This window comes from Pseudomonas sp. NPDC089734 (assembly GCF_044748865.1).
Taxonomy (GTDB): Bacteria; Pseudomonadota; Gammaproteobacteria; order Pseudomonadales; family Pseudomonadaceae; genus Aquipseudomonas.
The window spans coordinates 115,343-173,013 of the sequence record NZ_JBIVGV010000010.1; the positions used below are offsets into that span (position 1 = coordinate 115,343).

General features: G+C 59.0%; 48 protein-coding genes (2 of these 48 running past the window's edge). 25 read left to right on the forward strand and 23 right to left on the reverse strand.

All coding sequences use genetic code 11. From position 1 onward, the window contains the following. Positions 1-89, forward strand: partial view of an alpha/beta hydrolase family protein gene (locus ACIPY9_RS14755; protein ID WP_400702390.1) — the end only. The gene continues 682 nt to the left of window position 1, outside the view; only the last 89 of its 771 coding nucleotides appear in the window; the start codon falls outside the window, past its left edge; the stop codon is at positions 87-89. A 10-nt stretch (positions 90-99) separates the two neighbouring features. On the opposite strand, the gene ACIPY9_RS14760 is transcribed toward ACIPY9_RS14755, so the two are convergent. Further along, complete coding sequence (locus ACIPY9_RS14760; RefSeq protein WP_400702393.1) at positions 100-339, reverse strand: PLDc N-terminal domain-containing protein; 240 nt, start codon at positions 337-339, stop codon at positions 100-102. 230 nt (positions 340-569) lie between these two features. Between ACIPY9_RS14760 and ACIPY9_RS14765 the strand changes: the two genes are divergently transcribed. Next, positions 570-1,181 (forward strand): Yip1 family protein, encoded by a 612-nt coding sequence (locus ACIPY9_RS14765; protein WP_400702396.1) that lies wholly within the window; start codon positions 570-572, stop codon positions 1,179-1,181. 64 nt (positions 1,182-1,245) lie between these two features. Here the strand turns inward: ACIPY9_RS14765 and garD are convergent, their stop codons facing one another. The 7 genes from garD to ACIPY9_RS14800 all read right to left on the reverse strand — a co-directional run bounded on the left by garD (position 1,246) and on the right by ACIPY9_RS14800 (position 10,014). After that, complete coding sequence (gene garD, locus ACIPY9_RS14770) at positions 1,246-2,799, reverse strand: galactarate dehydratase (RefSeq protein ID WP_400702399.1); 1,554 nt, start codon at positions 2,797-2,799, stop codon at positions 1,246-1,248. A gap of 10 nt (positions 2,800-2,809) precedes the next feature. Then, the gene (locus ACIPY9_RS14775; protein ID WP_400702402.1) at positions 2,810-4,192 is read right to left on the reverse strand and encodes an MFS transporter; all 1,383 of its coding nucleotides are present in this window, start codon (positions 4,190-4,192) and stop codon (positions 2,810-2,812) included. Between the two features lie 161 nt (positions 4,193-4,353). Further along, positions 4,354-5,265: a 5-dehydro-4-deoxyglucarate dehydratase gene (gene kdgD / locus ACIPY9_RS14780; RefSeq protein WP_400702405.1), complete on the reverse strand. Its 912-nt coding sequence runs from the start codon at positions 5,263-5,265 to the stop codon at positions 4,354-4,356. A gap of 282 nt (positions 5,266-5,547) precedes the next feature. Beyond that, entirely contained in the window at positions 5,548-6,297 is a 750-nt protein-coding gene (locus tag ACIPY9_RS14785; RefSeq protein ID WP_400702408.1) for a FadR/GntR family transcriptional regulator, read from the reverse strand. A gap of 89 nt (positions 6,298-6,386) precedes the next feature. Continuing rightward, complete coding sequence (locus ACIPY9_RS14790) at positions 6,387-8,114, reverse strand: ABC transporter ATP-binding protein/permease (protein ID WP_400702411.1); 1,728 nt, start codon at positions 8,112-8,114, stop codon at positions 6,387-6,389. 83 nt (positions 8,115-8,197) lie between these two features. Next, the gene (locus ACIPY9_RS14795) at positions 8,198-8,758 is read right to left on the reverse strand and encodes a response regulator transcription factor (RefSeq protein WP_400702413.1); all 561 of its coding nucleotides are present in this window, start codon (positions 8,756-8,758) and stop codon (positions 8,198-8,200) included. Continuing rightward, positions 8,755-10,014 carry an ATP-binding protein gene (locus ACIPY9_RS14800; RefSeq protein ID WP_400702416.1) on the reverse strand — a complete coding sequence of 420 codons (1,260 nt, stop codon included), beginning with the start codon at positions 10,012-10,014 and terminating at the stop codon, positions 8,755-8,757. Before ACIPY9_RS14800 ends, ACIPY9_RS14795 begins: the two co-directional genes overlap by 4 nt. A gap of 186 nt (positions 10,015-10,200) precedes the next feature. Between ACIPY9_RS14800 and ACIPY9_RS14805 the strand changes: the two genes are divergently transcribed. From ACIPY9_RS14805 to ACIPY9_RS14855, 11 genes are all read left to right on the forward strand, one after another. Beyond that, complete coding sequence (locus tag ACIPY9_RS14805) at positions 10,201-10,914, forward strand: SIMPL domain-containing protein (protein WP_400702419.1); 714 nt, start codon at positions 10,201-10,203, stop codon at positions 10,912-10,914. Between the two features lie 190 nt (positions 10,915-11,104). Beyond that, a complete protein-coding gene (locus ACIPY9_RS14810; RefSeq protein ID WP_400702422.1) occupies positions 11,105-12,616 on the forward strand; it encodes an HET-C-related protein in 1,512 nt (503 codons plus the stop codon). A 96-nt stretch (positions 12,617-12,712) separates the two neighbouring features. After that, positions 12,713-14,314, forward strand: coding sequence for an ABC transporter substrate-binding protein (locus tag ACIPY9_RS14815; RefSeq protein WP_400702425.1), 1,602 nt, complete (start codon positions 12,713-12,715; stop codon positions 14,312-14,314). A 267-nt stretch (positions 14,315-14,581) separates the two neighbouring features. Then, positions 14,582-16,204, forward strand: a complete 1,623-nt coding sequence (locus ACIPY9_RS14820) for an ABC transporter substrate-binding protein (protein ID WP_400702429.1) — start codon at positions 14,582-14,584, stop codon at positions 16,202-16,204. 286 nt (positions 16,205-16,490) lie between these two features. Then, positions 16,491-18,083: an ABC transporter substrate-binding protein gene (locus tag ACIPY9_RS14825; RefSeq protein WP_400702432.1), complete on the forward strand. Its 1,593-nt coding sequence runs from the start codon at positions 16,491-16,493 to the stop codon at positions 18,081-18,083. Positions 18,084-18,239: 156 nt separating this feature from the next. After that, on the forward strand, positions 18,240-19,619 hold the full coding sequence (locus ACIPY9_RS14830) for an OprD family porin (RefSeq protein WP_400702435.1): 1,380 nt from the start codon (positions 18,240-18,242) through the stop codon (positions 19,617-19,619). A gap of 86 nt (positions 19,620-19,705) precedes the next feature. Continuing rightward, the gene (locus ACIPY9_RS14835; protein WP_400702438.1) at positions 19,706-21,301 is read left to right on the forward strand and encodes an ABC transporter substrate-binding protein; all 1,596 of its coding nucleotides are present in this window, start codon (positions 19,706-19,708) and stop codon (positions 21,299-21,301) included. Positions 21,302-21,371: 70 nt separating this feature from the next. Further along, positions 21,372-22,382: an ABC transporter permease subunit gene (locus ACIPY9_RS14840; protein WP_400702441.1), complete on the forward strand. Its 1,011-nt coding sequence runs from the start codon at positions 21,372-21,374 to the stop codon at positions 22,380-22,382. An 11-nt stretch (positions 22,383-22,393) separates the two neighbouring features. Next, complete coding sequence (locus ACIPY9_RS14845; protein WP_400702444.1) at positions 22,394-23,305, forward strand: ABC transporter permease subunit; 912 nt, start codon at positions 22,394-22,396, stop codon at positions 23,303-23,305. Between the two features lie 10 nt (positions 23,306-23,315). Beyond that, positions 23,316-24,284 carry an ABC transporter ATP-binding protein gene (locus ACIPY9_RS14850; protein ID WP_400702447.1) on the forward strand — a complete coding sequence of 323 codons (969 nt, stop codon included), beginning with the start codon at positions 23,316-23,318 and terminating at the stop codon, positions 24,282-24,284. Next, positions 24,284-25,258 carry a peptide ABC transporter ATP-binding protein gene (locus tag ACIPY9_RS14855; protein WP_400702450.1) on the forward strand — a complete coding sequence of 325 codons (975 nt, stop codon included), beginning with the start codon at positions 24,284-24,286 and terminating at the stop codon, positions 25,256-25,258. Before ACIPY9_RS14850 ends, ACIPY9_RS14855 begins: the two co-directional genes overlap by 1 nt. Before the next feature lie 87 nt (positions 25,259-25,345). Here the strand turns inward: ACIPY9_RS14855 and ACIPY9_RS14860 are convergent, their stop codons facing one another. Continuing rightward, complete coding sequence (locus ACIPY9_RS14860) at positions 25,346-27,871, reverse strand: PepSY domain-containing protein (RefSeq protein WP_400702544.1); 2,526 nt, start codon at positions 27,869-27,871, stop codon at positions 25,346-25,348. Between the two features lie 406 nt (positions 27,872-28,277). Between ACIPY9_RS14860 and ACIPY9_RS14865 the strand changes: the two genes are divergently transcribed. The 3 genes from ACIPY9_RS14865 to ACIPY9_RS14875 all read left to right on the forward strand — a co-directional run bounded on the left by ACIPY9_RS14865 (position 28,278) and on the right by ACIPY9_RS14875 (position 31,467). Beyond that, on the forward strand, positions 28,278-29,525 hold the full coding sequence (locus ACIPY9_RS14865; protein ID WP_400702453.1) for an alpha-xenorhabdolysin family binary toxin subunit A: 1,248 nt from the start codon (positions 28,278-28,280) through the stop codon (positions 29,523-29,525). A gap of 4 nt (positions 29,526-29,529) precedes the next feature. Further along, complete coding sequence (locus ACIPY9_RS14870; protein WP_400702456.1) at positions 29,530-30,534, forward strand: alpha-xenorhabdolysin family binary toxin subunit B; 1,005 nt, start codon at positions 29,530-29,532, stop codon at positions 30,532-30,534. 102 nt (positions 30,535-30,636) lie between these two features. After that, the gene (locus ACIPY9_RS14875) at positions 30,637-31,467 is read left to right on the forward strand and encodes a hypothetical protein (protein WP_400702459.1); all 831 of its coding nucleotides are present in this window, start codon (positions 30,637-30,639) and stop codon (positions 31,465-31,467) included. A gap of 44 nt (positions 31,468-31,511) precedes the next feature. On the opposite strand, the gene ACIPY9_RS14880 is transcribed toward ACIPY9_RS14875, so the two are convergent. Next, the gene (locus tag ACIPY9_RS14880) at positions 31,512-32,675 is read right to left on the reverse strand and encodes a type III PLP-dependent enzyme (RefSeq protein WP_400702462.1); all 1,164 of its coding nucleotides are present in this window, start codon (positions 32,673-32,675) and stop codon (positions 31,512-31,514) included. A gap of 472 nt (positions 32,676-33,147) precedes the next feature. Here ACIPY9_RS14880 and ACIPY9_RS14885 point away from each other — a divergent pair, with 472 nt between their 5' ends. Then, positions 33,148-33,804 carry a hypothetical protein gene (locus ACIPY9_RS14885; RefSeq protein WP_400702465.1) on the forward strand — a complete coding sequence of 219 codons (657 nt, stop codon included), beginning with the start codon at positions 33,148-33,150 and terminating at the stop codon, positions 33,802-33,804. 3 nt (positions 33,805-33,807) lie between these two features. On the opposite strand, the gene ACIPY9_RS14890 is transcribed toward ACIPY9_RS14885, so the two are convergent. Beyond that, positions 33,808-34,812, reverse strand: a complete 1,005-nt coding sequence (locus ACIPY9_RS14890; RefSeq protein WP_400702468.1) for an AraC family transcriptional regulator ligand-binding domain-containing protein — start codon at positions 34,810-34,812, stop codon at positions 33,808-33,810. Between the two features lie 268 nt (positions 34,813-35,080). Here ACIPY9_RS14890 and ACIPY9_RS14895 point away from each other — a divergent pair, with 268 nt between their 5' ends. Then, positions 35,081-36,640: a methyl-accepting chemotaxis protein gene (locus ACIPY9_RS14895; protein ID WP_400702471.1), complete on the forward strand. Its 1,560-nt coding sequence runs from the start codon at positions 35,081-35,083 to the stop codon at positions 36,638-36,640. Positions 36,641-36,664: 24 nt separating this feature from the next. After that, entirely contained in the window at positions 36,665-37,462 is a 798-nt protein-coding gene (locus ACIPY9_RS14900; protein WP_400702474.1) for an EAL domain-containing protein, read from the forward strand. A 30-nt stretch (positions 37,463-37,492) separates the two neighbouring features. Here the strand turns inward: ACIPY9_RS14900 and ACIPY9_RS14905 are convergent, their stop codons facing one another. The 4 genes from ACIPY9_RS14905 to ACIPY9_RS14920 are packed head-to-tail and all read right to left on the reverse strand — an operon-like array spanning position 37,493 to position 40,894. Then, positions 37,493-38,647: a betaine/proline/choline family ABC transporter ATP-binding protein gene (locus tag ACIPY9_RS14905; protein ID WP_400702477.1), complete on the reverse strand. Its 1,155-nt coding sequence runs from the start codon at positions 38,645-38,647 to the stop codon at positions 37,493-37,495. Beyond that, a complete protein-coding gene (locus tag ACIPY9_RS14910) occupies positions 38,644-39,297 on the reverse strand; it encodes an ABC transporter permease (RefSeq protein WP_400702480.1) in 654 nt (217 codons plus the stop codon). The genes ACIPY9_RS14905 and ACIPY9_RS14910 overlap by 4 nt, the downstream gene beginning before the upstream one ends. A 13-nt stretch (positions 39,298-39,310) precedes the next feature. After that, positions 39,311-40,204 carry a glycine betaine ABC transporter substrate-binding protein gene (locus ACIPY9_RS14915; protein WP_400702483.1) on the reverse strand — a complete coding sequence of 298 codons (894 nt, stop codon included), beginning with the start codon at positions 40,202-40,204 and terminating at the stop codon, positions 39,311-39,313. A gap of 15 nt (positions 40,205-40,219) precedes the next feature. Continuing rightward, a complete protein-coding gene (locus tag ACIPY9_RS14920) occupies positions 40,220-40,894 on the reverse strand; it encodes an ABC transporter permease (protein WP_400702486.1) in 675 nt (224 codons plus the stop codon). 382 nt (positions 40,895-41,276) lie between these two features. Between ACIPY9_RS14920 and ACIPY9_RS14925 the strand changes: the two genes are divergently transcribed. Further along, a complete protein-coding gene (locus ACIPY9_RS14925; protein ID WP_400702489.1) occupies positions 41,277-42,860 on the forward strand; it encodes a peptide chain release factor 3 in 1,584 nt (527 codons plus the stop codon). A gap of 65 nt (positions 42,861-42,925) precedes the next feature. Here the strand turns inward: ACIPY9_RS14925 and ACIPY9_RS14930 are convergent, their stop codons facing one another. Together ACIPY9_RS14930 and ACIPY9_RS14935 are read right to left on the reverse strand one after the other, a co-directional pair. Next, on the reverse strand, positions 42,926-43,825 hold the full coding sequence (locus ACIPY9_RS14930) for a LysR substrate-binding domain-containing protein (protein ID WP_400702492.1): 900 nt from the start codon (positions 43,823-43,825) through the stop codon (positions 42,926-42,928). 118 nt (positions 43,826-43,943) lie between these two features. Then, entirely contained in the window at positions 43,944-44,528 is a 585-nt protein-coding gene (locus tag ACIPY9_RS14935) for an NAD(P)H-dependent oxidoreductase (protein ID WP_400702495.1), read from the reverse strand. A gap of 196 nt (positions 44,529-44,724) precedes the next feature. Between ACIPY9_RS14935 and ACIPY9_RS14940 the strand changes: the two genes are divergently transcribed. Beyond that, entirely contained in the window at positions 44,725-45,060 is a 336-nt protein-coding gene (locus ACIPY9_RS14940) for a putative quinol monooxygenase (RefSeq protein WP_400702498.1), read from the forward strand. Here ACIPY9_RS14940 and ACIPY9_RS14945 read toward each other — a convergent pair. Beyond that, entirely contained in the window at positions 45,014-45,778 is a 765-nt protein-coding gene (locus ACIPY9_RS14945; RefSeq protein ID WP_400702501.1) for a sulfite exporter TauE/SafE family protein, read from the reverse strand. The two genes, ACIPY9_RS14940 and ACIPY9_RS14945, sit on opposite strands and share 47 nt — an antisense overlap. 98 nt (positions 45,779-45,876) lie before the next feature. Between ACIPY9_RS14945 and ACIPY9_RS14950 the strand changes: the two genes are divergently transcribed. Next, positions 45,877-46,755 (forward strand): LysR substrate-binding domain-containing protein, encoded by an 879-nt coding sequence (locus ACIPY9_RS14950; RefSeq protein ID WP_400702504.1) that lies wholly within the window; start codon positions 45,877-45,879, stop codon positions 46,753-46,755. 106 nt (positions 46,756-46,861) lie between these two features. Here ACIPY9_RS14950 and ggt read toward each other — a convergent pair whose 3' ends face one another. Then, complete coding sequence (ggt, locus tag ACIPY9_RS14955) at positions 46,862-48,589, reverse strand: gamma-glutamyltransferase (RefSeq protein ID WP_400702507.1); 1,728 nt, start codon at positions 48,587-48,589, stop codon at positions 46,862-46,864. 239 nt (positions 48,590-48,828) lie between these two features. On the opposite strand from ggt, the gene ACIPY9_RS14960 reads away from it, so the two are divergent. After that, positions 48,829-49,596: a response regulator transcription factor gene (locus ACIPY9_RS14960; RefSeq protein WP_400702510.1), complete on the forward strand. Its 768-nt coding sequence runs from the start codon at positions 48,829-48,831 to the stop codon at positions 49,594-49,596. A gap of 29 nt (positions 49,597-49,625) precedes the next feature. Then, positions 49,626-50,960, forward strand: coding sequence for an ATP-binding protein (locus ACIPY9_RS14965; RefSeq protein WP_400702547.1), 1,335 nt, complete (start codon positions 49,626-49,628; stop codon positions 50,958-50,960). A gap of 65 nt (positions 50,961-51,025) precedes the next feature. Here ACIPY9_RS14965 and ACIPY9_RS14970 read toward each other — a convergent pair whose 3' ends face one another. Next, positions 51,026-53,002, reverse strand: a complete 1,977-nt coding sequence (locus ACIPY9_RS14970) for a TonB-dependent receptor domain-containing protein (protein WP_400702513.1) — start codon at positions 53,000-53,002, stop codon at positions 51,026-51,028. Positions 53,003-53,238: 236 nt separating this feature from the next. Here ACIPY9_RS14970 and ACIPY9_RS14975 point away from each other — a divergent pair, with 236 nt between their 5' ends. Then, the gene (locus ACIPY9_RS14975) at positions 53,239-53,445 is read left to right on the forward strand and encodes a DUF6124 family protein (protein WP_400702516.1); all 207 of its coding nucleotides are present in this window, start codon (positions 53,239-53,241) and stop codon (positions 53,443-53,445) included. 19 nt (positions 53,446-53,464) lie between these two features. Here ACIPY9_RS14975 and mmsB read toward each other — a convergent pair whose 3' ends face one another. The 3 genes from mmsB to recB all read right to left on the reverse strand — a co-directional run. Continuing rightward, entirely contained in the window at positions 53,465-54,352 is an 888-nt protein-coding gene (gene mmsB, locus ACIPY9_RS14980) for a 3-hydroxyisobutyrate dehydrogenase (protein WP_400702519.1), read from the reverse strand. A gap of 130 nt (positions 54,353-54,482) precedes the next feature. Further along, positions 54,483-56,567: an exodeoxyribonuclease V subunit alpha gene (gene recD / locus ACIPY9_RS14985; RefSeq protein WP_400702522.1), complete on the reverse strand. Its 2,085-nt coding sequence runs from the start codon at positions 56,565-56,567 to the stop codon at positions 54,483-54,485. Then, positions 56,564-57,671, reverse strand: the 3' end of a protein-coding gene (gene recB / locus ACIPY9_RS14990) for an exodeoxyribonuclease V subunit beta (protein ID WP_400702525.1). 2,594 nt of this gene lie beyond the right edge of the window; 1,108 of the gene's 3,702 nt are visible here — the last part of the coding sequence; its start codon lies off the right edge, out of view — the gene reads right to left on this strand; its stop codon occupies positions 56,564-56,566. The genes recD and recB overlap by 4 nt, the downstream gene beginning before the upstream one ends.

Genomic DNA, 57,671 nt, shown 5'->3' on the forward strand with positions numbered 1-57,671 from the left:
ACAGCTCGATGCTGACGAACTGGATCAGCGAAATGGTCATTGGCGCACGCCTGGTCGATTACCCCCATCATTCGGCGAAGTACTCCTGAGCCCAACGCCTCAATACTTGCTGGCCTCTTGAGCGGGGTTGGCGGGCCTGGAAACATGCCTTGGGCCCGTCAGCACCCACAGCAGCACGCCAATCACCGGGACGGCCACAATCACGACAATCCACAGCAGCTTGTTGCTGGAGGTCGTCTCGCTTTTACGCACCCGCAGCACAGCCCATGCATCTGCCAGCACAATGAGTGCAACCACGGCAGCAAAGAGCCATAAACCACTTTCAGATATCCAAGGCATTTGGAACCTCCTACCTGTTGAACAGAGGTCGCCGGGCGGGCGGCCTTACAGTAGAAGAGGTCGCGGGCGGCACGAAAGTTCAGAGAAGTAGGAAAACTCCGCGGATTCATGCATCAGAAGGCGACCACCGGTCCCTTGTGACGAAACCATTCAGCCCACGGCCCTCAAACTCGATAACGCTCATGGAGAGCACGAAGGGCTATGGATCACTACCTACAGAGGGGTTCGTCATGAACGCGCCACTGATCAAACTGTTCACTCAGCCCAGACAAGCCTGGCGCGAGATTCGCGAAAGGGAGGAGCAGGTTCCACGGCAGTACCTGCCCCACCTGGTATGGCTCGCGCTGATCCCGGTGATTTGTCTGTACATCGGCACGACTCAGGTCGGCTGGAGCCTGGCCGAAGGTGAGCGTGTATGGCTCAGCAACAAGAGCGCACTGCAATTGTGTGCCTTGCTGTACGTGGCCATGCTGATCGGCACACTCATCATGGGCGGTTTCATTCGCTGGATGTCGCGCAGCTTCGAGGCGCGTCCGACGCTGAATCAGTGTATTGGTTTTGCCACTTACACCACCACGCCGTTTTTCATGGCCGGACTGGCGGGCCTGTACCCGAGCCGCTGGCTGGCGATTCTGGCCCTGGGGCTGGCGGGTCTGTATTCGACGCTGTTGCTGTTCGTGGGCATCTCCACCTTCATGCGCCTGCCCGAAGGCAAGGCCCCACTGTATGCCGCAGCGGTCTGGGCGGTAGGGCTGCTGGTGCTGGTCACGATTCTGGTGTCGGCGATCCTGCTCTGGTACAACGCCCTGATGCCGGAGTATGTGCGGGATGTCGAGGGTTGAAGGTTCACAAATGAATTCGCTCCTACACCCGCAGGAGCGAATTCATTCGCGAAAAGGCCCGATATCAGGTGATCGGAGCCGGGTTGAACAACGTGATGTTGTTGTGAAGCCGGTAATGCTCGGTCCAGGTCTTTTTCTTGCCGCTGGCCACATCCAGGTAGAAGTGGAACAACTCCCAGCCCAGATCCTCGATCGTTGCACGACCGGTCGCAATGCGGCCGGCATCGATATCGATCAGGTCAGGCCAGCGCTGAGCCAGTTCCGTCCGGGTCGAGACCTTGACCACAGGGGCCATGGCCAGACCATACGGTGTACCGCGTCCGGTGGTGAACACGTGCAGGTTCATCCCGGCCGCCAGTTGCAACGTGCCGCACACGAAGTCGCTGGCAGGCGTGGCGCAGAAAATCAGTCCCTTGCCCTTGAAGCGCTCGCCCGGGCCAAGCACGCCGTTGATGGCGCTGTTGCCGGACTTGACGATCGATCCCAGGGATTTCTCGACAATGTTCGACAGCCCGCCCTTCTTGTTGCCCGGCGTGGTATTGGCACTGCGATCCGCCTCGCCCTTGGCCAGATAACGGTCGTACCAGTCCATCTCGCGCACCAGTTCCTGCGCGACGGTTTCATCCTGGGCGCGGGAAGTGAGCAGGTAGATGGCATCGCGCACTTCCGTCACTTCGGAAAACATCACCGTCGCGCCAGCACGCAGCAACAGGTCCGAGGCATAACCCAGGGCCGGGTTGGCCGTGATGCCGGAAAACGCATCGCTACCGCCGCATTGCATGCCGAGAATCAGCTCCGAAGCCGGCACGGTCTCGCGACGACGCTGGTCGAGCTTTTTCAGACGAACTTCGGCCAGTTCCATGATCTGTTCGACCATTTCATTGAAGCCATGGCTGGAGTCCTGAAGGCGGTACAACCACGGTTCGCTGAGATCCACCGAACTGTCGTCTTCATGCATCACCTGTCCGGCCTGCAATTTCTCGCAGCCCAGGCTGATGACCAGCGCTTCGCCACCCAGGTTCGGGTTGCGCGCCAGGTTACGAACGGTGCGGATCGGAATGTAGGAATCGGTGGCCGTGATGGCCACGCCACAGCCGTAGCTGTGGGTGAGTGCCACCACATCATCGACGTTGGGGTAACGCGGCAACAGTTCATCGCGGATACGCTTGACCGCAAAGTCGAGCACGCCCGTCACGCACTGAACGGTGGTGGTAATGCCCAGAATGTTGCGCGTGCCCACAGTGCCGTCGGCGTTGCGATAGCCTTCGAAGGTGTAACCCTCCAGCGGTGCCTGTTTCTCAGGCACTGCATCGGACATCGGCAGGCTGTCCAGCGCAGGCGCAGACGGCATGCGCAACTGGTCTTCCCTGACCCAACTGCCGCGTGGAATGGGTTGCAACGCATACCCGATGGTGTGGCCGTAACGAATCACGGCATCCCCTTCAGCCAGGTCCACGGTGCTGACCTTGTGGCTCTGCGGTACGTTATCGACGGTCACCAGCCCGTTGTCGAATTCGGTTCCGGCTGGTACGCCCTGGTCATTGACCACGACCACCACGTTATCCAGCGGATGCAGCCGGATATACCGTGGCGAATCGGCATGTTGAATCAGGTTCATCACGGTTACCTCAAGATTTGACTTCGGAAAGGTCGCTGACTTGATCGTTCAGCAAAGGCCCCTTGGCTGGCGGCTCTTTCAATTCCACACGCTTGATCTCACCCACGATGAAGATGTAACTGATCACGGCCAGCAGCGCGTTCGCGCCAACGAACACCAGTGCCCATTTGAACGAGCCAGTGCTGCTGATGATGTAACCAATCACGATCGGCGTGGTGATCGAAGCAATGTTACCGAAGGTGTTGAACAGGCCGCCGCTCAGGCCGGCGATCTGCTTGGGCGAAACATCGGACATGACCGCCCAGCCCAGTGCACCGACGCCTTTACCGAAGAACGCCAGAGCCATGAAGCCTACGACGACCCATTCCAGATCGACATAGTTACAGGTGACGATGGAGGTCGACAGCAACAGGCCGCCAATGATCGGAGCCTTGCGGGAGAAGGTCAGCGAGTGGCCCTTACGCAGCAGGTAGTCGGAAATGACCCCGCCGAGAACGCCGCCGATGAAGCCACAGATGGCCGGCAAGGACGCAATGAAACCGGCCTTGAGGATGGTCATGCCGCGCTCCTGAACCAGGTACACCGGGAACCAGGTCAGGAAGAAGTAAGTGATGCCGTTGATGCAGTATTGGCTCAGATAGATACCGAGCATCATGCGGTTGGTCAGCAGTTGACGGATGTAATCCCACTTCGGACCGCCGCTGCTTTTTTCCTTGCCTTTGCCCTTGTCCTGATCCATGTCGACCATGCCGCCATTGCTGGCGATGTGTTCGATCTCGGCTTCGTTGATCATCGGGTGGTTGCGCGGGCTGTAGATGACTTTCATCCAGATCAGCGAGAACACGATGCCACCGGCCCCCATGACCACGAATACGTGCTGCCAGCCGAAGGTGTAGACGATCCAGCCCATCAGCGGAGCGAACAGCACCGTGGCGAAGTATTGCGCGGAGTTGAAGATCGCCGAGGCAGTACCGCGTTCGGCTGTCGGGAACCAGGCGGCCACGATGCGGGCGTTGCCGGGGAAGGATGGCGCTTCGGCCAGCCCCACGAGGAAGCGCAGCATGAACAGCGCAACGATCGCGGTGGAGAGACCGAATTCACCCACATAGCCTTGCAGCAGGGTGAACAGCGACCAGGTGAAAATGCTCAGGGCATAGACTTTCTTGGACCCGAAACGGTCAAGCAGCCAGCCGCCGGGAATCTGACCGGCCACGTAGGCCCAGCCAAATGCAGAGAAGATATAACCAAGGGTGACGGCACTGATGCCGAGGTCTTTCTGGATGCTGGAACCAGCGATTGCGATGGTGGCTCGGTCGGCGTAGTTGATCGTGGTGACAAGGAACAGCATCAACAGGATCAAATAGCGGACGTGAGTCGGCTTGGACTTTTGCATGTTATTGAACTCCCACTCATTATTTTTTTACGCGGGTAATACAGTTTTTTGGGTCTAGCTCTGCAGGCCCCTTAAAAGTGTCGACGGCGACGACAGCTTTTACCTGCATGTTTTCCAACGACAAAACCGCTGATCTCTCAGCGGCTTTGCCTGTAGCGGTGTTACTGCTTGCCTTGTTTGTCCATCAGTGCAGCCAGCATCTCGAACTCTTCCGATGTCAGATCAGTCAGCGGAGCGCGAACCGGACCAGCATCGTAGCCAGCGATTTTTGCACCGGCCTTGACGATGCTCACGGCATAGCCCGATTTACGGTTACGAATGTCCAGGTATGGCAGGAAGAAGTCGTCGATCATCTTGCCGACAGCGGCGTGATCGTCACGGGCGATGGCGTGATAGAAGTCCATCGCCAGTTTCGGGACAAAGTTAAATACCGCCGAGGAATAAACCGGCACGCCCAGTGCCTTGTAGGCAGCGGCATAGACCTCAGCAGTCGGCAGACCACCCAGGTAGGAGAAGCGATCGCCCAGACGACGGCGGATCGAAACCATCAGTTCGATATCACCCAGACCGTCCTTGTAGCCGATCAGGTTAGGGCAACGCTCGGCCAGTTTTTCCAGCAGCGGAGCGGTCAGGCGGCAGACGTTACGGTTGTAGACGACAACACCGATCTTGACCGACTTACAGACGGCTTCAACGTGGGCGGCAACGCCGTCCTGGCTGGCTTCGGTCAGGTAGTGCGGCAGCAGCAACAGACCTTTGGCACCCAGACGCTCGGCTTCCTGAGCGTATTCGATGGCCTGACGAGTCGACCCACCGACACCGGCCAGAATAGGCACGCTGCTCGCGCAGGTATCGACGGCAGTCTTGATGATTTCGGAATATTCGCTGGCCGCCAGGGAGAAGAACTCACCTGTGCCGCCTGCTGCGAACAGAGCGCTTGCACCGTACGGGGCCAGCCACTCAAGACGTTTGATATAGCCCGCGCGATTGAAGTCGCCCTGAGCATTGAAATCGGTCACCGGGAAAGACAGCAGACCGGCAGAGAGGATGGACTTCAGTTCTTGTGGATTCATTATTCGAACACCCTGTGGGACAAAATTGTGAATGGATCACCGGGGGCAGATCCGATGTCGTAAGTCATCGTACAACTGAAAATAAAATGTCTCAACCGGGATTTTCAGGTTTTTCGGAGGGCAGGCGATGAAAGGGCGTGGAGGCCTTTAAGGACGGGGGTCAGGGAGGGATGGGATACAAGCTACAAGCTACAAGCTACAAGCTACAAGCTACAAGCTACAAGCTACAAGCTACAAGCTTTTGACTTGAAGCTTAAAGCTTGCGGCTTGCAGCTACGTCCTTCATGCCGTCTGCGACTCGGCCTCTTCATGGGCATGGCGCAGGCGTTCGCGGCTGTTGGTCAGGTGCAGGCGCATGGCGGCGCGGGCGGCGTCGGCGTCCTGGCGGGCAATGGCTTCGTAGATTTCTTCGTGCTCGCGGCTCAGGCGATTCATGTAGTGCTGCTGATCGTCATGGGCCAGACGGGCCGAATTCAGACGCGTGCGCGGAATGATGCTGGCGCCCAGGTGGGTCATGATATCGGTGAAGTAACGATTGCCGGTCGAGAGGGCAATCTGCAGGTGGAACTGGAAGTCCGAAGCCACCGCATCGCTGGCGTGAGCTGCGCTTTCGTTCAAGGCATCGAGCGCTGCACGCATGGCCGCCAGTTGTTCATCGCTGCGGCGCTGGGCGGCCAGCCCGGCGGATTCGACTTCCAGGCTGATGCGCAATTCCAGAATCGCCAGGACGTCACGCAAGGTGACGATGGTGGCCGGGTCGATCCGAAAACCGCTGGGGCTCGGAATATCCAGAACAAAGGTCCCGATACCATGCCGGGTTTCGACCAGACCGGACGCCTGCAGACGGGAAATGGCCTCGCGCACCACCGTCCGGCTCACGCCCTGTTCATCCATGATGGCGGACTCGGTCGGTAGCTTGTCGCCACGTTTGAGCTGCCCGCTGCTGATACGCTCGGACAGCTCAGTCACCAGTTCCTGCGCAAGGCTGCGGTGCTTTCTACGTGCGCGGGGCGCAGCGCTTTGCTTTTCCATATCCAACATTGGTCTCGGCACTGTTAAACAAGGGCCAATCATAGCGCAGCAGTTGTACGATCACACCCCTGAAAACGGTTCACTCTATTTCAAGCCAGGTATTGCGGTACTGCCTGCTCGACCACTGCGCCCTCTTCGACCCGCCAATACCGATCATGAAAACGCTTGAGGCTGCTGCGATGCCCCACGCTGAGCAAGGTGATGTCAGGCAACTCATCAAGCAGCGCCTGATACAACACCGCCTCATCCTCCTCGTCCATGGCACTGGTGGCTTCGTCCAGATACAACCATTTCGGTCTGGACAACAACACCCGGGCAAAGGCCAGCCGCTGTTGCTCGCCAGGCGATAACAGCCGTTGCCAATGATTGCGCTCATCCAGCCTCGGCACCAGATGCTCCAGACGACAGGTACGCAACACATCAACGAATCGCTCGGGCGGGTATTGCCCCGAGGTCTGTGGATAACTCAAGGCTTCGCGCAGCGGCCCCATCGGCAGATACGGCTTTTGCGGCAGGAACATGTAAGGTTCGCTCGGCAGCCGGATCTTCCCTTGTCCCGACGACCACAACCCACCCAATGCACGCAGCAGCGTGCTCTTGCCACTGCCCGAGCGACCACTGAGCATGACGCGCTCACCGGCCACGATGGACAGGCTGGCATCGCTGAACAGTTGACGCCCGCTGGCCAGGCTCACCCCCAACGCCTGCAGCTCCAGCCCCTCGCCTTCGCGCAGGATCGTGATGGCAGAGTCTCGGGCTTCATGGTCATCCATGCCCTGACGGAAACTGAGCAGACGGTCGCAAGTGGCCCGCCATGACGCCAGGGATGCATAGGCGTCGATGAACCAGCTGAAGTTTTCCTGAACGCTGCCAAAGGCCGAGTTGATCTGCATGAGGTCGCCCAGCTCGATCTTGCCCGCAAAATACCGGGGCGCAGCCACGATGAACGGAAAGATCAGCGCAATCTGCGAATAGCCTGCGGTGAAAAAGGTCAGGCGCTTCTGGACCGTCATGATGGAGCGAAAGTTCGTCCAGATCATGCCGAAACGCCTGCCCAGACGCTGTTGCTCATTGGGTTCGCCGTCGCAGAGCGCGATGCTTTCAGCATTCTCCCGCACCCGCACCAGGGCAAAACGCAGGTCGGCTTCAAAACGTTCCTGTTGATTGCTCAGCACGATCAGACGCCGCCCGATCAGGTGCGTCAGCCAACTGCCCACCACCGCATACACCAGCGCCGCCCAGAACATGTAACCGGGCACCGTGATGCCAAAGACGTCGATGCTGCCGGAAACGCCCCACAGAATGACCGAGAACGACACCAGACTGACCACGTTGCTCAGTAACCCGATGCCCAGTGACAGGGTTCGGGTGGTGAACTGATCAAGGTCCTCGGACAGACGCTGGTCGGGGTTGTCGGTATGGCCCGTCTGTTCCAGCTGGTAGTAGTTCTTGTGGCTGAGCCACTTGGCAAAATGTTGCTCGGTCAGCCAGCGACGCCAGCGAATGGTGAGCATCTGCGTCAGGTAGAGGCGATACACCGCTCCCAGAATCGCCACGGCAGCGATGGCGCAGAAATAGAGAATCAGGTGGGTGAAAGACGCCAGGTCTTTCTTTTCCAGTGCGTTGTAGAAATCCCGGTACCAGCTGTTGACCTGGACCGACACTTCCACACTGAACAAGGAAAGGGCAATCACGGCTGCCAGCAGCAACCAGGCCATGCCCTTTTCTTCACTGCGCCAATAAGGCGTGATCAGCTTCCATACTCTGGGGAGAAACGCGCCGCTCGGGGCCTCGTTGGCTTCAGGGTTGCGATTCATGGTTCAGGCTTCTATCTGAAAGAAGATCAATGCCTGTTCACAATGAAGCAAAAACCCCCGCCTTCCTCATGAATAAAAGTTCATCAACGACGCACGGGGCGCTTCTGCAGTTTGCGCTGCAAGGTCCGGCGATGCATGCCCAACGCACGGGCCGTTGCCGAGATATTGCCTTCGTGCTCGGTCAGGACACGCTGGATATGCTCCCATTGCAGACGGTCCACCGACATGGGGTTTTCCGGGACCAGTGTGTCGAGGTTGGCATGCTCGGACAGCAACGCCGCCAGCACGTCGTCGGCATCAGCCGGTTTACAGAGGTAGTTGCAGGCACCACGCTTGATCGCCTCGACCGCTGTCGCGATGCTCGAATAACCGGTGAGAATCACCACGCGCATCTCGGGGTCCAGCTCCAGCAGCTTGGGCAGCAGCACCAGGCCGGAATCGCCGTCCATTTTCAGGTCGAGGGCCGCGTACTCAGGGATATCCTGCTGGGCAATGACCAGCCCTTCCTCGGCCGAGCCTGCGGTGCTGACCCGGAATCCCCGGCGGCTCATGGCTCGCGCCATCACACGGGTGAACGTTGCGTCGTCGTCGACCAGCAGCAAATGCGGCAGCTCTTCGCCTTCGACTTGAATGTCATCACTCATGCTTCATCTCCTTGAGTGTCACGGGGCAATCGCAGCTCGGTGAGCGTGCCGCCTTCTTCATGACGGTAGAGTTTTACCGAACCCCCGGCACGGGTCACGCTGGCCTTGCTTAAAAACAGGCCCAGACCGAAACCTTTGCCCTTGGTGGTAAAGAATGGTTTGCCGATCTGCTCGGCAATGGCCAGCGGTACGCCCGGGCCGTGATCGCGAATATTGATACAGATTTCCACACTGTCCCAGTTCAAGGTGACTTCAAGGTCATCAGGGCAGGCATCGGCGGCGTTGTTGAGGAGGTTGAGCAACGCCTGGGTCAGATCGGGAGGAGGTGCCAGCATGGGCACGCTGTCCTTGCCCGACTGGAAAAAACGGTAGCTGACTTCGGGGCGCATCAGGTGCCAACGATTGAGCGATTCGTCCATCCAGTGGATCACCGTCTGATACTCGACGGCCATGCGCCGGTTGGCCTCGGCGGCACGAACCAGTTGCTGGAGGCTCTGCTTGCATTGCTTGACCTGCTCTTGCAGGACCGACAGATCCTCCTGCAACTCAGGGTCACCATGGTCCTGACGCATCTCCTTGAGCAACACGCTCATGGTCGCCAGGGGAGTACCCAGCTCATGAGCCGCACCGGCGGCCTGAGTCGCGACCGCCAGCAACTGCTCGTCACGCAAGCCTTCTTCGCGACGCACAGCCCTCATCTGCTCCTGCCGACGCAGCTCTTCAGCCATCTTGGCGGCAAAGAAAGTGATCACCGCCGCCGCCAGGGCAAAGCTGAGCCACATGCCGTAGACCTGCATGTTCTCTCTGGAGATGGGGTAGGTTTCCAGTGGGTAGGACTTGGCCAGCAGCAGGGTGTAGAGCGCCAGGGCAATGCCCGACAGGATCAGGGAATAGCGCCATGGCAGGGTCACGGCGGCAATGGTCAGAGGCACCAGGTAATAGGACACGAACGGGTTGGTCGACCCGCCGGAAAAATACAGCAGCGCACTGTGGATGATCAGGTCCAGCGCCAGTTGCAGGGCATATTCCAGCTCAGTGACCGGCCATGACGTGCGCAACCGGATGACCGTCAAGACGCACAAAGTCATCGAGCAGCCGAGGGTAATCCACAGCGGAAACCACGGCAGCGGCAGGACATCGAACAGCCAGGCAATCCCGACCGAGCCTGCTTGCGCGGCCAGCACCAGGGTGCGGATGAATGTCAGGCGCCACAGGTTCTGGCGCGAGGCTGAAAGCATTTGAACGGGGGCGAGCATGAGCTCTCCTGATGAGCGCTCCAGGCGGACCGAAGCGAGTATAACCAAGCAGGAAGCAAAACTGGAAAAGTGCGTCAAAGCACCACACCTGTTTTCTGTCTGGAACCGGAACCGCCGATCACAGTCTCATGGATTCGTGTCAGTCCGACAGTCGAAGGCTGGCACCTCTATAACAAGGAGTTTCTCATGTTCAATCTTCGCCCCGTCGCTCTGATCATGACCCTGGGCATCGCGGCCCTGGCCTGCGCCCAGGCCATGGCAGACGAAGCCCGTTACAACCAGATTTCACTGCGTGCCGAAGTCAATCAGGAGGTCCCCCGCGACCTGATGCTCGTAACGCTCTACAGCGAAGCCCAGGACAGCGACCCGGCCAGACTCGCCGCTCAGATCACCGAAACCCTGAACAAGGCTCTGGGCCAGGCACGCCAGGTCAAGGACGTGACCGTTCGCCAGGGCAGCCGCAACAGTTACCCCATCTATGGCGAAAAAGGCCAGACCATCACCGGCTGGCGAGAACGCGCCGAGTTGCGTCTGGAAAGCGCCGATTTCGCAGCGTTGTCCAGACTGACAGGCGAATTGCTCAATGACCTGAAAATGGGCGGCATGGACTTCTCCATCTCCTCCCCGGCCCGCAAGGCCAGCGAAGACGCCCTGCTCAAGGATGCCGTGACAGCCTTCAAGGCCCGCGCCCAACTGGTCACCGAAGCATTGGGTGGCACGGGCTATAAACTGGTCAACCTGAACCTCAACACGTCGGGTTATCCACAGCCCTACCTGCGCGCCCCGGCCATGATGATGAAAGCCGAACGCGCCGATGCGGCTCCCACACCCGATGTAGAGGCCGGCACCAGCCAGGTCAACGTGTCCGCCGATGGCGTGATTGAAGTGCAGATCCCCTGATCATTACGGATGAGTCCGCTCCTGCGCGAGCCACAGGAGCGAATTCATTCGCGAAAAACAGGACCCGCCCCCGCCCGACAACCTGCGTTCCCTCGCCCTACAAGGCTCAACGCCTTGCCTGATTTTCCCCTGCCCTGCACTCCGTAAAATCCCGACACATCATTTGTTAACAACCCTCAAGGAATCACGGATGAATCCTCCTAACGAGGTCTTTGAACCTCTTTCCGCCGCGCCCCGCTTTGACGCCGGGCAGGGCAATAAAGACAAGGCCACCCACGGTTCGATCGAAGCGGTGCTTGAAACGGCCGGTTTCAGAAAAGACCAGATACGGGCCATCTACTTCGGCAACTGGCTGCGTGACTACTCGCAACTGCTCGACCCGAAGATCGTGCGCGCCACCACCATGCCCAAGCGCTTCCCGGATGTCCTGTCCCGGGAGGCCCTGACCCGGATCGTGGACGTACTGGCCGTGCGCGAATTCCCCGATCTGATGAAAACCGACCGGCCAGGCTTCACCGTCACGCCGCAAAGACTGGGCGTTTACCGCCCCAGCGAGCACATCGACAACCCCAGGGTCATCAACCCGCAGCCGGCCAACCCCAGGGAGCGCGATGCCGACTTCGAGGATTGGGTGCACCCGGACGACCCGCTCCTGCAGGTCGATGCCTCAACGTCCATGAAACGCTATATCCAGCGCTCGGTGGACGTCATGAGCGCAGAGCTCGACAAGGCCGTGCAGGCTGGCCCCGAGTCCACCGACGGGCTACGCGCGCTCGGCTCGGCACTGCATATCCTCGAAGACTTCTTTGCCCACTCCAACTTCGTCGAACTGAGCCTGATAAAGCTGGGACATACCAACGTACTGCCCTGGACCTCCGAAGCCGACTGCAAGCATCGGCTGCCATTGGTGACCGGCATGTTTGGTGGCAGCGACATCATCGCCAGCCTTGCCGCGCCCCTGGGCAGGATTCTGTTCTCGACGGAAAACAGGCCGTTTGAGGCCATCAAGGCCGGGGAACGTTACGAGCGCGACCAGATCATCCTGATCCTGCTCGGCGAACACCCGAACGAGCAACTGCTACAAGCCTATGAGGCCTTTCTGACCACCCGCGATCAATGGGCCAGCCTGCCATTCTCCGAGCAGGTCGAACGCTTCTATGCCTTCATTGGCACACCGGGAAGAATCGCGGGCAATGCCATCGGTACCGCAATGCAAGGCCTGACGACATGGCTCGGCAACAGCGTCGACGACTTCCAGACCGCCCTGGGAGACGACCCGAACACCAGTGGCTCCACAGACCCGTCGCACTCCCAGCTGGCCAAGGACCATGCCGAACATCCACTGCACTCACTGGCGGCACGGCTGGCGGAAAGAGCTGTGCTTCAGGTCGGTCAGGCAATCCGGGGGCAATGGCACAACAAGGCCGATGTCGTGCCGGCGGCGCAGGTGGCCGCCCGGTTCTTCGCCCACCCCATGGACACCGACTGGCAAGACGCGCTGGTGCGCAACTGGGCAGGCCACAACCCCGAACGTGTCAGGCATGCCGCGGCCAAAAGCGATCTGGACCGTACCCATAAGCAATTGCGAAACAGTGCAAGGAACGGTTTGCAGAACTTCAATCAGGACAGCTCCAGCTTCCTGAAAACCTTTTATGAAAGCACTTCACTGTCGGACCTGTGGAACAGAATCACTGGCAAGTAAGAGCACTGTCCGACACCCGACAAATGCGGCACTATCCGCTGTCTATCCGCTTGTCGATATTCAGAACGGTTATTGCCGCACTTTGCGAGGGGTTTCATGGGACATACGATCTTCAAACCGCTGCTTCTGACCACCGCGCTGTTGGCCTGCGCTCCACTGGCACAGGCCGCCAGCACCCTGGTGTATTGCTCCGAGGCCAGCCCGGCCGGCTTCGACCCGAGCCAGTACACCAGTGGTACCGATTTCGATGCCTCGGCCGAAACGGTCTTCAACCGGTTGACTCAGTTCAAGCGTGGCGGGACAGAAGTGGAGCCAGGGCTGGCGACTCGCTGGGAGGTTTCGGCCGATGGCCTGAGTTACACCTTCCACCTGCGCGAAGGCGTCCGTTTCCACACCACCGACTACTTCAAGCCAACCCGGCCTTTCGATGCCGACGATGTGCTGTTCACCTTCAATCGGCTGCTCGATCCCGACCAGCCGTTTCGCAAGGCCTACCCTTCCGAATCGCCCTATTTCACCGACATGGGCCTGAACACCACCATCAAGAACATTGAAAAGGTCGATGCCCATACTGTCAGGTTCAACCTGAACAATATCGATGCAGCGTTCGTACAGAACCTGGCCATGAGCTTCGCGTCGATCCAGTCAGCCGAATACGCGGCTCAACTGCTCAAGGAAGGCAAGGCCGACCAGTTGAACCAGAAACCCATCGGGACCGGCCCCTTCGTCTTCAAGCGCTACCAGAAGGATTCACAGATTCGTTACGTGGGTAACAAGGAATACTGGAAGCCCGAAGACGTGAAGATCGACAACCTGATCTTCTCGATCAACAGCGATGCCGCCGTACGCCTGCAAAAACTCAAGGCCGGTGAATGTCAGGTCAGCGGCTACCCTCGCCCGCAGGACATCGAAGAGTTCCAGAAAGACACAAAACTCAAGGTCCTGAGCCAGCCGGGCTTCAACCTGGGCTTCATCGCCTATAACGTGACCCACCCGCCACTGGACCAGCTCAAGGTCCGGCAGGCGTTGGACATGGCCATCGATAAACCGGCCATCATCAAGGCGGTCTACCAGAGCGCCGGGCAACTGGCCGAAAACGCCCTGCCGCCCGGCCAATGGGGCTTCGACCCGACCATCAAGGACGCCCCCTACGACCCGGCCAAGGCCAGACAATTGCTCAAAGAAGCCGGGATCGCACCGGGCACGCAGATCAACCTGTGGGCCATGACCGTTCAGCGTGCCTCCAACCCCAACGCCCGGATGTCGGCCCAGATGATTCAGTCCGACTGGGAGAAGATCGGCATCAAGGCCAACATCGTCACCTATGAGTGGGGCGAGTACATGAAGCGCGCCAAGGCCGGCGAGCATGATGTGATGATCTACGGCTGGACCGGCGACAACGGTGACCCGGACAACTGGCTGGGCGTGCTGTACAGCTGTGCGGCGGTCAAGGGCAGCAACTATGCCAAATGGTGCGACCCGGCGTACGACAAGCTGGTGCAACAGGCCAAGGTGACCACCAGCCGTGACGAGCGCATCAAGCTGTATCAACAGGCGCAGAAAGTGCTCAAGACGCAGGTGCCGATCACGCCGATTGCCAACTCCAAAGTGTTCCAGCCCATGCGCGTGGAAGTTCAGGACTTCAAGATCAGCCCGTTTGGCCTGACGCCGTTCTATGGCGTCAGTCTGAGCAAGTAACGCCTTCCAGAATCAGGTAACAGCTCGACACCAACCGGGTGCATTCAACACGCCCGGTTGCGTGTTAATGGTGCGATAACGCTTCAAATGACATCGCGCAAACGATCAACTGCGCAAAAATTATACTTTCGCGACATTCCTGTACGCTCGTTCCACTTTTTACCGCCTCTTTGACGTCAGGTTCTTGCTTCGGGTATGACCCCTGCATAAGTATCGGACGGATCGGCTCATGGTCGTTCCCTCCCAATGACAATAACTGAGGCCTCCATGCTCAAACACGCAGTCATTCCGTTCATCGTCGGCGCAAGCCTGCTGGCCAGCGCACCCTTCGCCCAGGCGGCATCCAACCTTGTGTTCTGCTCAGAGGGCAGCCCGGCGGGTTTCGACCCGGCGCAGTACACGACCGGTACCGATTTCGACGCCTCGGCCGAAACCGTTTTCAACCGGCTGGTCCAGTTCGAGCGTGGCGGAACCGCTGTAGAGCCAGGCCTGGCAACCCGTTGGGAGGTTTCTCCGGACGTGCTGACCTACACTTTCCATCTGCGTCAGGGCGTCAAGTTCCACACAACGCCGTACTTCAAGCCCAGCCGTAATTTCAACGCCGATGACGTGCTGTTCACGTTCAATCGCATGATCGACAAGGAGCAGCCGTTCCGCAAAGCGGCCCCGACCGAATTCCCCTACTTCACCGACATGGGCATGGACACCAACATCGCCAAGGTCGAAAAAGTCGACGACTACACCGTGAAGTTCGTGCTCAACACAGTCGATGCCGCCTTCATCCAGAACATGGCCATGTCCTTCGCGTCGATCCAGTCCGCCGAGTACGGCGCGCAGCTTCTCAAGGAAGGCAAGGCGGCGGACATCAACCAGAAGCCCATCGGCACTGGCCCGTTCGTGTTCAAGAGCTACCAGAAAGACTCCAACATCCGTTACACCGGCAACAAGGATTACTGGAAGCCTGAAGACGTCAAGGTCGACAACCTGATCTTCGCCATCACCACCGACCCGTCGGTGCGCATGCAGAAGCTCAAGAAGAACGAATGCCAGATCACGGCCTATCCTCGCCCTGCCGACCTTGAGCCGCTCAAGGCCGACAAGAACCTGCTGATGCCCGATCAGGCAGGCTTCAACCTGGGTTACATCGCCTACAACGTGATGGACAAGATCAAAGGCAGCGACGAACCCAACCCGATGGCGCAGTTGAAAGTTCGTCAGGCGCTGGACATGGCGGTCAACAAACAGCAGATCATCGACTCGGTCTACCAGGGCGCCGGGCAACTGGCGGTCAACGCCATGCCACCCACCCAGTGGTCCTATGACACCACCATCAAGGACGCCAAGTACGATCCCGAAAAGGCCAAGGCCCTGCTCAAGGAAGCCGGCATCAAGGAAGGCACCGAAATCACCCTGTGGGCGATGCCCGTCCAGCGCCCCTACAACCCCAACGCCAGGTTGATGGCCGAGATGCTTCAGGCCGACTGGAAGAAGATCGGCATCAACGCCAAGATCGTCAGTTATGAGTGGGGCGAGTACATCAAACGCTCCAAGTCCGGCGAAAACGGCGCCATGCTGATTGGCTGGAGCGGTGACAACGGCGACCCGGACAACTGGCTGGGCACCCTGTTCGGCTGCGATGCCATCAATGGCAACAACTTCTCCAAGTGGTGCGACAAGCCTTACGACGCGGTGATCAAACAGGCCAAGGCCACTCCGGACCAGGCCAAACGTACCGAGCTATACAAACAAGCCCAGCACCTTCTCAAGGATGCCGTACCGATGACCCCTATCGCGCACTCGACGGTCTATCAACCGATGCGCAATACCGTTGTGGACTTCAAGATCAGTCCGTTTGGCCTGAACTCCTTTTATGGAGTCGGCGTGAAGTAATAGCAATTTGCCTGCGCTGTTTATACAGCGCAGGCCCCTGATTCTCTGAATGGAAAAATAAACGCAGTGGCCTGGCTATTAAAAGCAACCACCTACTAACAATAAGATTTTTTCCTACAACAACTGAGTCCTGCGAACCTATTTACCGCAAGCTTCGGCCGACATACCGTCATGAATAGCTATATTCCATGTGGGATTGCAGACGTTGTTACTTCACATTATTGCTTTCGGACGTGTAGTTACATATGTGTGCTATCACTCGTCCTTTGGGAAATAGGGATCATGTATGCGTAAAACTATCGCAATGACATCGCTGCTGGGGCTGCTCGGTTCAACAACGGCAACACAAGCCGCCAACAGCCTGGTGTTCTGTTCCGAAGCCAGCCCGGCCGGTTTCGACACGGCCCAGTACACCGCCGCGACAGACAACGATGCCGCAGAGCCCATCTACAACCGCCTGACCGAATTCAAGCCCGGCGACACCACGGCCGTCCCGGCACTGGCAACCAGCTGGGATGTTTCTCCCGACGGGCTGGTCTACACCTTCCACTTGAGAGAAGGCGTCAAGTTCCACAGCAACAAGGACTTCAAGCCCAGCCGCGACTTCAATGCCGACGATGTGGTGTTTACCTTCAACCGCATGCTCAAGACCGATCACCCGTTTCGCGTGGCCTATCCGACCGAGTTCCCTTATTTCAACGGCATGGGGCTGAACAAGAAGATCAAGTCCATCGAAAAGACCGGGCCACTGACCGTCGTTTTCACCCTCAATACCGTCGATGCGGCATTCATTCAGAACATCGCCATGAACTTCGCCTCGATCCTCTCGGCCGAATACGCCGAACAACTCATGGCCAAGGGCGACCCACGGGATATCAACCAGCAACCGATCGGCACGGGGCCCTTCGTGTTTCAGCGCTATCAGAAGGACTCGCAGATTCGCTACAAGGCCAACAAGGAATACTGGGACCCGAGCCGCGTCAAGATCGACCAGTTGATTTTCGCCATCAATACCGACGCCTCGGTGCGCATGCAGAAGCTGCGCAAGAACGAGTGCCAGGTTTCGCTCAACCCTCGCCCTGCCGACCTCGAAGCCCTGAAGGCCGACAAGCAATTGCAGGTACTGCAACGCCCCGGCTTCAACCTGGGCTATATCTCCTACAACGTGCGTCATGAGCCTCTGGGCAATCTGCAAGTGCGCAAGGCGCTGGACATGGCGGTCAACAAGCAGGCCATCATCAACGCGGTGTATCAGGGGTCGGGACAACTGGCCGTCAACGCCATGCCTCCAACCCAGTGGTCCTATGACGACACCATCAAGGACACGCCTTTCGATCCGGAAAAAGCCAAAGAGCTGCTGCGTGCCGCTGGCGTCAAGGAGGGCACCGAGCTGACGCTGTGGGCCATGCCGGTCCAGCGCCCTTACAACCCCAATGCCAAGCTGATGGCCGAAATGCTTCAGGCGGACTGGGCCAAGGTCGGCATCAAGGTCAAGATCGTCAGCTATGAGTGGGGTGAGTACCTCAAGCGCACCAAAAACGGGGAGCACGACATCTCGCTGATCGGCTGGACCGGTGACAACGGCGACCCGGACAACTGGCTGGGCACTCTTTACAGCTGTGCCGCGATTGGCGGTAACAACTATTCGATGTGGTGCGACGAGAAATACGACGCCCTGATCAAGGCGGCCATTTCCACCACCGACCGGGAAAAACGCATCGGCCTGTACAAACAGGCACAGCACTACCTCAAGGAGCAGGTCCCCATTACCCCTGTGGCGCATTCAACGGTCAGCCAGCCGTTGCGCGCCGACGTTCAGGGGTTCCATGTCAGCCCGTTCGGGCGCAACAGTTTCTCGGGAGTCAGCCTCAAGGACTGATTCACAAGGCCATCCGCGTGCATCGTTTTCAGGCAGAAAGCGGTGCACTCGGGTGCCTGAACCATAAAAACAAAGTCAGGCTTCAAACCTGACATTCCCCAAGCCAGACAGAAAAAATCTGGCGTTTATAAAAGCGGTACAAAGGAGCAGTACATCTTGAAAACAACCAGCACGGCATTGCTTGCCTTATCTCTGACCTCCTTCGGTGCGGTAACCCAGGCAGAGGAAAGCAGCCACAGCTTCATCCCGACCCAGTTGAACACCTCCAGTGCACAGGACGAAGCCAAAGGTTTCTTCGAGGATCAGCACCTGACCGGTACCACCCGTAACTGGTATTCCAACGAACTGCGTCGTCGCGATGACCGGTTCAGTTATCAGAAGAACGGCGTGGCGACACCGACCCCTCGCCGCATCAACTGGGCACAAGGCACCATCGTCAATTACAGCTCGGGCTTCACTCAGGGCACGATCGGCTTCAGCACCGAAGTCGCCCTGTACAACGCCATCGCGCTGGAAAGGGATCGCAAGAACATCGCAGGCAGTTCCAACCGGACGCTGGCCGACAGCGACGGAGATGCCGTCGGGCAATGGAGCAAGCTGGGCCTGGGCAACGTCAAGGCCCGTATCTCCAATACCACGCTTACGGCAGGCCGCCAGTCGGTGAACACGCCGGTCATCGCCTACATCGGTAACCGTTCCTTGCCTTCCAGCTTCCAGGGCTTTGCCTTGCAGAGCGATGAACTGAACAACCTGTCCATTCAGGCCGCCAGCTTCGACCGGGTTTCACCCCGTACCGAACAGAGCCTGAGCAAGTTCCGCTCCGAATACGCCACCAACAACGCCAACGCAGACCGCCTGAGCATGGTGGGCGCGGACTACAAGCCGTTCGACAACCTGACCACCAGCCTGTACGCCTCGGATCTGGAAGATATCTGGAAACAGTACTACTTCGGTTTCACCCACGAAATCGGTGACAGCAAGGAAGTGGCCCTGAGCACCAACCTCAACTACTACAAGACCAAGGATGCAGGTCAGAGCAAGCTGGGGCCGATCGATAACGATACCTACAGCCTGTCCTTCACCGCGACCCACCGGGCGCACAGCTTCGGTATCGCGTATCAGGAAGTCATGGGCAACGAATACTTCGACTATGCCCATGAAACCAACGCCATCTTCCTGGCCAACTCCCTGTTCTCGGACTTCAACGGCCCGAACGAAAAATCCCTGCAGCTCAGCTATGTGATCGACATGAGCAGCTATGGCGTACCCGGTCTGAAGTTCAATGCCTATCAGGCGCGTGGCTGGGGCATCGACGGTACTCACTACAAGGGCACCGCCTACAGCGACGTCAACCGGATGGATGGCGAGCATCACTATGAGTACGGCGTCGGCACCACCTACGCCGTTCAGTCCGGCCCACTCAAGGCCACCACCATTCGCGCCACCTACACCACCCACCGCGCCAGTGAGTTCCAGTCAGATGGCAACATCAACGAGCTGCGCATCGTGACCACCATTCCGTTCAAGATTCTGTAACCGGTCATGCCGTTGCGGTGCGTGTCGTGCCATGGGCATGACATACACCGCAGCCATGGCTTCCGCACTGCAAAAGGAGGTTTCTATTGAAACGACTCACACTACGCGCCTCGATCGCCATCGCTGTATTCGGCCTCGCTGCCAGTGTCTGTGCCAAACCGCTGGTGGTCTGTACCGAAGCCAGCCCGGAAGGCTTCGATATCGTGCAATACACCACGGCGGTCACCGCAGACGCTTCGGCGGAAACCATCCTTGAGCGCCTGGTGGCTTTCGCCCCCGGCACCACGGATACCGTTCCCGGCCTGGCCGAAAGCTGGGAGATCAGCCCTGATGGCCTGAGCTACACCTTCAAGCTGAGACACGGGGTCAAATTCCAGACCACCGACTATTTCAAGCCCACCCGCGACATGAACGCCGAAGATGTGCTCTGGAGCTTCCAGCGGCAGATGGATACCAGCCATCCCTGGCATGCCCGTTCGCTGGTCGGCTACCCCTATTTCGAGAGCATGGGCTTCAAGGACCTGCTCAAAAGCGTCGAAAAACTCGACGACTACACCGTGAAGTTCACCCTCACGCGGGCGGAATCGCCTTTTCTGCGCAACCTGGCCATGCCGTTCACCTCGATCTACTCGGCCGAGTACGCCGATCAGTTGCTCAAGCGTGACAAGACTGCCGAACTCAACAGCAAACCCATCGGCACCGGTCCGTTCATCCTGACGCGCTATGCCAAGGACGCGCAGGTCCGCTATAAAGCCAACCCGGACTACTGGAAGCTGAAAGTGCCCAGTGAAGCGCTGATCTTTGCGATCACGCTGGACAACAACACGCGGCTGCAAAAACTCAAGGCCAATGAATGTCAGGTTGCGCTTTATCCAAAACCTGACGATATTGCGAACATCAAGGCTGACCCGAATCTCAAGATCGACGAGATGGAAGCCATGATGACCAGTTATGTCGCCATCAACACGTCGCACCAATACCTGGGCGATGTGCGTGTACGACAAGCGATCAACCTGGCGTTCGACAAGAAGTCCTACATCAAGGCACTGTTTGGCGAAGGCAAGGCCACCGAGGGCGTCGGCCCCTACCCACCGACCATGATCGGCTACGACAACGATAGCCAGAGCCCGCCGTACGATCCGGCAAAAGCCCGTACCTTACTCAAAGAGGCCGGTGTTCCAGAGGGACAGGTGTTTACCCTGTTCGCACGCAATGGCGGTGCCGTGACCAACCCGAATCCGTTGGTCGGGGCCCAGATGTTGCAGGGAGATCTGGCCAAGGTCGGTATCAAGCTGGACATTCGCGTCATGGAATGGGGCGAGATGCTTAAACGCGCCAAGAATGGCGAACATGACATGGTGTTTGCAGGCTGGGCAGGCGACAACGGCGATCCGGATAACTTCCTGACCCCGAACCTGAGCTGCGATGCCGCAAAAAATGGCGAAAACTACGCTCGCTGGTGCAACAAGGTCTTTGAAGACGCGATCACCCAGGCCAGGGAAAAAACCGACCCCGCCGAACGTGCCGTGCTCTACAGGCAAGCCCAGCAAGTGTTCAACCAGGAGCAACCATGGATAAGCCTGGCGTATCCGAAACTGTTCGTTGCAATGCGTAAGAATGTCGAAGGCTTTCATATCAGCCCGCTGACCAATAACAACTTCACCACTGCACAGGTGAAGTAGAGAGAAACGGCCGCCCGCGCCCACAAGGCAACGGCGGCATGCCTGACCGGCTGATGAGGTACACCACGAGATGTTTAGTTTTATTGCCCGTCGGGTAGGGTTACTGATCCCTACCTTCTTCGGCATCACCCTGTTGACGTTCGCCCTGATTCGCCTGATCCCCGGCGATCCGGTCGAAGTCATGATGGGTGAACGCCGGGTCGACCCGGAAATGCACGCCCAGGCCATGGAACGCCTGGGGCTGAACAAACCGCTTTATGCCCAGTACATCGATTACATCGGCAAGCTCGCTCAGGGCGACCTTGGCGAATCACTGCGCACCCGTGAAAGCGTGTGGACCGAATTCAGCTCGCTGTTCCCCGCGACCCTGGAGCTTTCCATCGCCGCGCTGATCTTTGCCGGAATTGTCGGCCTGCTCGCCGGCGTCATTGCAGCACTCAAACGTGGCTCGCTGTTCGATCACGGCGTCATGGGGATCTCCCTGGCGGGCTACTCGATGCCGATCTTCTGGTGGGGCCTGATCCTCATCATGTTCTTCTCCGTTTCTCTGGGCTGGACGCCGGTATCGGGGCGCATCGACCTGCTCTACGACATTCAGCCCGTCACCGGCTTCATGCTGATCGACACCCTGCTCAGCGATGAAGAAGGCGCCTTTCTCGATGCCCTGCATCACCTGATCCTGCCGGCCATCGTGCTGGGCACCATTCCGCTGGCGGTCATCGCCCGGATGACCCGCTCCTCGATGCTGGAAGTGCTGCGTGAAGACTACGTGCGTACCGCTCGGGCCAAGGGCCTGTCACCGGCTCGCGTGGTCTTCGTTCACGGCCTGCGCAATGCCCTGATTCCGGTGCTGACCGTGTTCGGCCTGCAGATCGGTACCCTGCTGGCCGGTGCTGTTCTGACCGAAACGATCTTCTCCTGGCCGGGCATCGGCAAGTGGCTGATCGAAGCCATCGGCGCCCGTGACTACCCGGTGGTGCAGAACGGCATTCTGCTGATCGCCTGCCTGGTGATCCTGGTCAACTTCGTGGTGGACATCCTCTACGGCTTTGCCAACCCACGCATCCGTCACCAGCGCTGAGATCCTGACTCATGAGCACACCTACTTCTCCGGTAGCAGTCGATCAAAGCCTGCTTTACCCCTCCCCTTACAAAGAATTCTGGTACGCCTTCTCCAGGAACAAAGGTGCCGTGGCCGGCCTGATGTTCATGGCCCTGATCGTGTTCTGCGCCCTGTTCGCCCCCTGGGTCGCGCCACACGACCCGAGCGAGCAGTACCGGGACTTTCTGCTGACACCTCCGGTCTGGCTCGAAGGTGGTCAATGGCAATTCATCCTCGGCACCGACGAGCTGGGGCGTGACCTGTTATCACGCCTGATTCACGGCTCACGGCTGTCGCTGCTGATCGGTCTGTCCTCGGTCGTGATGTCGCTGATCCCCGGTATCCTGCTGGGACTGCTGGCAGGGTTCTTTCCGCGCTTTCTCGGCCCTTCGGTCATGCGTCTGATGGACATCATGCTCGCCCTGCCATCGCTGCTGCTGGCCGTGGCCATCGTCGCGATTCTCGGCCCAGGCCTGATCAACACCGTGATCGCCATCGCCATCGTGTCGCTGCCCTCTTATGTGCGCCTGACTCGTGCGGCGGTGATGGGTGAACTGAACCGTGACTACGTGACTGCAGCCCGTCTGGCGGGGGCAACTCTGCCACGTCTGATGTTCATCACCGTACTGCCCAACTGCATGGCACCGCTGATCGTACAGGCAACCCTGAGTTTCTCCTCCGCCATCCTCGATGCCGCGGCCCTGGGCTTCCTGGGGCTTGGCGTACAGCCGCCAACACCTGAGTGGGGCACCATGCTCGCCTCGGCCCGCGACTACATCGAACGCGCCTGGTGGGTCGTGAGCCTGCCCGGTCTGACCATTTTGCTCAGCGTGCTGGCAATCAACCTGATGGGCGACGGCCTGCGCGATGCGCTGGACCCGAAACTCAAGAATGCCGCCTGAGGAGATTCGTATGTCACTTCTGCAAATCCAGAATCTCAATGTCCGCTTCGGCGACGCCAATGCCGTTCCCGTCGTGGACGGTCTGTCGCTGAGTGTCGAGAAAGGCGAAGTCCTGGCCATCGTCGGCGAATCGGGGTCCGGCAAGTCCGTAACCATGATGGCGCTGATGGGCTTGATCGATGCCCCCGGCATCATCACCGCAGATTCGCTGAACTTCGACGGCCATGACCTGCTCAAGCTCAACGCACGCCAGCGCCGTCGCATCATCGGCAAGGATCTGGCCATGGTCTTCCAGGACCCGATGACCGCCCTGAACCCCAGCTATACGGTAGGGTTCCAGATCGAAGAGGTTCTGCGCCAGCACCTGAAACTGTCCGGCAAGGCGGCACGCCAACGCGCTCGGGAACTGCTCGAAAAAGTGGAAATTCCTGGCGCTGCGGCACGTCTGGATGCCTACCCGCACCAGTTGTCCGGCGGCATGAGCCAGCGCGTGGCGATTGCCATGGCCATTGCCGGTGAACCCAAGCTGCTGATTGCCGACGAACCGACCACCGCGCTGGATGTGACCATCCAGGCACAGATCATGGACCTGCTGCTGAGCCTGCAAAAAGAGCAGGACATGGCACTGGTGCTGATCACTCACGATCTGGCCGTCGTCGCCGAAACCGCGCAGCGCGTCTGCGTGATGTATGCCGGTCAGGCGGTCGAAGTCGGCCAGGTGCCCGGTCTTTTCGACATCCCGGCCCACCCGTACAGCGAAGCGCTGCTGGCGGCGATCCCGGAACACAGCATGGGCGCAGAGCGTCTGGCGACATTACCGGGCATGGTACCCGGCCGTTATGACCGCCCGCTGGGCTGCCTGCTGTCGCCACGCTGCCCTTATGCACAGGAAACCTGCCGCATCCAGCGCCCGACCCTGGACCCGAAAGCCCATAGCCAGGCACGTTGCTTCTATCCCTTGAATCAGGAGGTGGCGTGATGAGCGTCGTACTGACCGCCCGCGACCTTAACCGTCATTACGAAGTCTCGCGTGGCCTGTTCAAGGGCCATGCGCTGGTTCGCGCCCTCAACGGTGTGTCCTTTGAACTGGAAGCGGGAAAGACCCTGGCCGTGGTCGGAGAATCGGGTTGCGGCAAATCCACGCTGGCTCGTGCCCTGACCCTGATCGAAGAGCCCACCTCTGGCTCCCTGAAAATCGCGGGCAAGGAAGTGACCGGGGCCAGCAAGGCCGATCGCAAACAACTGCGCAAAGACGTGCAGATGGTCTTTCAGAGCCCGTATGCCTCACTCAACCCCCGGCAGAAGATTGGTGACCAGCTGGGTGAGCCCCTGCTGATCAACACCGACCTCAGCCGTGCCGAGCGGCGGGAAAAGGTTCAGGCCATGATGAGTCAGGTGGGTCTGCGCCCCGAGCACTATCAGCGCTACCCGCACATGTTCTCCGGTGGTCAGCGCCAGCGTATTGCCCTGGCCCGCGCCATGATGCTGCAACCCAAGGTGCTGGTGGCCGACGAACCGACCTCCGCGCTGGACGTGTCGATTCAGGCTCAGGTGTTGAACCTGTTCATGGACCTTCAGCAGGAGTTCAACACGGCCTATGTGTTCATTTCCCACAACCTGTCGGTGGTTCGCCATGTGGCCGACACGGTGTTGGTGATGTACCTGGGGCGTCCTGCGGAAATGGGGCCGAAGGAGGAAATCTACAGCCGCCCTCTGCACCCTTATACGCAGGCGCTGCTGTCGGCGACTCCGGCCATTCACCCTGACCCGCTGAAACCGAAGATCAAGATTGTCGGCGAACTTCCCAACCCGCTCGATCCGCCAAGCGGCTGCGCTTTCCACAAGCGCTGCCCTTACGCGACCGAACGGTGTTCACAGGAAGAGCCGGCCTTGCGGACGGTGGATAACCGTCAGGTGGCCTGTCACTACGCGGAGCAGTTTGTAGCGGCGTAATAGCCTTTCGCGAATGAATTCGCTCCCACACCTGTAGGAGCGAATTCATTCGCGATCAATATCACCGCCCGCGATGGGCTCTCGCGATCAATAAACATCCCTTCTGTAACGCCCCTGCTCGATCAACGCCGTTACCACCGGCTCACCCAGCACGTCCTTCAACACCTGATCCACGCCCGCGGCCATCCCTTCAAGGCTGCCACAGATGTAAAGGGCTGCGCCCTGATCCAGCCAGACGCGCAACTCACCCGCCGCCTCACGCAATTTATCCTGCACATAGACTTTCTCGGCCTGATCACGCGAGAACGCCAGATCCAGACGCGCCAGATCACCACAAGCCAACCAACCCTGCAGCTCGCCGGAACAGTGAAAGTCATGGGCGGCATTGCGCTCGCCAAACAGCAGCCAGTTGCGTGATTGCCCTTGTGCGATACGCGCCTTGAGCAGACTGCGCAGCCCCGCCAGCCCGGTGCCGTTACCCAACAGAATCATCGGTACAGGCTCGACCGGCAGATGGAAACTGCTGTTGCGGCGCAGACGCAGGCTGACGGCCCCTTCCAGTGCAACATGCTCGGTCAGCCAGCCAGACCCCAGCCCCAGGCTGCCATCAGGATGCAGCTCCTGGCGAACGATCAGTTGCAACACGCCCTCTTCCGGGATCGAGGCAATGGAGTATTCGCGCACGGCCAACGGCACCAGAGAATCGATCAGAGACTGGGCATGCAGGCCCACCAGATGCGCGCGATGCTGCGGCAATTGGCGAGTCGCCAGCGCCTGAGCCAGCGTCTCCTGCAAATCGTCCACGGTGACCCGCGTCTCCGGAGCAATGCCCAGGCCCTTCAGAAAATGCTCGATGGCCGCCTCGCCGTTACGCGGCAATACCTCGACCAGATCTCCGGCCTGCCAGGTCGCCGCGTCAGGTGCCCGCAGATCCAGCAGAAAGACCTTGGAGCCACTGCTGCCAGGGTTCAGCAGTTCACGGCGAGTCAGGGTCCAGTTCTCGAAAGCCGGAGCCTGCCAGGGCGCGGATGGCTGGCTTCCCGTCAGTTGCCCCAGTTGTTGCTGCCAGAGCTGCAAGGCAGCCGGGTCGGCACTGTCAACTTCGACCGGAGCAAACAGCGTGCTGCCGCCGCGCTCGCTCAACCAGCCATGCAGGCGATGTGCGAAGCCGCAGAAATGTTGATACTGCCGGTCCCCCAGGGCCAGCACGGCATAGTTCAGGTTCTGCAACGATAACGGGCTGCCCAGCACGCTGCGCTCGAATCCCCGGGCGCTGTCCGGAGCCTCGCCATCGCCGAAAGTGCTGACCACAAACAAGGCATTGCTGCTTTGGCTCAGGTCCTGCCCGGTCAGGTCACCCAGACGCTGCACGCGCACCGGCAAACCTGCCGACTGCAATTGCCCGGCCGTCTGCCAGGCCAGCTGCTCGGCAAAACCGCTCTGGCTGGCAAAACCGATCAGCCACGACGAGGCTTCATTGTCCGGATGGCTGGCCACACCGCCACGGGCATTTCTGATCTCGCGCTTCTTGCGGCGACGGTCCAGATACAGCAACCAGCCGGTGATGAAGAACAGAGGCATCAGCAACGAGGCGACCGTCATGACAATACGTCCGCCCAGCCCGAAATAGCTGCCCACGTGCAGGGCATAGTTGCTGGTCAGCAACCGGGCACCGAAGCTCTTTTCCTCATAGCGCGACACGAAATTGATCTTGCCGGTGGCCGGGTCCAGATTGAGGGTGCCGAAGGCACGTGGGTGCGGTGAGTCCTTGAGCAGGTAGAACACGGTGGCTGGCTGACCACCATTGGCTGGCAGCCTCAGGTTATAAGAACTCAGCTCCGGCCCTGCGGTTTCCTGAATGCTCTTCCAGACGGCGTCGTAATCCACGACCAGCGGGCCGGGAGCCGAAGTTTTCTTGCCACCGCCATTGCGCTGCTCGCCCACCGGAGCATCGTCCAGCAATGCGGTCATGCCGTTGCGGAACCATTCATAGGACCAGTTCAACCCCGTCAGGGCAAACAGCAGGTAAAGCAGCAGGCACCAGGTTCCGAATACCGAGTGCAGGTCCCAGTTGAAACTCCGGCCTTTTTTCGCCCAGTCCATGGTCAGCCAGACGCGCCAGTCCAGCGGCTTGCGAGGCCAGCGCAAATAAAGACCGGACAGGCAGAAGAACACCAGAATCACGGTACTGGCCGCCGTGATCTGCTTGCCGACTTCGCCTGCGGCAAGGAAGCGGTGCAGATTCAGGACGAAATCAAAGAACCCCTCGCCCACACCGTTGCCTCTCAGCTCACCGGTATAAGGGTCGAAGTTGCGCTTGGGGCCACGCCGCTCACCCGGCTCGGGGGTGAAATACACCTGGGCGACACGATTGCCGACTGTCTGCACACGCAGAATCGCAACCTTCAGCCCCGTCGCCGCCTCAAGCCGACGGACCAGTTCGGGTGGAGGCAAAGTGGCAGCCCGCTCCTCGACAAGCAGAACATCCGGGTTGAGTGCATCGAGGATTTCGTCCTCGAATGAATACAGCGCCCCGGTAATGCCCATCAAGGCCAGTACCAGCCCCGCCGTGATTCCGAAGAACCAATGAACCTGAAACAGGACCTTCTTCAACACACCCATCCACCTCACCGGTCTTTTGCGGCGCGTAGTATGCGCTAAATGTTATTTATTCTCATCTGTAACCTTGCACAAAAAATGAGCTTCAGCCTCTGCAAACACGGCACAGGTTCTCCCCCCGAAGGCCCATGATTGACGGCTTCTCAAAATCATTCCGATATTCTTTCAATCATCCGGCTCATACAACGGCTAACAAAAAAACATCATTAAAAAACACTTATATATTCACCTTATATTACTTCGTCGACTGACTAATTGCTCAACACTTCTCCTACAACATCCGACTATCTTTCCACTTTGACACTCCTGTTCATCAAACAATAACCTTCCTATCAAGCAACCGTTGCAACACATGAACAGGGATCCAATAACGACCCCTAGGAAGATAAGGACATATCCAATGAATGCAGTAATGGAACGACTGACCATTAATCAGGGAAGCACTGGCGATAACATTACCGATGAAGCAATAAAAGCACCGGAAGTGTTTTTCAATGTTTCATCCGCCAATGACTCCGGTATCAAACGCACACCGGGCTTGATCCTGACCAAACAACAGATCGTCAACCTCAAGCAATATGAGCTGATCGGGCTTTCGCTGCCCACGGAACTTGAAGAAGTCATTACCTACCTGGGGTATTCAAGTGGCGCCGGGACCGGACTTGAACCTGAGGACTTCCTGAAAAGTTACAAGCTTGTCCATGGTCATGCCCGACGCTGGAATCCGCTGCGCAGCGAACTGCTGGCGGTCGGCAGCAAGCTCAAGGTCTTTGCAGGCCAGATGCAGGTTTACGGTCAGAGCATGGAGGACATCTACAGCGACATAAAGGGAGGGGTCGTCATTGAAAAGTACCGCATCAAGACGCTTGAAGATGTAAAGCGTCTGACCCTTGAACTGGGCGACCGCTTTCCGGGCATCGAGCTGGATGAAAGCGACAGGGAAACAGCCAGGGATGTAGGGTTCTACCTTGACGAGATCCTGCGCAAGGTCAAGGAAAGCCAGAACGATGCGCAAAGCATCAAGAAAGAACTGGACCGCTTCGGCCTTGATCTTTCGCTCTATGTGGCTCCCGAGATTCAGCGCAAGGTCACGGCCATCGATAACAGCTCCCTGCCCAACGACGTGATCAGGCTGAACGGTGCCATCGAGCAACGGGCAAAAGACATTGACGAAAAGAACAAGGAATACAAGGCGGCCGTCGAGCGATCGCTGGGGTCGGTCAGCAAGCTCAATATTGCCGGGCTGGCCCTGGGTATCTATTTCGGCGTGGAAGCCGAAGATGTCCGCAAGACCCGCAACAACCTGATCGCCCAACAGAACAAGGACATTGAAGAACTGCAACTCAAGAACAAGATTCTCGGTTCTTTGAGCCGGGTAAAGTTCGACTTGCAGAACCTTGTAACCGTGGTCATTGACGCAGACGTGGCGACCCAGAATCTGATCACGGTCTGGAACAAACTGTTTCTGTTCATTGATGAATCGGCCAGGGCTTCATCGGAAATAACGGATGCCCTGTCTCTGAGACTGTTCATGAACCGTTTCAGGCAAGTTGTACAACCATGGAAGACCATCGAACAGGACTCTGATGCATTACTGGATGTATTCAAAGAAGCGGACGATGAATTCAAACGGATTTACGGGAAATAAAAACATGAACGGCACTATCACCTCCATTGGCACAGCGTTGAACGTACAGGCACCCGATCTATCGATCATGTCCACCAGCCTGGCGTCCATGAACAACAGCATGATCAGCGCAGATATCCTGTACGCCAAGACCCTCTATCTGCCCAACGTCTACGAGCGCTTCAAACGTATCAACAAGACGGTCGTTATCGAACGACAGCGTCTGGGTGAATACTGCGCGCGACTGGCAATCGATGTCGATTCCAAGATTTCTCTCTTGCGAAAATACGAGCAGGAACTCAGAGAGTCGACCGATCCGGATGAAATCAGTGACATACAGGCCGAGTGTGCTTACACCCTCAAGAGCGCCATGGGTACAGCCGGTAACGAAGCATACAAACTCGCCAACGCGCTGCGTGAAATGAAAGAACCCGTCAACCGCCAGCAGACACAAGGGTTCAAGACGAGCATCGAGCAAGACATCGTCAAGGTGACCACCAACATCGATGACACCCTGGTCCGGTTGACCGGCCTCAAGGAAGAGCGCCGCGTCCTGAGCGCCGCCATTGATGCGATTGAGAGCAAGGGATTTGCCAATATTGCCAGGGACACCCTCCTCACGGCGGAGAAAGTGGTGGCGCTAGGGGTTCAACCCCCTCAGATGGAGGTGATCGCCCTGGCCATCGAACAAATGAAGGCCACCCTGGAATATGGTGCCGAGGGCATCAACTTCATTGGCATGATCAAACGCCGCGACAGCCTGCGTGAACGAGTCGACAAGCTGTCCGAACAACTGGCGCAGAAGGAAAAGGAAAAACTGGGACTGGCTCAGCGTGTCGAATTGATCGGGTATTTCCATACCATGGACGACCAACGCTCCCTGTACCTGGAGCAGTACAAGAAAATCGTTGATACGGTCGACAGCTTCCTCGCCATCAACAAGGCCGGAGCAGCCGACGACGAGGAGCGCAACACGCGTTTCATCAGTTCCGGCCTGCAACTGACAGCCTACTTGCGCCCCATCCGCTGACCGCTCCGCACGCAGAATGCCGGGGAAGTGGCTCTTCCGCTTCCCCGGCCACTCTCACACATCTGCCTCTCCCTCCCTACAGCTGCGTACAGGACCTTCATCATGGCTGGGCAACTTATCGATCAAAGCGACCTGACAGGGCTCGACAACTACCTGCAGGTCCTGCACAACCTCCCGGCGTTCACTCGCGCCTTCAAGGTCAACCTGGATCTGGTTCCGGCACGGGAATACCGCACTTACAAGATCCCCGAACTCGAAAAATGGCTGAGCATGGCCAGCCGCGATCGATCCACATGGTCAGACGTTCTGAAAGCCCTGAAAACCCTGCACGACGAGCTGGTGACCTTCATCCAGGACATCCTGCAAATATCGGCCGGCATCAAGAACAGCCAGGGAGTCACCCGGCCATTCATCACACGCTGTCAGGAACGCTTGAGTGCTTTCGTCGAGGCATTCGACCGGCAAAGGGGAACACTCCAGTCTCTTACCGAGACGATCAGCAAGATCCTGCCCCGTACCCTCGACTTTCTGAACAACAACATTTATCGCCACGCCCATCAATACAATCTGGTGGCAAAAAATCCCGGTCAGAATACGGCGCAACAATACCTCACGGCTTCACTGTCTTTTGCCAGTAACGGGCCAGCACTCTCCCCTCAGGCACGGCTCAACGGCGCACGGTTCTACGTGCAACGCATTCAGAATCAATATGCCGAAGCCTATTGCTCAGCGGCCAACATGAATGCCTACCTGTCGAGAATGAGCCAACTGCTTTGGGAAGCCTTTAACCAGACCCTGCGGATGCACAAGACGCCTTCGTCTTCCCGTCCCTGGCTGGAAACAAGACTGATGCTGGTCAGCCTGCAAGAAGCACTACGGCTGGCAAGCTGGTACAACACGGGCAGGCCCGCCGACATAAACAAACGCCCATAAAAAAGCCCGCAATCGCTGCGGGCTTTTCCGTTCAGGCTGAACGCTTAAACGTAGTACGACTTCAGCGGCGGGAAGCCATTGAACTCGACGGCGCTGTAACTGGTGGTATAGGCACCGGTGGACAGCCAGTACAGGCGATCACCGATGGCCAGGTTCAGTGGCAGGCCGTACTTGTAGTTTTCGTACATGATGTCGGCGCTGTCGCAGGTCGGGCCGGCGATGACCACTTCTTCCATCTCGCCTTTCTTCTCGGTCCAGATCGGGAACTTGATGGCCTCGTCCATGGTTTCGATCAGGCCGGAGAATTTGCCCACATCGGTGTACACCCAACGCTCGACGGCGGTACGCGATTTACGCGCCACCAGCACGACTTCGCTGACCAGGATACCGGCGTTGGCGATCAGCGAACGGCCTGGCTCCAGAATGATTTCCGGCAGGTCATCACCGAAGTCTTCCTTCAGGAAGCGGATGATTTCCTCGGCGTAGGTTTCCAGGCTGTTGGTACGGGTGATGTAGTTGGCCGGGAAGCCGCCACCCATGTTGATCAACTTGAGCTCGATGCCGTCTTCTTCTTTCAGACGCTCGAAGATGACCTTCACCTTGGCGATGGCCGCGTCCCAGACGCTGATGTCGCGCTGCTGGGAGCCGACGTGGAACGAAATGCCGTAAGGCACCAGACCCAGGTCACGCGCCAGGATCAGCAGGTCCATGGCCATGTCGGTCTGGCAGCCGAACTTGCGGGACAGAGGCCAGTCAGCCGTGGTCGAGCCTTCGGTCAGGATACGCACGTAGACTTTCGAGCCCGGAGCGGCCTTGGCGATGTTGCGCAGGTCGGCTTCCGAGTCGGTCGCGTACAGACGCACGCCCTTGTCGTAGAAGTAGCGAATGTCCTTGGACTTCTTGATGGTGTTGCCGTAGCTGATGCGATCTGGACCTACGCCGCGGCTCAGGACCTTGTCCAGCTCATAGATGGAAGCGATGTCGAAGCTCGAACCCTTTTCCTTGAGCAGGTCGATGATCTCGACTGCCGGGTTGGCCTTGACCGCGTAGTAGACCTGGGCGAACTCGAAACCTGCGCGCAGATCATCGTAGGCCTGGCTGATCATCTGGGTATCGATGACCACGAAAGGGGTTTCTTGCTTGTCAGCGAACGATTTGATCTTTTTGAAGGAATCGGCTGAGAAATAGTCTTCGACCTTGATCGGCATGCTCGGGAACTCCACTTGGCAAACAGATGAATAAATGGGTGCAAATGAACGCCCTCCGTATCCCCACTTTGGTTCGCCTACTTCCCAAGGCATGTCGCCGAAAGCAAAAAGGCCACGGAGGATCATGCCCCTTGGCCTTGCTGTCTCGTCGTCAGTACTTGAGCCGGATGGATCGTTTCCAGCATGGACGTTCGGCGCGAACTTTAGGACCTGAGGGGCTTGAGATCAACAAAAAATGTCGCGTTGGCAGACGTTTCTGCCGCAAGCGGCGACCACGTCGCCTTTACACCTCTGTGTAACCGACCTGCATGACAGCCTCATGTTCCTGCAACAACAGATTTATCGACGAGATAAGCAGGCATCGCTGATGAAAAATGGCACTAAGCACTGCTATTTGTATCAGTTCTTTCCGGGCCGAGGGATCGGCACAATCAAGGCTGATGCGGCCTTGAACCTTTCGCAGGAGGCGAACATGGCAACCTATATCAAAGAACGCTCCTTCGTCGCGTCGCTGAAATCCGTACAACCGGGCTACCTCGCAGCCTTTGACTTCTCACGCCTTGTAGAAGAAACCAGTACGGTTCCGGCAGGCACCGGCATTTCGGAAACCTTTACCCATGTCGGCAGCGATGAATACAGCTACCTGACAGCGACCACCAAGCCCCGCGATGAACTGAACTTCTGGTTTTTGTGCCGACGCTGGGACAACGGCTCCGAAAGCTACGAGATCAAGGCGCGCCACGACATGTTCTATGAGAATCCGTCACGCCTGGGAAGCCTGATCATCGAAGACAAAAGAGTGGTGATCGGCAGCTTTGGCGATACCCGCTACGTCAAGCTTCATGTACGCCCCGACAAGTCGCTGGCCAGTACCCCCGGCTGGAAAGTCCAGATAGGCACCCGCCCGCTCGCAGCCAGCGACCTTGAAAAAAAAGAGGCTGGGCCGGTCCAGATCATTGCCCCCAACGGTAATCCGCTCGGGGTCTATGGCAGGCAGAACTTCGGCAATGACTGGTGGGCTTATATTTCGTGCGCCAATCAAAATGAACCCTTGCTCCCGATGACGACCCAGCCGGTCCAGATCCTGATGAAAGTCAGTCAGTTCAATATGAACGATCCCCTGGTGTGAGGCTCAGGAGGGCTCCCGATACTGCCCGGGCGGGACACCAAACCAGCGCAGGCATGCCTTGTTGAAACTGCTCTGATCCCTGAATCCCAATAGCGCGGCAATGTACTTCAGGCTACGCATCGAGTTGCGCAGGAAGTTGTGGGCCATTTTCAGTCGAGCCTCGTCCTGCAGCCCGGAAAAGTGAACCCCTTCACGATCAAGGCCGTGTTGCAGGCTCCGCTTGCTGAGGTGCAAGGCCAGGGCAATATCGTCCAGCCCGCAGGGGATACCCTGCGCCAGATGCTCGGCCAGGGTACGTCGCACCCTGGCCGCCATGGAGCCACGAACCACTTCGTTCAAGCGTGTCTTGACGTGCTCGGCGTGAACGAGGTCGAGCTCCAGGCTGGCGGTAGGCAGCTTCATAGCCATCACATCGGCGTTGAAGGTGATGCTGTTGTATGGCGCATTGAAGGTCAGGTCATGCCCCAGAAATGAGGTCAGCCGAGACGTATCGGCCGGCTCGGGATAGGTGAGGGTCAGGGACAACGGTTGAGGTTTTTGATCGGGCAATAGCCAGTGAATCATCCCTAATATCTGGGCGGTTCCGGCATCGATGAACGACCTGGGCGTCTGGGAGCTGTCACGGGTGAGGTCAAAGCCAATCAACGTGATCTGATCGTTCTTTTGCTCCAGGCAGAAACAAAAGCCGTTGCCGATCAGGAGGTGATAGTCCACCAGTTTCTGCAACGCCACCCCGAGCGTGGCACTGGACATGATCGCGTAGCCCAGTAATTCAAGATTGCCCGGGTGGGCCTTTGAGTAGGCCAACAATCCATAATCGGGGTTCTGACTGCGCTGGGCGACCTCACTCATCAACTGATAGATCAGCTCCAGCCTGACGCCTTTGGGGTCACGGTGAACATCAAGGCTCTTAAAGCCAAGATCGGCAAACAGGGCCTCCATATCGACCCCCGTCTCGGCCATGGTCTGCGCAAGAACCCTGAAGCTTGCACTGGTTATTCTGTACATGGTGATACCGCACCTCAGACCCTCCCCCTTGTTCATTGATCCCGGTGAGCGCCATAAAACAGATTGAATGATATCGAGCGTTATCTGACTACCGAGTCATAGGACAAACGAAAAGAGTGTCAGGACACTCCTCCCGGCCCCCTCAATACGGGATCATGAGCCTTATCTGATAGTTCAGATAAACAGGTCGATGGGGTCCGAGGCTCTGATCCGGGCATCTCGCTATCGACGCTCACTTTCCGTCCTTAGTGATACGTTGATTTCTACCATGAAAAATTTATCTGTAAGGCTCAAGTTGATAGCCGGCTTCTCCACCGTCCTGATTGTCCTGATCATCACAACCCTGATTGGACTCAACAGCATTCAGTCGATGACTGAGCGCGCAACCAAATCCATTGCGATCAACCAACTGATCGATGAAGCCAGCCTCGTGCAAAGCTCCCGCTTACGCTATGAGGCCAGCCACAAACCTGAATACCTGAAACAGATCGACGGTGCCTTGAGTCGCGCCAACACATTGATCACCGAAAACAGAACGCACTTTTCAAGCCCTGAAGACTGGAAACGGCTGGATAACATCGAAAGCGCCCTGGCCCGTTACGCGACCGCGCTGAAGACGCTGGTCGACGTCTCGCGCCAGGGTAACGATCGCCTTGTCGATGAGGCCCGCATCCCTCTCGAAACACATTTCAAGACGGCTTTCAGCACGATTCAGGAGTTGATCAACAGCCAGAATGAGAAAGGCATTCACGAAGCCTCGTTCGCCCGGCAGCAGTTGCTGTGGTTACTGGCCTTCGCCGTCGCCCTCGGGCTGGGCGTGACCTGGCTCATTACCCGACAGATCCAGCAGCCGCTCAATGAAGCCATCGACATGGCCGAACGTATCGGTCAGGGGAATCTGGTCGGTCTGTCAGCCTCGCCACGCAAGGATGAATTTGGAGCCCTGTTGGCCGCACTGGAGCAGACCGGCCTGAACCTGCGCGGCTTGCTCGGGCAGGTCAGCCAGGTGACCGGCGAGTTGCAGAGTGCGGCGGAGGAACTGTCCGCCGTGACAGAACAGAGCAGCAGTGGCGCCCACTCGCAACGCACCGACACCGATCAGGTGGCAGTGGCCATGAACGAAATGGTGTCGACCGTCCAGCACGTGGCCGTCAGCGCCGGAGAGGCCTCGAACGCAGCGCAGTTCGCTGACCAGAAAGCCAGCCAGGGCAACCGGGTCGCCCAACAGGCCTTGACCCAGATCGAGCTGCTGGGCCAGGAGATCAACAGCTCCAGTCAGGCCGTCACGCACTTGTCCAACGAGAGCGAGCGCATCGGTGGCGTGCTGACAGTGATCAACGGGCTGGCCAGTCAGACCAACCTGCTGGCACTCAACGCTGCCATCGAGGCCGCCCGTGCCGGAGAAGCCGGACGCGGTTTTGCCGTGGTGGCCGATGAGGTTCGCGGCCTGGCCTCGCGCACTCAACAGTCCACCGCCGAAATCGAGTCGCTGATCGGCTCGCTGCAAGCCAGTGCGCAACAGGCCACGGAACGAATGAGCGCCAGTTGCCAGATGGTCGAGAACACCGTGGGGCTGACCCGCAATGTGCAGACTGAACTCAACGACATCAGCAAATCCGTCGCGACGATTCAGGTCATGAGCCTGCAAGTCGCCAGCGCCTCGGAACAACAGGACACCGTTGTAGAAGAAATAAACCGCAACATGCATGGCATCAAGGACGTGACCGAGCAAACAGCCACCGCCACTGAACAGATTGCCATCGCCGCCACCAACCTTGCCCGCCAGGGCAGTGAGTTGCAGGGCTTGATCAGGCGCTTTCAGCTATAAACCCGCCGGGATCAGAGAATCTTCATGCACCGAGTGAGACATTTTTACCGGGAGCTTGCCTCAGGCAAGCTCCAGTTGGCCTTTCAACCTGTCATGTCACTTCCTCATCGGGATCACGTGCTCTACCACGAGGCCCTCTTGCGGCACTCCAACCCCCTGAGGCGCCCCTTCACCCCGTTCGCCACACTGGAGAAGCTGGGCATGATGCAGAAGCTGGACCTGAGCGTCATGGCGACGGTGATCGACAGGCTCCGGCAGCAACCGCTCCTCTCTCTGAGCTGCAATATCTCCGCACAGAGCGCCATTCTCGACGAGGCCTGGCAACCGATCCTGCAACAGCTCACGGCAGAACCCTCGGTGGCCGCCAGACTGGTGATCGAGATCACTGAAAGTGCGGCATCACCCAGCATTTCCATGGCTGTCGACTTTGTGAAAACACTGCGTGCAACCGGTTGCCGTATTGCAGTCGACGATTTCGGCTCGGGCTACAGCACCCTGGAATTCATCCTTCAATCCAGCCCGGACATCATCAAGATCGATCAAGGCTATCTGAGACGCGCACAGGTCAATCCGGCAGGCCGCAAGACGCTTTCGCACTTATTGCCCCTCTGCAACAGCCTGGCACCCTGCGTGATTGTCGAAGGGATCGAGACGCTGGACGACAGCGAGATGGTCAATGAGATGGGAGGCAGCTGGGGCCAGGGATATCTGCTGGGAAGGCCGTCGATCGACGCGCTGGGGATGCCCTGCAAAGTGATGCCTCTGATCGGCCAGCCCATGTCGAAACACAGGCTGTCGTACCGGATGGCGAACAACGGTTAGACCGCCCCGATTGCCGGGGCGGCAACATGATCAGGCCAGCGCTTCGGCCGGCGAAACGATGCTGGTCCTGGCACCGCGGGAGCGCCCGGAACTCAGGTAAGCCGCAATCGACTCCTGAGTGACCTCGCCCAGGAACACACGCTCGGCATCCATGACCGGCAACCAGGCACGGTTGAACTCGTACATGCGCGACAGCAGGATGCGCAGGTTCTCGTCATAGGCTGCCGTGGCGTTGAACTCGCGCAGGTACTGGGCGCACGTCCCGGTCTGGCGATGCAGGTCGCGGCGACGTACATAGCCCAACGCCTTGTTATCGCCATCGGTGACCACCACGTAGCGGCGGTCGTTTTCATCCATGGCTTCCAGGGCATCGGCAACAGGCGTCTCCGGGCTGACCGACGGTGCGTTGTCGGCAGCGTCTTCGGCCTTGACCAGCAACAGCCGCTTGAGGGTGCTGTCCTGACCGACGAAGTTGGAAACGAAATCGTCGGCAGGATGTGCCAGCAGCGTGTCCGGATGATCGATCTGGATCAGCTTGCCGGCCCGGAAAATCGCAATCTTGTCGCCCAGTTTGAGCGCTTCGTCGATGTCGTGGCTGACCATGATCACGGTCTTGTTCAGTGCCCGCTGCATCTCGAAGAACTCGTTCTGGATCATCTCGCGGTTGATCGGGTCGACCGCACCGAACGGCTCGTCCATCAGCAACAACGGCGCCTCGGCCGCCAGGGCACGAATCACGCCGATACGCTGTTGCTGGCCACCAGACAACTCGCGCGGGTAGCGATGCAGGTACTGCTTGGGCTCCAGCTTGATCATGCTCATCAGTTCACGGGCACGATCATGGCAACGCTGCTTGTCCCAACCCAGCAGTTTGGGCACGACCACGATGTTTTCCTCGATGGTCATGTTCGGAAACAGGCCGATCTGCTGGATCACGTAACCGATGTTGCGACGCAGGGTCACTTCGTCCAGGCCGGTGGTGTCTTCACCGTTGATCAGCACCTTGCCGGAGGTCGGCACGATCAGGCGGTTGATCATTTTCAGCGTGGTGCTCTTGCCGCACCCCGATGGCCCGAGAAAGACGCAGATCTCACCCTCATTGACAGTCAGGCTTACCGAGTCAACGGCTTTGACGTCCTTGCCGTTGGAGGTGAAGGTTTTGGTCAGATTCTGGAGTTCGATCATTTGAGCAATCCTTTTGGAGTCAGGGTGCGTTGCAGCCATTGCAGAAGCAGGTCGGCGAAGATGGCCAGAATGCTGACCAGCAACGCGCCGACGATCAGCATCGACATATCGCTGCGGCTGATTGACGCGAGAATGAGTACGCCCAGGCCACCGGCACCGATGGTGGCGGCGATGGTCATGACACCGATGTTCATCACCACGGCGGTACGGACACCGGCCAGAATGACGGGCACGGCAATCGGTAACTCGACCATGCGCAGACGCTGGCCGAAGGTCATGCCGATGCCTTTGGCGGCTTCGCGGATACCCGCGTCCACGCCGGTCAGGGCCAGGTAGGTGTTGCGCATGATCGGCAACAGTGAATAAAGAAAGACGGCCGTGATCGCAGGCAGCGGGCCGAGGCCCTGACCGAACTTGGAGTAGAACGGCAGCAATAGCCCGAACAGGGCAATCGACGGCACCGTCAGCAGAACCGTGGCACTGGCCTGCAACGGGCCGGCCAGAACCGGAAAACGGGTCATCAGCACGCCCAGAGGGACACCCACCAGAATGGCCAGGCTCACGGCGATCCCCACGAGTGTGATGTGCTGCCAGGTCAGTTGCATGACCTGGTTCCAGTCCAGATGGGAGAAGGCGCTCAAGAAACTCATATCGTCTCCTTCCTTATTTGAGTGGATGCTGGCGCAGGAAATCTGCGGCGACCCGGGACGGGCTTTCATGATCGACATCGACACGCGCGTTGAGCTCGATCATGGTCTGGTTATCCAGCAGATCGGCCAGAGGCTTGAGCAACGTGGCGATGTCTGGATGGGCATCCAGGTACTCCTGGCGAATGACGGGCGCGGCGGTGTAATCCGGGAAGTAATGCTTGTCGTCTTCCAGCACCTTGAGCTTGAAGGCGTTCAGACGACCGTCGGTGGTGTACACCAGCCCGGCGAACACTTGCCCGTTACGCAAGGCGGTGTAGACCAGCCCGGCGTCCATCTGCCGGGTGTTCTCGCGACCGAGATTCATGTCGTAATGCTTGACCAGGCCGATCAGACCGTCGGAGCGGTTGGCGAACTCGGTGTCCAGCGCTACGACATGACCCTCTCTGGCTTCGTCCTTGAGCACTTTGGTCAAGTCGGTCATGGTGGTGACCTGCGGGTATTGGTCCGCGATTTTCTGCGGCAACGCCAGGGCATAGGTGTTGTTGAAGCGCGACGGAGACAGCCAGACCAGGCCTTTCTTCGCATCCACTTCCTTCACCCTGGCGTAGGTCTGTTCGCTGTCGAGCTTTTCATCGATATGGTTGTAGGCCACCAGCGATACGCCGGTGTATTCCCATAGCATATCGAGCTGACCGCTTTCCTGGGCACTGCGGGCCAGGTTACTGCCCAGGCCACCCGTGATCTGTACGTTATAGTTCTTGCTGCGCAGGTATTGCGCCGTCAGTTCGGCGAGCAGAGTCTGCTCGGTGAAAACCCGTGCGCCGATGCGCAGCAGAGGTTTTTCGGCTGCCTGGACCAGCCCAGAGAACAACAGGCCGAATCCCAGTAACACGCATAATCTTTTCATTGCAGTTCCTTTCTCTCAGCGGCTCAGGCCGCGCTCCAGCCACAGGCGACTCACCAGAGTGACCAGGCCGTCGAGCAACAGGGCGAGCAACGCCGTACAGGCAGCTCCCAGCAACAATTGCGGCTGATTGTTCAGGGCGATTCCGGGGAAGATCAGGCTGCCCAGGCTGTTGGCACCGATCAGAAACGCCAGTGGCGCGGTACCGACATTGATCGCCAGCGCGACCCGCACACCGCCGACGATGATCGGCACGGCATTGGGCAGCTCGACACGCAGCAATACCTGACGCGGAGTCATGCCGATGCCGGTGGCGGCTTCCTTGAGTGAACCCTGAACGTTTTTCAGGCCTTCGTAGGTGTTGCGCACGATGGGCAACAAAGAGGCGAGGAACAAAGCGAAGATGGCCGGACCACTGCCGATCCCGAGAATCCCGAGAGCGATGGCCAGAACCGCGAGAGGTGGAACGGTGTTGCCAATGTTGAAGATCTGCATGAAACGTTCGGCCTGGCCAACCATACTCGGTCGGCTGAGTGCAATGCCGGCAGGAATACCGACCACAACGGCCGCCAACATTGAAACCAGAACCAGAACCAGATGGGCCTGCAGATAGAACAGCAGGTCATCCTTGTACTTCACCAACGTATCGACGCCGATCCAGTGGACCAGCAGGGCCAGGAGTACGATAGTCATCGTACCTCCCAATAGCCCCTTGCCATAGCGATTAGCCACGGGCGGACTCCTTATTTCCGTCGGCGAACGCGTTGCCTGAGCACCCGGTGAAGGGCACCTGCAATCACGTTCGCGAAGAGCAGCGGGTGGATCGCCAGTGAGGAGTTTTCCTCGGCGAATACACAAGCCATGAGCTCAGCTTCGTCAAGCCAATATGCTGATTTATCAGCTCTTGAGGCTGGTCTTGCATGACCGGTTACAAGAGAGTGGACGTCTCCACGATCTGAAAGGTTCCCACGTGAGACACTATTTGGCCACCCCGAATCGACTGAACGGCTCGGTTATTGCCTTGAGTTGAGCTATAATCTGCGCCCTTTTTTGACTCTCTTTCAGGCGATTTCCCATGACCCAACAGGCCGCCGAAGTCGCGAAACGCCGCACTTTCGCCATTATTTCCCACCCGGACGCCGGTAAAACCACCATCACGGAAAAACTGCTCCTGATGGGCAAGGCCATTTCCGTCGCCGGTACGGTCAAATCCCGTAAATCCGACCGTCACGCCACATCCGACTGGATGGAAATGGAGAAACAGCGCGGTATCTCCATCACCACCTCGGTCATGCAGTTCCCGTATCGCGAGCACATGATCAACCTGCTCGACACCCCGGGCCACGAAGACTTCTCCGAAGACACCTACCGCACCCTGACCGCCGTGGACTCGGCCTTGATGGTGCTGGACGGCGGTAAAGGTGTAGAGCCTCGTACCATTGCCCTGATGGATGTCTGCCGTCTGCGCGACACGCCGATCGTCAGCTTCATCAACAAGCTCGACCGCGACATTCGCGACCCGATCGAGCTGCTGGACGAGATCGAGGCGGTCCTGAAGATCAAGGCTGCACCGATCACCTGGCCGATTGGCTGCTACCGCGACTTCAAGGGCGTGTATCACCTGTCCGGTGACTACATCATCGTCTACACCGCCGGTCACGGTCATGAACGCACCGAAACCAGGATCATCCAGAAACTGGACTCGGACGAAGCCCGCGCCCACCTGGGCGACGAGTACGAGCGTTTCGTCGAGCAACTGGAACTGGTTCAGGGGGCCTGCCACGAGTTCAACCAGGAAGAATTCATCAACGGTCAACTGACCCCGGTGTTCTTCGGTACGGCATTGGGCAACTTCGGCGTCGATCACGTGCTCGATGCCGTGGTGGAGTGGGCCCCCAAGCCGCTGGCACGGGTTGCCAACGAGCGCAGCGTGGAGCCGGTGGAAGAGAAGTTCAGCGGTTTCGTGTTCAAGATCCAGGCGAACATGGACCCCAAACACCGCGACCGCATCGCGTTCATGCGCATCTGTTCGGGCCGTTACGACAAGGGCATGAAAATGCGCCATGTACGTCTGGGCAAGGATGTGCGGATCGGTGACGCCCTGACGTTCTTCTCCTCCGAGCGCGAGCAACTGGAAGAAGCCTATGCCGGTGACATCATCGGTCTGCACAACCACGGCACGATCCAGATCGGCGATACCTTCACCGAAGGCGAAAGCCTGGGCTTCACCGGTATCCCGCACTTCGCCCCGGAACTGTTCCGTCGCGTACGCCTGAAAGACCCGCTCAAGTCCAAGCAACTGCGCCAGGGCCTGCAACAGCTGGCCGAAGAAGGTGCCACGCAGGTGTTCTTCCCGCTGCGCAGCAACGACATCATCTTGGGTGCCGTCGGTGTGCTGCAGTTCGATGTGGTCGCCAGCCGCCTGAAGGAAGAGTACAAGGTCGAATGCGCCTACGAGCCGATCACCGTCTGGTCGGCACGCTGGATTGATTGCCCGGACAAGAAGAAGCTCGAAGAGTTTGAAAACAAGGCCGTGGAAAACCTGGCACTGGACGGCGGCGGTCACCTGACCTACCTGGCCCCGACCCGCGTCAACCTGAGCCTGATGGAAGAACGCTGGCCGGACGTGAAATTCCGCGCAACCCGCGAGCATCACTGACCGATGTGGGGGCGAACTCATTCGCGAACTGCTTTTTCGCGAATGAATTCGCTCCTACCGGTTTGTCACTTGCAGGCGTACTGCTCCAGCTTCTCCTGTATGAAATCCAGAAAACACTGAATCCTCAGCGCCAGCTTCGAGTTGCGGTAGTACACCGCATGGATCGGCTGTCGGTATCCGCTGTTGGCGTCCGCCAGAATCACTTTCAACCGTCCTTCGCGAATGTCTTCATGGGTCATGAAGTGCGACAGGCACACGATCCCCTCTCCCGCCAGTGCCAGATGCCGCAAGGTGTCGCCACTGGACGCCGACAATGAAGGCTGAATCAGCCAGCGATCGCCCTCGGCATGGCGCAATGGCCAGCTATTGAGGGTTTCACTGTGGGAAAACCCCAACAACGTATGGCAGGCCAGATCCTCGACCGAGGCAGGCGTGCCATGCCGTTGCAGATAAGCCGGGCTGGCCAGGATATTGAGCGGGGCACATCCCAGGGAGCGGGCATGTAACGTCGAGTCGGCCAGGATGCCGATCCGGATGGCAATGTCGGTATTCTGCTCCAGCAGGTCGATCACCAGGTCGTTACTGTTGAGTTCGAGCTGAATGTCCGGGTAACGCTGGCGAAACTCGGCCACATGAGGCACGACCGAATGCAGCATGAAGGGCGAAGCGGCATTGATGCGCAAACGCCCGGACGGCCTTTGCCGAGACAACGACAGATGCTCTTCCAGATCCTCCATCTGTTCGAGAATCTGCCGGGCGCGCACCAGGAAAAACTTGCCCTCTTCCGTCAGGTCCATGCGCCGCGTGGTGCGGTTGATCAGCGTGGTTTCCAGCTTGGCCTCAAGGCGCGACAAGGTCCGGCTGATTCCCGACGGCGTTTGCCCCATGCTCTCGGCCGCCGCGGAAATCGACCCGCTTTCGATCACCGAAACAAAGACCTGCAACTCATCGGATCTGGCTTTCATGCTTGTCCCCAGCCTAAAACAGGCTGGATATTAGCTCTGTTTCCGGCATACGGCTGCATGGACAAACCCTGTGGGAGCGGATTTATCCGCGAAAATCTGTTCGCGAATGAATTCGCTCCTACACGTTGAATACGTTGGCCAGGTGCGCCTCGTAGCGTTGCACGTCACTCTCGATATCCGGACGCTTCATCACATCCACCGCCAGGAAGGTCGGCAGACCGGTCATGCCCAGGAACTGGTTGGCCTTGTGGAACGGGAAATACACGGCATCGACACCCTTGGCCTCAAAGAAATCGGTGGGGTCGTCGAACGCTTGCTGCGGGGCATTCCAGGTGGCGGAAATCATGTACTGCTTGCCGTGCAGCAGACCACCGCTGCCGTACTTCTGCGACGCATCGGAACGGGTGCGGCCATCGTTGGCGTACAGGCTGCCATGGCCTTCAGTGAAGACTTCATCGATGTACTTTTTCACGGTCCAGGGCGCGCCCATCCACCAACCGGGCATTTGCCAGACGATGACATCGGCCCAGAGGAATTTCTGCACTTCTTCGGTCAGGTCGTAGCCGCCGTCGATGAAGGTTTCCTTCACGTCGAACCCGGCGCGGTCCATGAAAGCCACACCGGCTTCATGCAGGGTCGCGTTGTAACGACCATCGGAGTGAGCGAATTGTTTACCGCCGTTCAGGAACAATATGTTCTTCATGCCAAGCCTCATGGGGACTCGACCCGGCAGTGATTGAAAGCCGGATCGGAGATCAGTAATGGATGGGGCGCAGGATAAAGAAGCGTGACGTATTGAATAAGAAGGCGGCCAGCAAAATACCTTTGACTGAAAGGCACGAATGAACCATGGATTATTGATTTAAGATGCTCAGCCCGTCACTCAAGGAGTCCGCCCAATGAGCGAGCTTTACGGCTTCATTCTTCATGCCTATACCCGCCCGGAGAAGTCCGACGAGTTCCAGGCGCTGTTCAGTTCCCATGTCGCGGCCAGCCGTCGTGAACCGGGTTGCATCGAATACCACATGCTGCGCGACCAGCAGGACCCGACACTCTTCATTTTCTATGAAGTCTGGGCCACCAAAGCGGATCTGGACGTTCACTCGGCCCTGCCGCATATGGTGCAGTTCCATGAAAAGCGCATGGAGTATCTGGTGCGCGACTTCGAGATCCGCCCTATCGGGATGATCAGCCCGCCATCAGCAAATGCAGCCCCAACGCCCCCATCCCGATAAAGAACACCCGCTTGAACATCAGGGCGCTGATTCGTTGCCGCAGCCACTGCCCCAGCAGCATGCCCAACAGGGCCGGGATCAGTGCCAGCAGCGAAGCGCCCAGTTCACCGCCACCCAGTGCGCCGTTCCACAACAGGCCAGCCGCCAATGCCAGGGTCGAAACGGTGAAGGACAACCCCAGCGCCTGCACCAGTTGATTGCGCTCCAGCCCCAGCGCTTGCAGGTAAGGCACGGCCGGAATCACGAATACGCCGGTGGCCGACGTGATGAGCCCGGTGATGAACCCGCATAACGGTCCCAGCCAGCGTTCGGTTCTGGCCGACACCTTGAACGTGGGCAAAAACAGCCCGCTCAGCGCATAGAGCAGCAACGCCCCGCCCAAGGCCCGCGTCATCGAGTGCCCGCCGCTGATACCCAGCCAGAACGAACCCAGCCCGGTACCGATGACAATCAGCGCCAACATCGGCCACAGACGCTTGAGCAGCGGTCGCAAGTGCCCGCCCGTCGCCAGTTGCCAGATGTTGGTGAAGGTCGAGGGAATGATCAGCAAGGCCGCAGCCTGTGCCGGCAACATAGCCAGACCCAGCAACCCCATTGCCACCGTCGGCAGGCCGAGCCCGATGACCCCCTTGACCGTTCCGGCCAGCAGGAAAGTGCCGATCACCAGTGCAGTGAGGCCCCAGCCGATGCTTTGATAAAAATCCAGGAATGTATTCATGGGGCTATCCTGCGCCCGCCGGATCGTTTTGAATATCGGTCATCGACTAAGCCAGCCTCAATCAAAAACTGAGGCTGGCACTTACAGCGAGCACCGCCATGCACTTCGACTTCATTGATTTGCGGCTTTTCCTGAACGTGCTGGAAGCTGGCAACATCACCGCAGGTGCCACGCACAGCCATTTATCTCTGGCCTCGGCCAGCGCACGTATCCGGGCGCTGGAAGCATCGCTCGATACGCCGCTGCTTGAACGCGGACGACGTGGCGTCACCCCGACCCCGGCCGGCAAGGCGCTCGGGCAACATGCTCGCTTGATCCTGCAGCAGGTCGAGCGCATGCAGTTCGATCTGGCCGATTACGCCAAGGGCTTCAAGGGCCGGGTCCGGCTACTGTGCAACACCTCGACCCTCAGCGAGCATCTGCCGGAGCTGCTGGCAGACTTTCTGGTCACTCATCCCAATATCGATATCGACCTGGAAGAACAACCCAGCCTGCGGATCCTGCATGCCATGCGCCACGGGACGGCAGACATCGGGATCATTTCCGATGCCATGGACGCCAGCGACCTGCAAACCCGCCCCTTCCGCGATGACCCGCTGACACTCATCCTGCCTGTGGATCATCCGCTTTGTTCGTTCACGTCCATACGTTTCACACAGACCCTGGACCACGAGTTCGTCGGCATGTCGGCCAGCAGTGCATTGGGGATCTATCTGGAGGAACAGGCCCTGCATGCCGGCAAACGCTTGCGTATCCGGGTACGTGCCGAAGGCTTCGACGGGGTGATCCGCATGGTCGCTCATGGCGCAGGATTGGGGATTGTGCCGCAAGCGGCCGTGAACCGCTGGCAAGGCTCAGGAACCTTCAAGGCATTGCGCCTGGACGATTCCTGGGCCGACCGCAGATTGCTGCTGTGCGCAGCAGATTTCGATACCTTGCCTGGCTACGCCAAGGCCTTGTTGAAACATCTGGAGTGAAGCGCTCATCAAACAAAACGCAACATCATGATTTACACATCCGTCTGCAGGAGCGGATTTATCCGCGAAAATCTGTTCGCGAATGAATTCGCTCCTACAGAGAGACTCAGTAGCCCAGCGACAACCCGGTATTGCGGCGAGGGTCGTTGGCACCGTAGAAACGGTTATTGCCCACAGGTTTGCCGTTCAGTGAAGGCGCACCCACCAGAATCGCCGCCACGTGGTTGAGCGGTTGTGGTCCGGTGAATTTATGCCCCCAGCTTTCCAGGATCTTCTGTGTATCGGGGCTGACCGCGAACGCTTCCAGGTTGGTCGTTTCCGGCTGCCATTGCTGGTGGAAGCGCGGTGCATCGACGGCTTCCTGAATGTTCATGCCGTAGTCGATCACGTTGAGCATGGTCAGCCAGGTGGCCGTGATGATCCGGCTGCCGCCCGGAGTCCCCACCACCATCACGACCTTGCCATCCTTGGTGACGATGGTCGGGCTCATGGAGGACAGCGGCGTCTTGCCCGGAGCGATGGCATTGGCTTCGCCCTGCACCAGCCCGTACATGTTGGGTACGCCGACCTTGGTGGTGAAATCGTCCATCTCGTCATTGAGGATGACACCGGTCTTGCTGGCCATGACCCCGGCACCGAACCAGTTGTTGAGGGTGTAGGTCACCGACACCGCATTGCCCCATTTATCGACGATGGAGTAGTGGGTGGTGTTGTTGCCTTCGTGGGGCGCTACACCCGGTTTGATCTTGTTGGAGTCACCAGCCTTTTGCGGCTCGATGGCGTTGCGCAGCTTGGTCGCATAGTTCTTGTCCAACAGGTGCTCGATGGGGTTCTTGACGAAGTCCGGGTCCCCTAGATAGCTGTTGCGATCGACATACGCGTGACGCATCGCTTCGATCTGATAGTGCATCCCTTGAGCTGAGCGATAGCCCAGATCTTTCATCGGGTAGCCTTCGAGGATGTTCAGCATCTGACAGATGACCACGCCACCGGAGCTGGGTGGTGGTGCCGAGACCACGTGGTAGCCGCGGTAGTCGCACTCGATGGGTGCCAGCTCGCGGGGCTTGTAGTGATCGAGGTCGGCCTGGGTGATGATCCCCTTGCCAGCCTGACTGGAATCCACCAACGCCTTGGCCACCCAGCCTTTGTAGAAGCCATCGTTACCCTTATCGGAAATCTCCTTCAGGGTTTTGGCAAGATCCTTCTGCACCAGCTTCTGGCCAACCTTCATCGGTTCGCCCTTGTCGAGAAAGATCGACCCCGAATCGGCCATGTCCGCCCGGAACACCTCCGTGGCCGTCGACAGCAGATCCACGTCACCCTGTTGCAGGGCGAAGCCGTCTTCAGCCAGTTTGATGGCCGGCGCAATGACGTCCTCGCGCTTGCGAGTACCGTACTTGCTCAGCGCCATCTCCATACCCGCCACCGTTCCCGGCACCGCCACGGACAGATGGCCCTTGGCGCTGAGATCGGGGATCACATTGCCCTGCTTGTCCAGGTACATATCAGCCGTGGCTGCCAGCGGTGCCTTCTCGCGGAAATCCAGGAATGTCTTGCGGCCGTCGGCCAGCTGAATGGTCATGAAACCACCACCACCGAGGTTGCCTGCAGCGGGGTAGACCACCGCCAGCGCATAGCCGACCGCCACGGCAGCATCGACCGCATTGCCTCCGTCCTTGAGTACATCGACGCCTACGTGAGTGGCCAGATGCTGGGCCGTAACCACCATGCCGTTTTCGGCGGCGACAGGTGCCTGAGAGGCTGCGTAGGTAGGGGAATAAGCCAGAATCAGTGCGGTCGCGATCAGCGACCTGGCGAGGGGTTCAAACTTCATGTCGTTCCTTCTTTTTCTGAGTCAGGGGACGTTCGGGGGAGCATTGCGCACAGCGCCTCAAGGCCGTTACCCGGCATCCTTGCGCTGGTCAAACGCTCCCAAAGTAGCGGTTCCTGTCGCCGCTGCCAACCGCCCGGTTTCCGGGAGCATGCAACGGATGAGGTGTTTTTGGGATAAGATCTCATTCCCGAATGAGAATCATCCATATCACTCTCTCCGCCAGCCCCGCAGGAAACACGATGACACCCGCTGCTGCCTCTCAAGCCGCACCCCGCATTCTGGTGGTGGACGATCACCGCAAGATCCGTGACCCGCTCGCGGTCTATCTGCGGCGTCATCAGTTCGAGGTGCGCACGGCGGAAGATGCGGCGGGCATGTGGCAACTGCTCAAGCAGCAGGACTTCGATGTCATCGTGCTGGATGTGATGCTGCCCGACGGCGATGGGTTCGAGCTGTGCAACCGGTTGCATCGACGCGAAAACATTCCGGTGATTCTGCTGACGGCTCGCGACACCTCTTCCGACCGGGTTCGCGGCCTGGATATCGGGGCTGACGATTACGTGACCAAACCGTTCGAGCCTCGCGAACTGGTCGCACGGATCAACAGCCTGCTGCGTCGGCGCGGGACGGGACGCCCCAGACAAAGCGAGGCATTGCCCCCTGCCGAAGCACTGGAGCTGACACAGCGCTATGAATTCGCGGGCCTGACGTTCACCGCCAGCAACAGCACACTGATGCGCACCGACGGTTCGGCTGTCCGCCTCAGTACGGTGGAAAGCCGACTGCTGCAAGTCTTGCTCGCCAACCCTAATGTCATTCTGAGCCGCCAGCGTCTGATCGATCTGACAGCCCGCCCCGGCACCGAAGTGTTCGACCGCGCCATCGACCGGCAAATCAGCCGTCTGCGCCGTAAACTCGACGACAACCCTCTCGAACCAGACTTGCTGCGCACCATCTGGGGCGACGGCTACATACTGGTCGCCACCGTCACCCTGCTTCAGGCATGAAGTTTCTGCACCGGCTGTGGCCCAGACGCATGGCCCATCAACTGGGCCTGTTGCTGCTGCTCGCGCTGCTGGCGTCCAATGCGATTGCCATGCTTTACCTGCAACGTACCGGCGCGCTGATTCACCCGTTGTCGCGAACCCTGGCCATTGAACGTCTGATCACAGCCTTTCATGCCGCCCAGGGGTTGTCCGCCGATGATGCGTCACGTCTGCTGGCGTCCATGCAGACACCCGATTCGCACTTCTGGGTCGCCAGCAACCCGGTTGCCGAAACCACCGATATGCGCCCGGAGGAGCATCGTCTGGTGAGCGACCTCAGAAAGCGCCTCACACTGCCTGCCGATACCCGCATCGGCATGCAACTGGAGCGCATCAGCGGTGGCCCGGCACGTGAGCATGTTTTCGTGGCCGCCGGTTGGGCGCCGTTGCGATTACGCACCAGCATCGACCTGCATAACGGCAAGCAACTGAACGCCATCCAGCACCCGGCGGGCGGTTATGAATGGGGCCGCATGCTGGCCTATACCTTGCCGGTCACGACCATCCCAGTGCTGCTGATCGTGATCTTTTTCATTCGCCGGGTGGTGCAGCCGGTCAAGACGCTCGCTCAGGCCACCGAGCGGGTCAGCCGGGGCGAATGGATTTCACCGCTGCCGTTGTCCGGTCCTCAGGAAGCCCGTGAGCTGACGACAGCCTTCAATGTCATGCAGGAACGTATCGCCCGGCATGTCGAAGGACGGACACGCATGCTGGCTGCGATCAGCCATGACCTGAACACGCCGATCACTGAGTTGCGCCTGCAAATGGAATTGCTCGAGGACGGGCCGGAACGCGACGACATGCTCGACAGCCTCGATGAGCTGCGCGCCATGGTGCGTGAAACCTTGAACTTCATACGGGGCGACGCGGTTCAGGAAACAACGGTCAGGATCTCACTGACGGCGCTACTCGACGATCTCGCCCGCCGTTATCAGAGCATGGGGCAACCCATAGGCTGGGAGCGCGGGTCAGAGGTCTATTGCCACTGCCGCCCATTGGCCCTCAAGCGAGCCCTGACCAACCTGATCGACAATGCCTTGCGCCATGCAGGTGATGCCACGGTAAGCCTGCTGGTGGATGAGGCCGAGATCCGCCTGGAAATCCTCGACCATGGGCCAGGTATCGAACAGGACTGGCTGACACAAGTGTTCGAGCCCTTTGTACAGTTGAGCCACAGTGGCGCGGATAACGCCCAGGGCGGGCTGGGCCTCGGACTGGCCATCGCTCGCTCCTGCATCCAGGCCCACGGCGGCGAACTCATCCTTGAGAACCGCCCGCCGGCAGGGTTATGTGCAGTGGTGAAGCTGCCCCTGATTCGCGAATGAATTCGCTCCTACCGGGGGCGTGGATTGTGCCGGTCCGTGTGGGAGCGAATTCATTCGCGAAAGGCTCAGAACCGAACGGTCGTACTCGCCCAGAACGTGCGGCCATAATTGACCGTGCCGTAGGTTTCGTCATCCAGACGGCGGTCGGTCACGTTGTACAGCGCCCCATTGAGCGACACGTTTTTGGTCAGTTCATAAGAGCCGCCAAAATCGCTCGTCGTGTAGGCCGGTGAAGCTTCGTCGGTGAGGGTATTGCCGTATTCCTTGCCGTAGTAATTGGTCGCAGCCCACAGTTGGGTACGGTCGTTCAATTGCCATTCGGCGCGCAGGTTGGCTTTACGCTCCGGGGTCAGGGCCAGTGGCGCACCGGCGTTGGCACCGCTCTTCTGCTCGGAATCGGTGTAGGTGAAGTTACCCTTGATCGCGACAGCCGAGGTCACGTCCCAACGACCATTGAGCTCGACGCCCTGAATCACCGCCTTATCGACGTTGACCCGGTCCATGATGATGTAGCCATTCCAGGTGTCGGTCGTGGTGACGGTGGACAGTTTGTCCTGGAAGTCGTTGTAGAACACGGTCGCGCCAGCCGACAGGTTGTTGCGGTTTGACCACAGCGCCGACAGTTCATAGTTGGTGCTGGTTTCCGGCTTGAGGTCCGGATTGCCGAACATCACGAAACGATTGCGACGCAAGTAGGAATAACCCGGCACCACGGCTCGCACTTCGGGCGCCTTGAAGCCACGGGCGACACCGCCCTTGAAAGTCCAGTCATCGGTCGCACGCCATACGCCGTAAACACGCGGGCTGAAATGCACACCGTATTCTTCGTGCTCGTCCATGCGCAGGCCGGTGGTCAGAGAGAAGGTGTCGGTCATGGACCATTCGTTCTCGGCGAACAGTGCTTTCTGCACCACGGAGAACTCGTAGTTTTTCCGGTCGCCCAATCCCTGGTTCCAGTCGGTGACGGTGGTGTCGTTCCACTGCAGGCCGACCGTGGTGATGTTGTGCTCGGTAGGCATCACCAGCTTGGCGTCGAAAACAGTGTTCTCGACTTCGGGTTTACGACCCAGCACATCGGTCTGGGTCGAACTGGCCAGGCCTTCACGGCTCGACTTTTCATAAGCCAGCGACACATCCGAAGTCGCCCAGCCCCAGCGGCCCTGATGGGAAATCGACCAGTGATCGCGATTGTTTTCCTGCTCGCGGGTCGCCCAGTTGGCGCTCACGCCATCGCCGTTCTTCAGGCGTGTCGCCCCGGCTTCCAACAGTATTTCGTGATCGGTATTGGGCGTAATGGCCAGGCGTGCCGTGAGGTCCCGGTGATCCGCCTTGCTGAAACCGTTGGTCTGCTCGATATCGTCATCGGCCTGACGGTCCAGATAACGTCCCCAGACCTGCAAGCCCAGCAGGTCTTCCTTGATCGGGCCGCTGAGGTAGAACTGGGTCTGGCGGGCATTGCCCTGATCGCTGTGCTGGCGTGCCGAATAATCGTAGGTGACCGAACCGCCCCACTCCGGCGTGACCTTGCGGGTGATGATGTTGATCACCCCGCCGATGGCATCGGAGCCATAGAGCGAGGACATCGGGCCACGCACCACTTCGATTCGTTCGATGGCTTCGGCCGGTGGAATGAAGCTCTGTTCGTAACCGCTGTTGCCGTTGACCCGCGACTCGCGAGCGCTCTGACGCTTGCCGTCCACCAGAATCAAGGTGTAATCGGCAGGCATGCCACGGATGGAAATATCGGTTTCGTTGGCACCGCCGTTGACCGTGACCCCTTCGACATCCCGGACTGCATCCGTCAGGTCACGGAAGGATTTCTTGCGCAGGTCATCGCCGGAAATCACCGTCATCGAGGCCGGTGCATCCTCCAGATTCTGCTCATAGCCTGCGGCAGTAACCACCACCTCTTCGATTGACAGCACATTGGCCGACTCTTCCGTTTCAGCCTGCTCTTGTGCATACACCTGACCGGAGACCAGGCACGCCAGCGCGAGTTTGACCATGACAGCCGAAGGCCGCAGACGAAGGGGAGAATGCATGGAACGTCCTTACGATTCTAAGAAGTAAAAGAGAATCGTATGCATCTACACCCACGAAGGTTGGACAAGATGTGACAAAGGTGCCGAACCGCAACGGCTTGCCAGAGACACCCCGCTCTTCCAGCAGGATGAATCTTGCTCTTCTGAGTGAATGTTCCGAGAAAACCACACCCTATTGCGCCGCGAAATCCGGGCCTCTAGGCTCCGTTGTCGCTTCACTCACCGTCGAGTTGCCCATGCCCGAAATCAAACCGTTCATCGTCAACGAAGCCCTGAGCCATCAAGACGCACTCAATCATGCCTCCGACCTGCTGCGCTGCATCATCGCAACCGCCAATGAAGCCAGCGACAGCCAGAACCATGACCTGACGTTTTCGATCCTTCACCTGGCACAAATGGCCAAGGCCATGGTGGACCGCTCGCTGGACGCGATGGTGGCATGAACGCTAGGCCCCCGTGCGCTCACTCCGGACGCACATAACCCTCGACTATCGCCGAAAAGTCCTTGTGGCCGTCCCCGCGCAGGTTCATGGCCTGATACAACTGATGGGCAAGCGCCCCCAGAATGACAGGCTGATGGGCCGTCTTTGCCGCTTCGGTCGCCAGCCCCAGATCCTTGAGCATCAGTTGCGCCCCGAAACCACCGGTATAGCCTCGCGACGCCGGTGCCGTTTCCACGATACCCGGCCAGGGGTTGTAGAACTCCGAACTCCAGCAACGCCCGGTCGATGTGTTGATGATTCCGGCCAGTACCTGAGGATCGATGCCCAGCGCATTGCCCAGTGCCATGGACTCCGAAATACCGATCATGGAAATGGCCAGCAGCATGTTGTTGCAGATCTTGGCGATCTGCCCGGTGCCCACCTCGCCGCAATGGACAATGTTGCGCCCCATCTGCGCCAGTACCGGCTTGAGCACGGCAAAGTGGTCTGCCGTACCGCCCACCATGAACGTCAGTGTGCCAGCCTGGGCACCTGCCGTTCCGCCGGAGACGGGCGCATCCCCGAGCACGACGCCTTGTCTGGCCGCCTGGGCAGAAATATCCCGTATGGTCTGTGGATCGATGGTACTGCAATCCACGGCAGGCACACCGGCTGCAATCCCTTCCAGCACGCCATCTTTATCCAGATACACGCTGCGCACATGCGTGGCGGCGGGCAGCATGGTGATCACCAGTTCGCTCCCCTGAGCCGCATGCCTGGGGGTTTCCCGGATGCTTGCTCCCTGGGCCGCCAGTTCGGCCAGGATGGTTTTGTTCAGGTCGCACACCTGCAACTGATGTCCCGCCTGAATCAGATTGCGCGCCATGGGTGCCCCCATGTTGCCCAGACCGATGAATGCGATTTTCATTGTTGTTCTCCTTGGCAGGTTGGCTTGCAATACCGTCAGTTCAAGTACGTCGAGTATAGAAGAGGCCTGCCGGGAGATTATGAGGATGGGCTTCGCGCATGAGTTCGCGGCCACCAGCCCGAAGCACCACTCACAGCCCCAGCATCAATCCGCTCAGGCGTTTGACCTTGCGACGCAGTGCATCCTCGAACACGCCCTTACGCGGCTCGATCAGACTGAACCAATGCCTGGCGCGAGTGATACCGGTGTAGATCAGTTCCTTGGTCAGCACCGGATTCAAGGCTTCCGGCAGTATCAAGGCGGTATGTGCGAACTCCGAACCCTGGGATTTGTGGACAGTCATTGCATAGACGGTTTCCACATCGTTGAGCCGGCTGGGCAGCACAAAACGCACTCCGTCACTGCCATCGTTACGAGGGAAGGCCACGCGCAAGACCTTTTTGCCGTCCCCCTCGCGCTCAGGCAGGTACAGGGTAATGCCGATGTCGCCGTTCATCAGGCCCAGGCCGTAGTCGTTGTGTGTCATGAGGACCGGGCGGCCTTCGTACCACTGCTGATCCTTTTCGATCAGGTTCGCGCGGGACAAGGCTTGAGTGATGCGCTCGTTCAAGCCCTCGACGCCCCATGGCCCCTTGCGTACGGCGCACAGCAACTGGAACTCATCGAAGGCCTTGAGCACCGAACGCGCCCAGCGGGTCCAGCAGTCGTCGTCCAGTGTGGGGCCATCGGCAGGTCGCTGCCCTGTCAGCACACCGAGATAATGACGATAACCTTGCGGACCGCCGTCATGACCGTCGAGCAGCAGGCTATCAAGACGCTGATCCTGCTCCCCCTTGAGCGCCAGACTGAACAGGTCCTTGTGGCTGCCAGCCGCCAGCAGCGCACGGGCGTCCTGATCCCGTTGCTGGTTGACCAGCCGTGACAGCTGGCCGATGCCGCTGCCCTGCCCGAAACGACGCGAATGGCGCAGCATCACGACTTGTTGTGCGAGGGGATACTGCTGCACGTCGCCTTGCTGCAATCCGCTATGCCCCAGGTCTTCGCCACTGACCGACTCCAGCCAGGCCTGGGTCTGCGGGCTGTAGAAACCCTGTTCGGCATCACGGCACAGATCACCAAGCACCGCGCCAGCCTCGACAGACGCCAGTTGGTCCTTGTCGCCCAGCAGCACCATCCGCGCCTCGGCCGGCAGCGCATCCAACAGGTTGGCCATCATTTCCAGATCGATCATCGAGGCTTCATCGACCACCAACACATCCAGCGGCAACGGGTTGCCCGCGTGATGACGAAAGTGCCGCGTTCCCGGACGACTGCCCAGCAGACGGTGAACCGTGGTGACTTCGCTGGGAATCTTTTGCCGCACATCGGCACTGACATCCAGACCTTGCACCTGCTGGCTGATGGACTCGGTCAGACGGGCTGCGGCCTTGCCGGTCGGTGCGGCCAGACGAATGCGCAGCGGCTGCCCGCTCTGTACAGCTGGCGCTTGCAGCAAGGCCAGCAAACGCACCACGGTGGTGGTCTTGCCGGTGCCCGGCCCGCCGGTGATGATGCTGAAGCCACGGCGGGTGGCCAGAGCGCAGGCCAGTTTCTGCCAGTCGATCACGGCATCCGGCGCGGTACTGGCCGGCCCGAACAGCTTATCCAGACGCGGCGCCAGATCCTGAGGTGCACTGTCCGGCTGCGCCAGTCGCTGACGAAGGGCCGCGGCGATACGGCGCTCATAGGCCCAGTAACGACGCAGGTACAGGCGTCGATCAGACAACACCAGCGGTCGTTGCAACCCTTCCGGGCTCATGTCGTCGGCCAGTGCGACCAGAGGGCTGTGCGCCAGCACCTGGCACCATGTCTCGCCCTCCAGCGCAACCAGCAGTTGCGACGGCAGGAGCATCGGGATATTCAGCATGTCGCCTTCCGGCGGCAAGGACAGGGCGAAGTCAGGTGCCTTGAGCGTTTCATGAAGGTCCAGACATACATGACCGTGGCCCAGTTGATGGCTGGTCAGTGCCGCCGCCAGCAACACCCGTGAATCGGCGTGTGGATCAAGCTCCCCCAGAAACGCCACGAAGGCACGGTCCAGCGCCCGCAGCCAGCCCCGTTCTACCCAGCGCTCCAGCAATTGCAACAGGTCCGCGACACGGGTCAGCGGGCTCAGGCCTGCCAGGCTTTCAGCCTCCAGCGGCGTGGGTAACAGTTCGTTGAACGAACGGCTCATACGAAGGCTCCTGGCTCGGCGGTGTGCAGCGGGTTCCCCTGGAACAGCAGGTCCAGGCTTTCGATCAACTCACGCGGCGGTCGGGTGAAATACGCACCCTGAGTGTTCGAGCGGCTGCCGCGCAGGAACAGATACAAGGCTCCGCCCATGTGCCGATCGTAATCGTAATCGGCCAGACGAGCCTTGAGCTGGCGATGCAGTGCCAGCAGGTAGAGGACATATTGCAAGTCATAGCGGTTGTCGAGAATGGCCGCTTCCATGGCCTGCTCGGTATAGAACGTCTCGTCGCCACCCAGCCAGTTGGATTTGTAATCCGCCACGTAGTAACGCCCTTCATGCTCGAACGTCAGGTCGATGAAGCCTTTGAACATGCCGTTGAGTACGGCCGTCTGGGCCAGCAGACGCGGTGCATTGCCATGGGTGTAACGACACACGAGGTCGTCCAGCTGCGCCACATTGACGTGGCTGCTGGCAAACCAGAACTCCATCTCGACCCTGTACTGATTGGGCTGGTCCAGTTCAGCCAGAGCAACCGGCGTCACGTCGTTCCCCAGGCGCAGCGGCATATTGAGCAGGTTGTGCAACCATCCCGTCAGGGTATCGATCCAGCCTTTCCAGCCACGCCGGTTGCAACGGCGGGCGATGGCGTCCTTCAGGCGCTCCGGGTCATGGGCTATCACAGCAAAGCCTTCGTTACCCGCCCACTCCAGCAAGCCATGCAGGAAAGTACCGGGGTTCGGGCCACGGGGGAAACGATGTATGTCATCGCCACTGGCGAGCACTTCGCGAGGGGCCAGGGGGTCCGGTCGATCGTCGTCGAACAGTTTTTGCGCCTGCGGACTGTCGGGAGATTCATCGCCTCCCGTGGCCAGACTGTCTCCAATGCGCAGCGCACTGTAGGACGCGATCCACCAGTTTTCGGCAGCGCGACGCTTGGGAGCCAGGGCCTTGAGTAACCGTGCCTCATTGCGTGGCGGCCTGAACGTTTCGCTGTCTGGCTCGGGAACCGGTTGCAAGGCAATGCTCTCGCAGCCCTGGGCCAGATCGCGCAGCCAGCGCTGCACATCCGCCGACTCCGCCAGCGCCGCACCACCGCCCAGCAAG

Excerpts from the sequence above, each read along its gene's own strand:
- ACIPY9_RS14925 (WP_400702489.1), top strand. The coding sequence starts at position 41,277 with ATGACCCAACAGGCCGCCGAAGTCGCGAAACGCCGCACTTTCGCCATT.
- ACIPY9_RS14865 (WP_400702453.1), top strand. The coding sequence starts at position 28,278 with ATGAATGCAGTAATGGAACGACTGACCATTAATCAGGGAAGCACTGGC.
- ACIPY9_RS14810 (WP_400702422.1), top strand. The coding sequence starts at position 11,105 with ATGAATCCTCCTAACGAGGTCTTTGAACCTCTTTCCGCCGCGCCCCGC.
- ACIPY9_RS14805 (WP_400702419.1), top strand. The coding sequence starts at position 10,201 with ATGTTCAATCTTCGCCCCGTCGCTCTGATCATGACCCTGGGCATCGCG.
- ACIPY9_RS14815 (WP_400702425.1), top strand. The coding sequence starts at position 12,713 with ATGGGACATACGATCTTCAAACCGCTGCTTCTGACCACCGCGCTGTTG.
- ACIPY9_RS14890 (WP_400702468.1), bottom strand. The coding sequence starts at position 34,812 with ATGTACAGAATAACCAGTGCAAGCTTCAGGGTTCTTGCGCAGACCATG.
- ACIPY9_RS14920 (WP_400702486.1), bottom strand. The coding sequence starts at position 40,894 with ATGACTATCGTACTCCTGGCCCTGCTGGTCCACTGGATCGGCGTCGAT.
- ACIPY9_RS14845 (WP_400702444.1), top strand. The coding sequence starts at position 22,394 with ATGAGCACACCTACTTCTCCGGTAGCAGTCGATCAAAGCCTGCTTTAC.
- ACIPY9_RS14825 (WP_400702432.1), top strand. The coding sequence starts at position 16,491 with ATGCGTAAAACTATCGCAATGACATCGCTGCTGGGGCTGCTCGGTTCA.
- kdgD (WP_400702405.1), bottom strand. The coding sequence starts at position 5,265 with ATGAATCCACAAGAACTGAAGTCCATCCTCTCTGCCGGTCTGCTGTCT.
- ACIPY9_RS14790 (WP_400702411.1), bottom strand. The coding sequence starts at position 8,114 with ATGAATCGCAACCCTGAAGCCAACGAGGCCCCGAGCGGCGCGTTTCTC.
- ACIPY9_RS14910 (WP_400702480.1), bottom strand. The coding sequence starts at position 39,297 with ATGAGTTTCTTGAGCGCCTTCTCCCATCTGGACTGGAACCAGGTCATG.
- ACIPY9_RS14820 (WP_400702429.1), top strand. The coding sequence starts at position 14,582 with ATGCTCAAACACGCAGTCATTCCGTTCATCGTCGGCGCAAGCCTGCTG.
- ACIPY9_RS14785 (WP_400702408.1), bottom strand. The coding sequence starts at position 6,297 with ATGGAAAAGCAAAGCGCTGCGCCCCGCGCACGTAGAAAGCACCGCAGC.
- ACIPY9_RS14880 (WP_400702462.1), bottom strand. The coding sequence starts at position 32,675 with ATGCCGATCAAGGTCGAAGACTATTTCTCAGCCGATTCCTTCAAAAAG.
- ACIPY9_RS14850 (WP_400702447.1), top strand. The coding sequence starts at position 23,316 with ATGTCACTTCTGCAAATCCAGAATCTCAATGTCCGCTTCGGCGACGCC.
- recD (WP_400702522.1), bottom strand. The coding sequence starts at position 56,567 with ATGAGCCGTTCGTTCAACGAACTGTTACCCACGCCGCTGGAGGCTGAA.
- ACIPY9_RS14935 (WP_400702495.1), bottom strand. The coding sequence starts at position 44,528 with ATGAAGAACATATTGTTCCTGAACGGCGGTAAACAATTCGCTCACTCC.
- ACIPY9_RS14930 (WP_400702492.1), bottom strand. The coding sequence starts at position 43,825 with ATGAAAGCCAGATCCGATGAGTTGCAGGTCTTTGTTTCGGTGATCGAA.
- ACIPY9_RS14895 (WP_400702471.1), top strand. The coding sequence starts at position 35,081 with ATGAAAAATTTATCTGTAAGGCTCAAGTTGATAGCCGGCTTCTCCACC.
- ACIPY9_RS14800 (WP_400702416.1), bottom strand. The coding sequence starts at position 10,014 with ATGCTCGCCCCCGTTCAAATGCTTTCAGCCTCGCGCCAGAACCTGTGG.
- ACIPY9_RS14975 (WP_400702516.1), top strand. The coding sequence starts at position 53,239 with ATGCCCGAAATCAAACCGTTCATCGTCAACGAAGCCCTGAGCCATCAA.
- ACIPY9_RS14915 (WP_400702483.1), bottom strand. The coding sequence starts at position 40,204 with ATGAAAAGATTATGCGTGTTACTGGGATTCGGCCTGTTGTTCTCTGGG.
- ACIPY9_RS14960 (WP_400702510.1), top strand. The coding sequence starts at position 48,829 with ATGACACCCGCTGCTGCCTCTCAAGCCGCACCCCGCATTCTGGTGGTG.
- ACIPY9_RS14900 (WP_400702474.1), top strand. The coding sequence starts at position 36,665 with ATGCACCGAGTGAGACATTTTTACCGGGAGCTTGCCTCAGGCAAGCTC.
- ACIPY9_RS14905 (WP_400702477.1), bottom strand. The coding sequence starts at position 38,647 with ATGATCGAACTCCAGAATCTGACCAAAACCTTCACCTCCAACGGCAAG.
- ACIPY9_RS14870 (WP_400702456.1), top strand. The coding sequence starts at position 29,530 with ATGAACGGCACTATCACCTCCATTGGCACAGCGTTGAACGTACAGGCA.
- ACIPY9_RS14885 (WP_400702465.1), top strand. The coding sequence starts at position 33,148 with ATGGCAACCTATATCAAAGAACGCTCCTTCGTCGCGTCGCTGAAATCC.
- ACIPY9_RS14940 (WP_400702498.1), top strand. The coding sequence starts at position 44,725 with ATGAGCGAGCTTTACGGCTTCATTCTTCATGCCTATACCCGCCCGGAG.
- ACIPY9_RS14945 (WP_400702501.1), bottom strand. The coding sequence starts at position 45,778 with ATGAATACATTCCTGGATTTTTATCAAAGCATCGGCTGGGGCCTCACT.
- ACIPY9_RS14760 (WP_400702393.1), bottom strand. The coding sequence starts at position 339 with ATGCCTTGGATATCTGAAAGTGGTTTATGGCTCTTTGCTGCCGTGGTT.
- ACIPY9_RS14795 (WP_400702413.1), bottom strand. The coding sequence starts at position 8,758 with ATGAGTGATGACATTCAAGTCGAAGGCGAAGAGCTGCCGCATTTGCTG.
- ACIPY9_RS14765 (WP_400702396.1), top strand. The coding sequence starts at position 570 with ATGAACGCGCCACTGATCAAACTGTTCACTCAGCCCAGACAAGCCTGG.
- ACIPY9_RS14875 (WP_400702459.1), top strand. The coding sequence starts at position 30,637 with ATGGCTGGGCAACTTATCGATCAAAGCGACCTGACAGGGCTCGACAAC.
- ACIPY9_RS14775 (WP_400702402.1), bottom strand. The coding sequence starts at position 4,192 with ATGCAAAAGTCCAAGCCGACTCACGTCCGCTATTTGATCCTGTTGATG.
- ACIPY9_RS14965 (WP_400702547.1), top strand. The coding sequence starts at position 49,626 with ATGGCCCATCAACTGGGCCTGTTGCTGCTGCTCGCGCTGCTGGCGTCC.
- ACIPY9_RS14840 (WP_400702441.1), top strand. The coding sequence starts at position 21,372 with ATGTTTAGTTTTATTGCCCGTCGGGTAGGGTTACTGATCCCTACCTTC.
- ACIPY9_RS14950 (WP_400702504.1), top strand. The coding sequence starts at position 45,877 with ATGCACTTCGACTTCATTGATTTGCGGCTTTTCCTGAACGTGCTGGAA.
- ggt (WP_400702507.1), bottom strand. The coding sequence starts at position 48,589 with ATGAAGTTTGAACCCCTCGCCAGGTCGCTGATCGCGACCGCACTGATT.
- ACIPY9_RS14970 (WP_400702513.1), bottom strand. The coding sequence starts at position 53,002 with ATGCATTCTCCCCTTCGTCTGCGGCCTTCGGCTGTCATGGTCAAACTC.
- garD (WP_400702399.1), bottom strand. The coding sequence starts at position 2,799 with ATGAACCTGATTCAACATGCCGATTCGCCACGGTATATCCGGCTGCAT.
- ACIPY9_RS14855 (WP_400702450.1), top strand. The coding sequence starts at position 24,284 with ATGAGCGTCGTACTGACCGCCCGCGACCTTAACCGTCATTACGAAGTC.
- mmsB (WP_400702519.1), bottom strand. The coding sequence starts at position 54,352 with ATGAAAATCGCATTCATCGGTCTGGGCAACATGGGGGCACCCATGGCG.